This is a genomic window from Vicinamibacterales bacterium, assembly GCA_035699745.1.
In the GTDB taxonomy this organism is placed as follows: Bacteria; Acidobacteriota; Vicinamibacteria; order Vicinamibacterales; family 2-12-FULL-66-21; genus JAICSD01.
The window spans coordinates 1-56,498 of record DASSPH010000005.1 but is presented as its reverse complement, the minus strand read 5'-3'; the positions used below and the strand labels follow the sequence as shown (position 1 = coordinate 56,498).

Sequence of the window (56,498 nt, the reverse complement as noted above, 5' to 3'; positions counted from 1 at the left end):
TGACCCTCAGGTCGGCGGGCGACTTCACCGTCGAGGGGCGCCGGACGCGCGCCGCCACCTTCGCGTCGGCGCTGGCGCTCGATCCCGCCGCGTCGGGCGCGATCAGGAAGGGGGACCTGCAGTACCGGATGACCGTCGAGACGGACGGCGGCGAGGTCCTCGTCCTGGCGCCGGGCGCGCGGGTCCGCGTCGAGCCGCCCGCCGCGCCGCTCGAGATCGACGCGCGCGCCTACCGCGGCGCGATGGAAGTGTTCGCCAATGCGCGACGGACGCTGACGGTGGTCAACGAACTGCCGCTGGAGGAGTACCTGCGCGGCGTGGTGCCGAACGAGCTGAACCCGACGACGTTCGGCCAGCCCGAAGCGCTCAAGGCGCAGGCGGTCGCGGCGCGGACCTACATCCAGCGGAACCTCGGCCAGTACAGCAAGGAGGGCTACGACATCTGCGCGACCGACGCGTGCCAGGTGTACTTCGGCGTCAAGACCGAGGACGCGCTGGCGACGCAGGCGGTGAACGACACCCGCGGCGTGGTCGCGACCTTCGACGGCAAGCCGATCAACGCGCTCTACAGCTCGACCTGCGGCGGCCGCACCGAGGACGCCGAGCACATCTTCAACGAGCGCGTGCCGTATCTCGTGTCGACTCCGTGCGAGTACAAGCATCCGAAGCCGCAGCTCTTCACGACGTCGCGATCGATTGCGAACTGGAAGGACGGCGTGCTCGCGGTGGCGAGGGTGAACAACTTCACCGACGCGGCGCGCTTCGTCGGCCTGCCCGAACGCGGCGAGCCGGCGGCGACGGAGCCCGCCGCGCTGGCCGCGTTCGTCCGCCAGACGTTCTATCCCACCGTGATCACGGCCTCCGACCTCGCGTTCGTCAACGAACAGGGGCTGCTGCCGGCCGGCACCTCGATCACCGCCCAGGAGCTGCTCTTCCGCATCGTCGATCGGAAGAACGCGTTCGAGTGGCAGCAGGGGGTGCTCGTCTCGTTCGACGGCAGGACGATGACGCTGATGGTGGCCGGGCAGCCGAAGGAGTTCACGCTGAATCCGGATGCGCTGATCTACCAGCGGATCGGAGACGAGCGGATCGGCCTGCGCGAGGGATCGTGGATCGGGGGGGAGCTGATCGACTTCCGCGCCGAAGGGAGCGCGATCCCGATGCTGGTCTACCGCATCAACTTCGCCAACCCGGCGGCGGACCGCTTCTCCCGGCTGGCGATCTGGCAGGTGAGAAAGACCAAGGCGGAACTCGACGCGGCGTTCCGGCCGCTCAACATCGGGGAGTTCACGGACATGCGGGTCGTGCAGCGCGGCGCGTCCGAGCGTCCGATCAGTACCGACGTCATCGGCACGAGCGGCCGGGCCGCCGTGCCCGCGCTCCGCCTGCGCACGCTGCTCGCGCTGCGCGACAGCCTGATGTCATACGACATCGAACGCAACGCCGCCGGCGCCGTCGTCGGGGCGACGTTCTTCGGACGCGGCTGGGGGCACGGCGTCGGGATGTGCCAGGTGGGCGCGTACGGGATGGCGCTCGAGGGCGCCACGTTCGACGAGATCCTGAAGAAGTATTACCGCGGAATCGAACTGAAGAAGCTCTATTGATCCCGCGGCGCGGCGGACGCCGCTAGATCTGCTGCATCAGCCCGATGACGACCGCGTCCTCGAGCGCGCCGCCGACGACGTTCGAGACGGGCAGGCGCCGGCGAACGTAGTACGCGAGATGCGCGGCGGCCACCGCCGCCGATGCGCCCAGCAGCGCGCCGATGGCGATGTTCTCGCGGTATTCGTGCGCGACGAAGCCGCCGACCACCGCGCCGATGACGGCCCGGCCGGCCAGCGGCGCCGCATCGATCCGGTTGCCGACGAAGCGGGTCTTGTCGGCGATCATCTCCGCGCCGCCGAACACCGCGATCGCCCGCGCGGCATTGCCGCCGCGCGACCGCGCCAGCGCCATTGGTCCGGCCATGCTGCGCATGCCGGTGAGCGCCCCGGCCGCCAACGTTCTCACGAGCGCCGTCCTGTTCATTGCATCCATTTCCGTTTCGTGTGATAGGTGAACGTCACGTCCACGCCCTGATGCGTGAGGCCCGCCGCGTCACGCGGCGGCCGCCTGGTCGATCCGTACTGCGCGAGCAGCGACAGCAGATTGTGCGCCCGCCGATGCCACGTGCGCTGGTAGTAGCCGGAGAGCGCCGCGAACCCGACGCGGCTCCACCAGTTCGGCATCTCGCCGCGCTGCCAGCGCGCCTCGATGCGGAAGCGGATCGCCCCCTCCGCGTCCTTCTCGAGCAGGAACCATTCCATGCCCCGCTCGATGTGGCCGTGCAGCGTGTCGTAGCGGAACCCGTACACGCCCGGCTCGTTGCGCACGTGCGTCACCAGCGCGGGACACAGATAGCGCAGCCCCCACACCTTGATCTCCAGCAGGATCCGCCGGCCGAGCAGCGGCCCCTTGGGGTCGAAGTGCGCGACGACGATCCGCGGATCGGAGAACTGGTAGTTGGCCAGCGCGACCCGGGCGCGTTCGAAGCAGGCGTCCTCGTCCGGCTTCTCGCGCGCGATCACCGCGTCGGAATGATAGTGATGCCATCCCAGCTCCCCGGTCAGCTCATCTTCGGTGCCGACGAAATTCAGCTCCGCCGCCGACAGGCGCTCGACGCGCTCGCGCAACTCGTCACTGGTCCAGCCGGAGAACAGCCGCCACTCGGCCATCAGCCGCCGACGGCGCGGAACGTCGGCGCGTGAAGCGGCTCGTCGTCTTCCGGCCCCTCCTCGACCGTTTCGGTGTCGGCGTGAATCGCGCCGGCAATCGAGGCGCCGGCGAGCGCCGCGACGTTGCGAATGAAATCGGTCCACGTATTCGTCTGCATCGCGTCGCCGATGGCGAGGAACCCGATCCGCTTCAGCGTCGTCGTCGATCGCGCGCGGCTGCGGATGTGGAAGATGACGTCCGCGGCGGGGTTCCGGTAGGCGCCGAACGTGATCCGGCCGGCCTCGGGATGCCCTGCCAGCGTGCCCAGTGTAAGGCTCTGCTCATCCTCGTGGATGACGGTGACGGCGCAGCGCTGGCCGGGCGTGATGACGATGTCGAGCCGCGCGCCACGGGCGATGCCCTGTTCGGCGGTGAACCCGACGAGCGACGCTGGCGGCAGCACGCAGAAGCGCTCTTTGACCTTCGCGATCAGCTCGACCGGCGACAGCGGAGACCCGGCGAGCACCGCCCAGTAGTCGCGCTGCAGCAGAGGTCCGGCGCCGCGGGTCGCGGGCAGCAGGTCATCTGACACGCGGTCCGAAGTGGCAACCTTGGTGCCGGATTTGCCTGCAGCTCCGGCATGAGTATCGACGTGAATCCCGCCGCCACCGAATCGCTGTCCAGCGCCGCCGCCCCGGTGGTCCGGCCGGAGCATGCCGAGGGGGACCTGGCGCGGCTGATCGAACAGCAGACGGCAAAGATTCCCTCGCACTGGTTTCTGTTCGGCGCGCTGGCCGCCATGGCGGCGTCGCTGGGCCTCGAACTCGCCGGCCGCCGCCGCGCCAGTCATTTCGTCGGCATGTGGCCCGGACCGCTGCTGATGACGGGGATGTACAACAAGCTCGTGAAGACGCTGGGGACGCGCTGACCAGGGCGGCGCGTGCCGGTTATCTGGCGGGACCGAGCAGCGCATCGACGTCGAGCAGGCCGCCGTGCCTCGCCTGCGCACGCTGCGCCTCGAGATCGCGGCGCATCCTCTCCAGCACGTCCCGGAACGTCGCCTGCGGTTCGATGGTCAGCAGGATCGGATCGCGGTCGATGACCGCGTAATCGCGGTAGCCCGCGTCGTAGGCGCGGTCGAGCCAGGTGATCGCGCCGCTGAAGTCTTTCTTCAGCGCGGCGATCGCGGCGAGCTCGATGCGCAGCGAGGGTGTATTGTCGCCGTCGGCCATCCGTTTCACGGCGCTGCGTTCGGCTTCGGCGAACACGGCGCGCGCCTGCGCCTCCCGCCCGCGCCGCGCCAGCAGGTAGCCCCGCCGCAGCCCGATGGTGAGCGGCACCATGTTCGTGCTGGCATCGCCGCCACTCGGGATCGCGGCGAGCGCCGCGTCCAGATCGGCGGAGCCGAGCAGATAGGCGAAGTCGGCGCGCAGGAACTTCAGTTCCTCGTCCTCGGGCCAGCGCTCCAGCGCCCTGGCAATCCGGTTGCGGGCGCTGTCACCGCGGCCGAGGAACCACTCGAGGTACGAGCGCAGGACGTGCGTGCGCGTGAACCGATCGTGCCGGCGCTCCGCTTCGGTCAGCACCCGATCCGCCACGTCGTCGGCGCGCAGCGTCACCAGCGGCACGCCGAGATGGTAGAAGTCGTTGCCGTCCTTGCCCGAGAGCGCGAACATGCGGCGCGCCCAGATCAATCCTTCGCTCGGCCGGCCGAAGTTCGAATACAGCACCGAGAGGTTGGACATCGCCAGCGTGTGGTTCGGATCGAGCTCCAGCGTGCGCAGCAGCGCCAGCCGCGCCTTGGCGTCCTGACCCTTCATGACGTAGCCGGACCCGATGACGAAGTAGGCGCCGGGCAGCGACGGGTTGTATTGCAGCGCCGTTTCTGCGGATCGGATGCCCTCGTCGATGTATGACGGAGCGTCGTAGTAGCCCATCAGCGTCTGCCGGAATCCCATCGACGCATACGCGGGCGCGAACGAAGGATCGAGCGCGATGGCCTTGCGCAGAAGCTCGATGGCCGCCAGGTTCCTGGCGCGATCGAACGCGGACGCCGGACGCGCCTGCAGGTACATCCGGTACGCTTCCGGACTGCTGGTGGGTCGCTGACCGAGGCGATGCTCCTCGTCGGGCGAGAGATTGGCGCGCAGCGCGCGCGATATCTGCAGCGCCACGTCCGTCTGGACCGCGAGCACGTCCGCGACGTCGCGGTCGTATTGATCCGACCACAGCGTCTGCTGCGTCGACGCATCGACCAGCTCGGCGGTAACGCGAACGCGCGGGCCTTCGAGCCGCACGCTGCCGTCCACGAGCTGCGTGACGCCGAGATCGCGGACCAGCCTCGGCGAATCGGACCCCGTCGCCGCCTCCAGCGCGTTTCGGCTCAGCAGCCGCAGCGAGGAGATCTGCGACAGCTGGCCGCGGATCTCTTCGGTCACGCCGGCCGCGAAATACCCCTGTCCCGGATCCGCCGAGAGGCTGCGGAACGGACGGACGGCGATGAGCGGACGGGGCTTCTCCGCCGGGGCCGGCGACGGCCGCCACCACCACCACGCCGCCGTGCCGGCAATCGCGAGCAGTACGATGGCCGCCGCGGCGTACACGCGCGAATGGGACGTGAGCGTGCCGCGTGCGCGGACAGCGCCTGACGCGCTGGTGACCGTAATCGTCGTGAGATCGCGCGCGAGATCGCGCGTCGACTCGTAGCGTTCGAAGGGATCCTTCGCCAGGCACCGCGCCACCACGGCGGCGAGGTGCGCGGGAATGTCGGGGTTCAGGACGTCGATCGGCGTCGGGTCCACGTCGATCGTCGCCGCCAGCGACTGCGCCGTCGTCTCCCGCTTGAACGGCCGCGTGGCGGTCGCCATCTCGTAGATCAGCAGGCCGAGCGCGAACTGATCGGAGCGATAGTCCACCGGCTTGCCGCTCGCCTGCTCGGGCGACATGTAACCGAGCGTGCCGAGCACCATGCCAGGCGAGGTGCCGACCGTTTGCGTCGCGGCGTCCGCGGGACCGCCGGCAGCGGGATCCTCGAGCTTGGCGATGCCGAAATCGACGATCTTCACCAAGCCGTCCGGCGTCAGCATCACGTTCTCGGGCTTGAGATCGCGATGGACGATGCCGGCGGCGTGTGCCTTGGCGAGCCCGTCAGCGATCTGCTGCGCGATCCGGACGAGGCGGCGGACGGGCAGCGGCCGGCCGGACATCACGTCGCGGAGCGTCTGCCCTTCGACCCACTCCATCGCCAGGTAGGCGACGTCCGCGTCCCGGCCGACGTCGTGAATCGTGAGGATGTTCGGATGGTTCAGCGCCGATGCGGCGCGGGCTTCCTGCTCGAAGCGCTGCAGACGGTCGGGACTGGCGAGTTCGCGCGGCAGGACCTTCAGCGCGACGACTCGGTCGAGCCGGGAATCGTGGGCCTTGTAGACGACCCCCATTCCCCCGCCCCCGAGCTGCTCCTTGACCTGATACGGGCCGAGCGTCCGGCCGGTCAGCATGTGCGCCGGATTGTATGCGAGGACGAGCCTGAGGTCAGGCCTCGAACTGCTCCCACCGGCGCCGCACCTGCTCCAGGATCTCGGCGAACCGCGGGTGGCCGCGAAGCGGCGCGAGCAGCGGATCGTGGTGCGCCAGGAACGGATGATTGATGAAGCCGCGGTCCACGGCTCGCTGCAGCCACGTCACCGCCTCGTCGAGCATGCCGGCGACCGCGCACCCTTCGGCGAGGAAACGAGGAAAGACATCGCTGACCGCGGTTGCGGCAGCGACCTGCGGAGAGATCAGCGCCGCCGCCGCCGCGCCCTCGCCCGCCGCACAACGGTGGAGAAACGCCGCGAGGCGCGCCGGAACCGAGTCTGCTGCCTGGGACGGGAATTCGCGGATCACGGCGCCGGCTTCGTCCGCTCTCGCGTTGAGCACGAGCACCCACACGTAGAACAGGCGCGCCATCGGATTGGCCGGATCCATCGCCAGCATCTGGCGGTACGGTGCGAGCGCCGCGGATGCACGCCCCTCCAGGAGATCGGCGAACGCCGGCATGCACCGGTTCAGCGGCGTGAGCGGATCGATCGTCAGCAGACGATCCAGCAGCGGCCGCGCCTCATGGACGCGGCCGGAGATCAAGTAACAGTTGCTGAGGAGCAGCAGCGTGTCGGCGTTGTTCGGGTCCGCGTCGAGCGCCGCTTTCAGCTGCCGCACGGCGTCCTGGATCCGTCCGCGCGCGTAATCGATCCAGCCCCGCAGCTGCCGGCTCGCGGCCGACGACGGTTCCAGCGCCGAGACGCGGTCCGCGCACCGTTCGGCCGCGTGCAGCGGACCATCCGTCGTATCGATCCCCGCCTCGCGGTACTGCAGCTCGGCGAATCCGAGAGCTGCATAGAGGGTGGCATTGTCACCGATCATGTCCAGCGCCGCACGCAGCAGGCGCACGGCGTGATCGAGCGAGTCCTTGCGCCAGCGCCACACGTCCTGCCGCGCCTGCAGGTAGCACTCGTACGCGCGCAGGTGATCGATCGGCCGCGTGGCCAGCCGGCGGTCTTCCTCCGGCGTCAGCTGTAAGGCGAGGGCGCGAACGATCGTGCGGGCCAGCCGCTCCTGCATCTCGAACACGTCGTCTACCGGTCCGCTGTACTTGCCGGCCCACACCGTCTCGTCCGCCGGCGCGTCGACCAGCCGTGCGGTGATGCGCAGCTGATCGCCGGCGCGGCGCACGCTGCCTTCGACCAGGTACCGCACCCCGAGTTGTGCGGCAACGGCCTGCGCGTCCTTCGCCGTCGAGGAGATTCGCGCCGCCGAGCGCCTGGAGACGACGCGCAGCGCCCGCACCCCGGCCAGGTCGGCGGTGATCTCCTCGCTCAACCCGTCAGCCAGGTAGGCGTTCTCCGGATCCGTGCTCAGGTTGGCAAACGGCAGGACCGCGATCGCCGGATGACCGGCCGGCGCGGCGCCTCGCGGTGCGCTCGATCCGGCGCGCCGCCAGGCGTCCAGCTCGGACTTGAACGCGTAGACGCTGCCGAGCGTGCCGTGTAGGTGACGATGCACGGGCATGCCCTCGTCGTGCTCCCAGCGGCGCACGGTGCGAACGCCGCGGTCCATGTAGCGCGCGATCTCCTTCCACGAGTCGAGCCGATCGCCGGGGTGTTCGGTCACCGCGGCTCATTCTAGTGCCGCGACGTCCGGCGGCGGGCCAAAGCGGGCCATCGGCGCGTGGCCGTCTTTGCGATGTTGGCGCTGCCCCGCCCGGAGCGTAGGGTGGCGCTGGAGGTTCTCATGGGCGCCCATCTCGCATCGTTTGCCGCCGTCGCCTGCCTGCTGCTTGGCTCCGATTCATCGGCCACCATCGACGTGACCGGCACCGGGGTGGACCTGCTGAATGGCGCGATCGTCCACGCCGAGCAGGCCACCGCGAACGGCAAGATCCAGCGGAGCACGGAAACCGTCGAGCTGTCCGGCGACCTGCGCGGACGGGTGCTCTATCACGTCACGTCGGTGTTCGACTTCGTGAACGGCACGCTGGTGAATACCGGCGAGCAGGTCTACTCCGGCACCATCGCCGGATCCGAGCCGGTGCTGATTCACGACGACCAGTTCCGCTTCGAGGTCGATCTGAAGACCGGATCGGAGTTCGGCCGCGTGTTCCTGTTCAATCACCTGGCTGGGCCGAAGGTGCGCTGCGCGCTCGACGTGACCGGCACAGGCGTCAACGCCGACGGCAATCCCACGTTTGTGTACCGAGGCACGTGCACGTTCCGCGGCCGGTGATGCCACCGCCGAGACGGCGCGGCGAGCACGACGGTTGCTACAGGCACTCGCACGAGGTGTGCGATGTCCATGCGCTTGCCGATGTACGGCGGACTGTTGCTGCTTTTTGTCCTCGTCGCCTGCGACCGGACGGACGTGTCGGTCACCAACGCGCCTACCGCGCTCACCGCCAGCGTGACCAGCTCGACCTTCGGCTTCGAACCCGCGACGCTCAGGCCGGAGTTTCTTCCCGGCCGGTGCGGGCCCGGACCGCTGTTCGGCACCCGGATCATCATCGTGATCCGCGGCGGCGACGTGACGCTGCGCGGCCTGCGGTTCAGGTTCACCGACATGCTCGGCGTCACGTCCCTGCCGCGCGTGATGCCGATACCCAGCGCGTCGCCGCTGACCGCTCCAGTCTCGACGCTGCCCACGCTGCCGATTCCGATCCCCGGCATCGCTCCGCTGCCGTCGACGGGACCGATTCCGATTCCCGGGACTCTGCAGTCGCTCCCGTTCTTCCTGGCGTTCGACTGCGGCGTCGCGTCCGAGGGCACGCTCGTGATCTTCATCGACACAGACGACGATCGCGGACGGACGCACACATCGGAGCTGCGCGCCCGGGTCGGTCCCTAGCCGCCGGCAGGGTCTTGCCGCTCACGGCCGGACTGCACTCGTTGTCGTCTAAGCTGTAATCGTGGGTATCTTCCGGCAGGGGTGTATCCGTGTGCTGTGCTGCGCCGCGATTGCGGTGTACGGGCAGACCGGCCTCGGCGCCGCGCCGCAGGACCCCGGAGATCCGCCCGCGCCGTCGTTGTCGCGCATCAAGCAGCGCCTGAACAAGCCTGCCGCCACCCGTCTCGCGCCGAAGGAGCCGGTCCAGCTCCGGCCCACGTTCCGCACCCACGTCACCGGCCGCCCCTGGGTGCCGACGCTGGAGGAGCACCTGCGCGAGACCTTCACGCTCACTGATTTCCAGCGGCAGTATGCGGCGTATGCCGGCAGGTGCTGCGGTCTTGATCTCGGTGCGCTCGTCGGCACCATCGATCGCGCGCTGGCGGAGCGCCGGGAGCGGAAGATCCGGGAAGAGGTCGCCCGCGAGCTGGCCTTCGTCGAGGCGTCACGCCCCCCCGTGAAGGACGACCGGTAAACAGTCGATAATGGCCGCCGCATGAAGCGGCGTGATTTCCTGCACACGATGGCCTCGGCGGCGGTGGCGGCGGCGGCGCCGTTGCGCGCCCAATCCACCGCGCCCCGAATCGATGCCGCCAGGCTCCGCCAGGAGATCGAGGCGCTCAGCGCGTTCGGGCGGCCCGCCGGCGGCAGCTTCGCCGACGGCGTCAGCCGGACGGCGTACTCGGACGCGGATATCCAGGGACGCGCGTATGCGATCGGCCTGATGCGCGGCGCCGGACTGAATCCGCGCATCGATCCGGCCGGGAACATCTTTGCCGTGCGCGCCGGGCAGGACGCGACACTGCGCCCGATTCTCTTCGGTTCCCACATCGATTCGGTCCCGCAGGGCGGCAACTTCGACGGCGACCTCGGGTCGCTCGCGGCGATTGAGACCATCCGCGCCCTCGACGCCGCACGCATCGTCACGCGGCATCCGCTCGAAGTCGTCATCTGGGCGCACGAAGAAGGCGGGACGTTCCCCAACGGCCTGAATGGCAGCCGCGCCGCCGCCGGGCAGCTCGTCGCCGGAGAGATGGATCAGATCCATCAGGGCCTGCGCAAGGCAGACGGCATTCGCCGCATCGGCGGGGATCCCGATCGGATCGCCGGCGCGCGCCGGCAGCCGGGCACGATTCACTGCTATCTCGAGCTGCACATCGAACAGGGCGGCACGCTCGATCGGCGGCGCGTCCAGATCGGCGTCGTCGAAGGAATTGTCTCGATCTCGCGGTACCGGGCGACGGTGAGCGGTTTCGCCAATCACGCGGGCACGACGATGATGGCGGATCGGCAGGATGCGCTGATCGCGGCGTCGCAGGTCGTGCTTGCGGTCCGCGAAGAGGTGACGCGCGTGCAGGGACCGCAGGTCGGCACCGTCGGGCGCCTCGACGTCACGCCGAATGCCGCGAATGTCATCCCCGGCAGGGCGGAGCTGACGATCGAGCTGCGCGACCTGTCGGAAGCGAAGCTGGCGTCGATCGCGGACGCGATCGCGTCCCGCGCGCGTGCGATTGCGTCAGCGACGAAGACGACGATCGAGATCGCGCCGACCGGCCATTACGGACCGGCGCTGGCGACGCCGTCGGTGCAGTCCGCGATCGAGCGCGCCGCGGCGGGCCTCGGCTTCACCCACACGCGGCTGCCCAGCGGCGCCGGCCACGACGCCCAGATGGCGGCCACGCTCGGGCCCATGGGCATGATCTTCGTGCCGAGCATCGGCGGCATCAGCCATTCGCCGAAGGAACGGACCGAGTGGGACGACTGCGCCCGCGGCGCCGACGTGCTGCTCCGGACCGTGCTGGAGGTCGATCGCCTGACCCTGTGACAGAAGCCGGCAGCCGGAAGCTGGAAGCCGAAAGCTGGAAGCCGGCAGCCGGAAGCTGGAAGCCGACAGCTGGAAGCCGGAAGCGGCCAGCTCTATTCAGGGCCGCTTTCCCGGCGCAGGCGCTCGAGTCCGGCGGCGCGGGACGGCTCCAGCGGGACGTCGGCCAGCAGCCCGCCGAACTCCAGCACCAGCCGCACCGCGTCGCAGGCGGCGCAGAGCACCAGTGCGCCCCCCTGGCTCCGCGCGCGCCCTGCCGACGCGTCGACAGCCATCAGCCCGGCGCTGCTCATGTAGTCGATCTCCTGCAGATCGAGCATGACGGCGCGATAACCCTCGGCGAGTCCTTGAATTACCGCGTCTATCAGCGCGCCGGACGAGGCCGTGCCGAGCCTGCCGCCCAGCCGCAGGACCAGGACGCCGTCCTGAATCTCCCGGTCGATTTCGAGCCGCCATACCGATTTCATCGAGTTTGACCGTTGGTCCCGCTATAGACTCAGCCCGCCCCACGGCGCCAACTTTTCGTAACGGCGAGTGTATTTCAATGCAGAACCCTGACGACGACGGAGCGCTGGCGCAGCGGGCGGTGGCGGGCGACGTCGAGGCGTTCGAGGTGCTGGTGACCCGCCATCAGCGGGTGCTGTTCAAGGTGGCGCTGCGGATGCTGGGCGACCCCGCGGACGCGAGCGACGCCACCCAGGCGGCCTTCGTGAAGGCGTTCCAGAACCTCCGGAGTTTCGACCCGCGGTTCCGGTTCTTCAGCTGGATGTATCGGATTCTGCTGAACGAATGCCTGAACGCGCGGCGCGGGCGGCGGCGGCACGAGCAGGAGGAAGCGGCGTTCGAGCTGGCGGGAAACGGGACGCCGCTCGACGCGCTGGAGCGGAGCGAGCGGAGGCAGCGCGTGCAGAAAGCGTTACTGGCACTCACCGACGAATACCGGCAGGTGATCGTGCTGCGGCATTTCGCCGACCTTTCGTACGACGACATCGCGGCGACGCTCGAGATTCCCGCCAAGGTCGTGAAGTCGCGGCTCTATTCGGCGCGTCAGCGGCTCGCGGAAATGCTGCTGGGAGAGATGAGCTGATGGATCGAACTGAACGCGACGAGCCGTTCCGCAGTCCGGCGATGGATCGCGTGAACGCGCTGCTGGACGAACTCGACGACGGCGACCCGCCGCCTCCGAACCTGGTGCGGGACGTGATGGCTTCCGTGCGGGCAGGCCGCACACGTGCATCTTACGGAGGAAAGGACACGTTCATGGCGAAAAAGGTGTTAATCGGGCTATCCGCGGCCGCCGCGGTGTTCATCGCTGTTTTCACCACCACCGGCTGGCCGCTGGTCGACAGGGGCACCGAAGGGGCGATCGGCGCCGCCAAGCGCCAGCAGGCGCAGCAGTTGACCGCGTCGGACGTGAAGCTCGGCGACGCGTCCATTCAGGAGGTCCTTCAGAGCGACGTCGTGGCGCGCCTGATGAAGGACCCCGAAGCGCGGTCGCTGATGGCCGACGCCGCGGTGCGCGATGCGCTGGCGAACGCGCAGGTTCGTGACGCCCTCCGCAACGCGCAGGTCCGCGAAGCGCTCATGAACGCGCAGATGCGCGAAGCGCTCCGCAACGCGCGGATGCGTGAAGTGCTGGCCAATGCCCAGACGCGCGAGGCCCTGGCGAACGCGCACGTTCGCGAGGCGCTGATGAACGCCCAGGTGCGGGAAGCGCTCGCCAGCGCGCAGGTGCTCGAGGCGCTGAGGAACGCGCGGGTCGTCGAGCTGGTCGCGAAGAACTACGCCGCCGGCAGCCGCGAAGCCGTCCGCCTGGCGCGCGAGAACGAGGCGCTCGTGCGGGCGCTCAAGGTGGAGGCGTTCGCCGAGGCGCTGAAGACCGGCGCCATGGCCGAAGCGCTCCGCTACGACGCAGTGCTGCGCGCGCTCGAGAGCGGCGCGCTCGGACGCGCCGCCGAGAGCGGTCTGCTGGCGCGGGCCCTCGATCAGGCCGCGCTGGCGCGGGCCATCGAATCCGGCGCCATCGCCCAGGCGCTCGAGAGCAGCGCCATCGCCGACGCCATCGGCCGCGGCGCGCTGGGCCGGGCCATGGAGAACGCCGCCATCGCCGAAGCGATGCGGACCCAGGCGTTCGCCGACGCGCTCTCCAGCCGCGCCTTCGTCGACGCCCTCGGCGCCAGAGCCCTGGCCGTCGCGCGGTAACGCCCGGAGGACGACAGCATGCAGCCGGCCGCCCCGTGCGGCCGGCTCGTGCTGTACGCTGCCCCTCGCATGGTCCGCCGGGCCCTCGTTCGGATCGTCCTGACCGTCACGGTCCTGCTCGCCTGCAGCCGGTCCGTCCGCGCGCAGCTCACCACCGTCGAAATCCCCGAAGTCCGCATCGTCTATTTCGATGGCACCGAGTCGTACCTGGTGCCCCACGCGGCGCGCGTGTTCCTGAACGCGCTGGCGTTCGAACGGCGGCTGTTCGGCTTCGACTCGCGCGAGCGGATGACGATGCTGCTCGTCGATCTCGCGGACGCCGGCAACGCCGCCGCCGGCGTGGTGCCGCGGAACGTGATCTCGGTCCAGATTGCGCCGCTCAACTTCGCCTTCGAGACGATGGCGGCCAACGAGCGGATGTCGACGCTGACCAACCACGAACTGGTCCACATCCTGACGATGGATCAGGCGGCCGGGGCCGATCGGACGTTCCGGCGGCTGTTCGGCGGCAAGGTGCTGCCGCTCGCCGAGCACCCGGAGTCGCTGCTCTACTGGTATCTGACCACGCCGCGCGTCGCCGCGCCGCGCTGGTACCACGAGGGAATTGCCGTCTTCGTCGACACCTGGATGGCCGGCGGCCTCGGCCGCGCGCAGGGCGGCTACGACGAGATGGTGTTCCGCGCGATGGTGCGCGACAACGTCCAGTTCTACGACCCGCTCGGGCTGCTGTCGGAAGGGACCAAGATCGACTTCCAGACGCAGGTGAATTCGTATCTCTACGGCACGCGGTTCATGACCTGGCTGGCGCGCCGCCATACGCCGGAGAAGCTGATCGAGTGGGTGTCGCGCGGGCCCGGCAGCCGCGGCTACTACGCCTCGCAGTTCCGGAAGGTGTTCGGCGTCTCGCTCGAGTCCGCGTGGCAGGCGTGGGTGGCGGACGAGCATGCGTTCCAGCAGCAGAACCTGGCGCAGGTGCGGCAGTATCCGCTGACGCCGTTTCGCGACATCACGTCGCGCCCGCTCGGCTCGGTGTCGCGCGCCTACTTCGATGCGGCCACCGCGTCCCTCTATGCGGGGCTCAACTATCCCGGCGCCGTCGCGCACGTCTCGCGCATCGCCACGGCGGCCGGCACGCTCGAGCGCCTGGTCGACATCAAGGGGCCGTTGATCTACACGGTGACGTCGCTGGTGTGGAATCCGTCGGATCGCCGGATCTACTACACGACCGACAACGGATCGCACCGCGATCTCGTGCAGCTCGATCCGGCGACGCGGCGCACCCGCGTCCTCCAGAAGGATGCCCGTATCGGCGACCTCGCCTACAACGCCGCGGATCGATCGATCTGGGGCATCCGGCACCTCAACGGCCTGTCGACGCTGGTGCGCATGAAGCCGCCGTACGCCGACTGGGAGCGCATCATCACCTGGCCGTACGGGACGTCGATGTACGACATCGACATCTCGCCCGATGGCTCGCGGATCTCCGGATCGTTCGGGGAAATCTCGGGGAAGCAGGACGTCCGGGTGCTGGACATCGCGGCGCTGCTCGGCGGCGAGACCGCGCCGGTGGCGCGCTTCGACTTCGGCACCGCGACGCCGAACGGCTTCGTGTTCTCGCCGGACGCCCGCTACCTGTTCGGCAGCTCGTACTACACCGGCGTCTCCAACATCTTCCGGTTCGATCTGGCGACGAAGAAGCTGGATGCCGTCAGCAACACCGACTCGGGGTTCTTCCGTCCGGTGCCGCTGCCTGACGGCGGGCTGATCGTGTTCCGCTATACCGGACAGGGATTCGTGCCGGCGCGGATCGATCCGAAGCCGCTCGAGGACGTCAGCCCGATCACGTTCCTCGGCGAGCGTCTCATCGAGGAGCGGCCGGTGCTGAAGACGTGGATGCTCGGGTCCCCCGCCGCCGTGCCGTATGACACGATCGAGAAGCGCACCGGCACCTACCGGCTGGGCGGCGGTCTCCAGCGCGAGTCGTTCTATCCGATCGTGCAGGGTTACAAGGACACCGCCGCCGGCGGCGTGGCGCTCAACCTGTCGGACCCGCTGATGTTCAACCGCCTGCGCCTGACCGCGTCCGTCTCGCCGGCCGCGAACGTCTCCGCCGGCGAGCGCGTCCACCTCTCCGCGGACTACGAGCGCTACGACTGGCGCGCGAGCGCGTCGTGGAATCGCGCCGACTTCTACGATCTCTTCGGACCGACGAAGGTCGGACGCAAGGGATACCGGTTCCTCGCCGGCCGCCGCAGCGCGCTCGTCTTCGACGAGCCGCGCCGGCTCGACCTCGATGTCAGCGCCGCGGTGTCCGGCAACCTCGATCGGCTGCCCGAGTTCCAGAACGTGGCCGTCGACGTCGACCGGCTGGTGACGCTGCGATCGGCGCTCACCTTCACCGACGTCCGCAACTCGCTCGGCTACGTCGACGAAGAGACCGGGCGCAAGTGGTCGCTCGAGCTGCGCGGCGACGTCGTCAATGGGACGCTCTTTCCGCGGCTGCACGGCACGTTCGACCGCGGCCGCGGCCTGCCGCTCGGCCACTCGTCGATCTGGCTGCGCACGGCCGGCGGATTCTCGCCGCGCGATCGCGACGACCCGTTCGCCAACTTCTACTTCGGCGGCTTCGGCAACAACTACGTCGACCGCGGCGACGAGAAGCGCTACCGCCACGTCGAGAGCCTGCCGGGCGTCGAGCTGAACGAGATCCCGGCGCGCAACTTCGCCAAGGCGAGCGTCGAATGGAACCTGCCGCCATGGCGGTTCCGCCGTCTGGGCACGCCCGGCCTGCACGCGACGTGGCTCCGCCCGGCGGTGTTCGCCACCGGCCTGGCGACCAACCTCGACGAGCGCGCCGCGGGACGGCGCGTGGCCAGCATCGGCGGCCAGGTCGATCTGCGGCTGACGGTGCTCTCCAACCAGGACATGACGCTGTCGTTCGGCGGCGCCGTCGCGATCGCGGACGGCCGGCGTCCCGCCGGCGAGCTGATGCTCTCCTTCAAGATCCTGCGATGAACGTCGCGCTCGCCATCGTCCCGGTGCTGATCCTGCTCGCGCTGCTGCAGCTCATGGACACGTTCAAGCTGGTGCGGCTGACCGCGGTGCTCGCGACGATCGCCGCCGGGGCGCTCGTCGCCCTGTTCTGCCTGCCGCTGCACGACTGGCTGCTCGACGCCACCGGCATGCGTCTGACGACGCTGACCCGCTACGTCGCGCCGCTGACCGAGGAGACGTTGAAGGGGCTCGTCGTCATCATGCTGTTGTGGCGCCGGCGGATCGGCTTCCTCGTCGACGGGGCCGTCCATGGTTTCGCCGTCGGCACCGGCTTCGCCATCGTCGAGAACATCGACTACCTGTCGCATCTCGCGAACGCGCCGCTGCTGCTGTGGTTCGCGCGGGGCCTGGGCACGGCGACCCTGCACGGCACGCTGACGGCGCTGTTCGCCATCGGCGTGAAGACGATGATGGACCGCGGCGAACGGCGGCTGTGGATCGCCGCGGCGCCGGGTCTCGCCCTGGTGATCGGCATCCATGCCGCGTTCAATCACCTGCCGCTGCCGCCGCTGGCGCTGACGCTGCTGGTGCTGATGGTGATGCCGTGGCTGATGATTGCCGCGTTTCAGCGCAGCGAGCGCGCCACGCGCGAGTGGGTGGGTGCGGGCCTCGATCTCGACATCGAGCTGCTCGATCTGATCAAGTCCGAGCTGTTCGCGGCCACGCGCTTCGGCGCGTATCTCCAGGAGCTGCGGGCGCGGTTCGGCGGGATCGTGGTCGCGGACATGTTCTGCCTGCTGCGGCTCGAGCTGGAGCTGGCGGTGCAGGCCAAGGCGATGCTGCTGGCGCGCGACGCGGGACTGGCGATCCCGGTCACGCCCGATCTGCACGCCAGCCTGCAGGAGCTGCGCTCGCTGCAGGCGTCGATCGGGCGCACCGGGCTCCTGGCGCTGAACCCGCTCCAGGTCTCGTCCGATCGCGATCGCTGGCACCGCTACCTGCTGGCGGCGGAGGCCTCGTCGCGAACCGGCGGCTAGCTCATTTCTTCTTCGCGGCGTAATCGATCGCGAACTGTTTGAGCTGCGCGTTGGTCAACCCGAGCGCCGCCGCTTCGGTGCCGGCCTTCTCGGCGTCCCACTTGTCCACGACCATGCGCTTGATCATCCACATCGCCGCGGCGCGATTGCCGCTGCCGCAGTGGACGAACACGGGCTGCGCCTGCGGATCGACGATCGCCTCGAGGAAGCGGTCGGCGACCGCCGGGTCCGGCGTGTTGCGGTTCATCGGGATGTGGACGTACTTGATCCCGGCGCCGCGCGCCGCCGCGGCCGATTCCTGCACCTGGGCGCCGGCTTCCGACGCCTCACGCAGGTTGATGATCGACTTATAGCCGAGCTTGGCGACTTCCTGGATGCCGTCGAGCGTCGTCGCGCCGGCGCACGCGATCGTGGAATCGAGCCTGGCGAAGTTGGTGACGCCGGTCACGGTCGGTCTGGTGACCTGGGGCGGCTGCGCCGCGGCGAGCGTGACGGCCATCAGCGTGGCGGTGATGAGTGTTTTCATGGCCGCATTATGTCGCAACCGTTGTGGATTAGGATCGTCGGACACCCGTCCAGGAGGCATGATGCGCACTGCCGGCCGTTTTCTCACGATGCTCGTTCTCTTTGCCGCGATCGGCGGCACTGCCGCCGCGCAGGCCCCGTCCACGATCACCGGCGTCGTGACCACGAAAGCGGACGGACTGCCCGTGCCGGGCGCGGCGGTGGCCCTGGTCGGCTCCGATGTCACCGTCACCACCGGCAACGACGGCCGCTACACGATCGAGCTGCCGCCCGCGTTCGTCCGCGCCGGCAAGGTGCAGATCAAGATTGACGCGCTCGGCCTGCCGTCGCGGATCATCGACGTCACGCTGAACACGGCGGCGGCGGCGACGACGCAGGACGTGGCGTTGAGTCTCGGGTTCGAGGAATCGATCACCGTCGGCTCGCGCGTGATCGGCGCCGAGGCGCACAAGGCGGTGCCCGTCGACGTGATCACCTCCGAGCAGATCGCGTCCACCGGGTATGCGGAAACCGCGCAGGTGATCCAGGCGATCGCGCCGTCCTTCAACTTCCCGAGGCCGACGATCACCGACGGCACCGATACCGTCCGCCCGGCGACGCTGCGCGGCCTCGGTCCCGATCAGGTGCTGGTGCTGGTGAACGGCAAGCGGCGCCATCAGAGCGCGCTGGTGCACCTGAACGGCAGCATCGGGCGGGGATCGACGGGTGTCGATCTCAACGCCATTCCGGTGTCGGCGATCGAGCGGATCGAAGTGCTGCGCGACGGCGCCGCGGCGCAGTACGGGTCGGACGCGATCGCCGGCGTGATCAACATCGTCCTCAAGGGCGGGGTATCGGCGCCTGAAGTCACGAGCAAGTTCGGGCTGTCGACGGGCAGCTTCGTCGGCAACAGCTGCAACGCGGGCGGGACCAGCTGTCAGGAGGGATCGACCATCGACTTCTCGGACGGCGAGCTGTTCGACGCCGGCGGATCGTGGGGGCTGCGCCTCGGCCAGGGCAGCCTGACGATCGCGGCGGAGTACCGCCGGCACAATCGCACCAACCGCGCGTCGTTCGATCCGCGCGACCAGGTGGTCGCCGGCGACGCCGGCAACAACAGCGTGCCCCAGCCGAACCATCGCTGGGGGGATCCGGACACCCGCGACACGATGACGTTCGTCAACGCCCAGGTGCCGCTCAACGGGCGGCAGACGCGGTTCTTCTACGCGTTCGGCGGGTTCAGCCGCCGCGAGGCCAACAGCGCCGGCTTCTATCGCCGGGCCAACGACGTCCGCAACTGGCCGCAGATCTATCCGCTCGGCTTCCTGCCGGAGATCCGGCCGACGGTGATCGACGCGTCGGTCGCCGGAGGGGTGCGCGGCGCGTGGAACAACTGGGCGTGGGATGCCAGCGGGTCGTTCGGGCGCAACAGCTTCGAGTTCACCATCGGCAACTCGCTGAACGTGTCGCTCGGGCCGGCGATCCCGCCGAACCAGACCGAGTTCGATGCCGGCACGCTGCGGCTCGGACAGGTGGTCGGCAACGTCGACATCAGCCGCGGATTCAAGGTGGGCAGCCTCGCCGGCCCGCTCAACGTCGCGTTCGGCGCCGAAGTGCGCCGCGAGCAGTATGAAATCGAGGCCGGCGAGCCCAATTCCTACAACAACGGCGGCGTGCGCAACCGCGCCGGCGGCATCGCCGCGATCGGCGCGCAGGTGTTCCCGGGCTTCCGTCCGTCGAACGAAGTGAACGAATCACGGCACAGCCAGGCGGCCTACGTCGACGTCGAAGGGGAGGTCGTCAACCGGCTGCGGCTGGGATTCGCCGGACGCACCGAGCATTACAGCGACTTCGGCGGCACCGTCGACGGCAAGGTCAGCGCGCGCCTCGAGATCGATCGCCGCTTCGTCGTCCGCGGCAGCGTGAGCAGCGGCTTCCGCGCGCCGTCGCTCGGCCAGTCGTTCTTCTCGTCCACCGCGACCAACTTCGTCAATCTCGGACAGGGGCTGGTGCCGGTCGAATCGCTGACCCTGCCGGTGACCTCCGCACCGGCGCGTGCGCTCGGCGCGGCGGACCTCAAGCCGGAGCAGTCCACGCACGTCAGCGGCGGCGCCGTGGTCTCGCCGATCCCCGGACTCGACATCACGCTCGACTTCTATCGCGTCGCGATCGACGACCGCATCGTCCTTTCCGGCAATTTCACCAACGACCCGCGGATCGACGCGCTGCTGGCGCCGTTCGGCGCCAACAGCGGGCGCTTCTTCACCAATGCGATCGACACCCGCACCAACGGCGTCGACCTCACGGCGGCGTATCGCGTGGCGCTGGGGACCGCGGGGGCGCTGCGGCTGCAGGGGGGCTTCAATCACACCAGGACGGAGATCGTCGGCAGCGTCGCCACGCCGCCGCAGCTCGCCGGCTTCGATCAGGTGCTGTTCGATCGCATCGAGCGGCGGCGGATCGAGTGCGGCCAGCCGCGCGACAGCGTCCGCGCCAACGCCGACTGGCGCCTCGATCGGTGGGGGGTGAACGCCATGTTCTCGCGGTTCGGCGAGTTCTGCAGCTTCACCGCCCGTCCGGCCGACGATCAGACCTACAGCCCGAAGTGGCTCACCGATCTGGAAGCGTCGTATCGCATCGGCCGCGAGCTGACGCTCGCCGTGGGGGCGCAGAACCTGTTCAACATCTTCCCGGATCGCAACATCACCGTGAATTCGTTCAACGGCATTCAGACGTTTCCCAGCCACTCACCGTTCGGCATGAACGGGCGCACGATTTACGGCCGGGTTGCGTGGAAGCTGTAGAGGCGCGCAAAAAGTCCGCTTGATCTCCGCGCGCGAGAGGCGCATAGTGGCATCGAACTCCAACAAGGAGGGACATATCGAGCTGCCGCCGGACCACTTACGGGGCCGGTCGCGTCTCGCCGCACGCATCGCCGCGGCTCAGGATTTTCCGAACACGCGGTCTCACCATTGCGCGGCGCGACGCGGCCGGCCCTGATTGTTTCGGGACCCGGCCGCGCGCAGCAGATCAAGGCAGCTCGTCGTAGTTCGGGCAATACTCCGAATCCGGCGGCACGCGGATCCGCACCTTCCGGTCGCACGGATTGTCCATCGGCTCACCCAGCTCGCCGTCGATCTCCCTCTCGGTCGTCGGCATGATGTGCTCGTCGGGCGTGTCCTTCACGTCGTAGATGGTCTTCAGCAGCAGGGCGTGCGTGATCGTCTTGTACTTGTGCCCCTGCGGATGCATCTCGAGCGGTCCCGAGAAGACGAATAGCGACAGCTTCCTGCCCTGGCCGACGACGATGGGGCTGGCGGTCGCGCCGGCGATGGTGATCGTCGGCGCTTTCACGTCGAGCACCGCGACGTCCGACAGATCCTTCTTGTTCCGCGAATCGCCGCCGACCCACCACTGAACCTTTTCGGCCGTCTGATTCACGGCTTTCCCGTCGGTGAGATCGCCGTCCTTCAGTTTGAAGATCGAGTTGATGGCCGGGTTCTTCGATGGATCCCAGTCTCCTTTCCGCGTCCACTTGCCGGCGGCGACCCTGCCGTAGTTGGCCAGCCGCTGGCACTTGTTGGTCGCCTTGTCGTTCTTGCCGGTGACCGTGACCGTCTTCCCGACGAGGCAGACCGCGTTGAACCCCGTCAGCGGCAGACGTTGCGCTGCCGCGCCGCGCAGCGCGGGCAGCGGCGTGCCGCCGTTGAATTCCGCCGTGTTTCCTGCCAGATAGCTGGCGTGCTCGAGCCGGTGGCCGTTGTGCGACAGCCCCTTGCCGCTCAACTGCAGCCCGATGAGGCCGCTGCCGTCCTGGACGAAGACCGTGCCGCCGACGAAGAACAGCCGGAGCTCGGCGTCGCCGGCCTGTCCCGCCGCAGGCGGCGGCGGATCCTCGAAGCAGCCGGCAAGCGCCGCGGCTGATGCGGCGACCGACGTTTGCACGAACTTTCGACGCGTGATCATGCTCAACTCCTGCTCATAGAGACCCGAGAACCGCAACGTTCGCCCACATCCCCGGCGGCTGTCCGCCCTGCGCCCATTCGCGCTGCACCGCGTGCAGCGCCTCCGCCGGCGAGCGCCCCGCCGCGATACGCCGATGGACCTCCGGAAAGAACCGCCGCGCCGCATCGTCGTCGACGTCCTGCAGCGTCGCGATCACGGATCCGGCGCCGGCGGTCAGGAATGCCCACGCCACGCCGACGCTGCCTTCGCCGCGGACCGCGCTGCGGCCGGCGGTGGCGCACGCGGCGAGGACGACCAGCCGCACGGACGAGAGGTCCACGGCGGTGATGTCGCCGACGAACAGGCGGTCGGCGCCCGACGGCCCGGCCAGCAGCAGGTGCGCGAGCTGCGGATACGGCGCGACGCTGTTGGCGTGGCTCGACACGTGCAGCACGTCGGCCCGCGGCGCCAGCTCGAGGACGCGCGCCGGCGTTGCGGCCGCCGAATCGAGCAGCACCGAACGCGCGTAGACGGCGGCGATCTCCCGGGCTTCCGCGCGCGCGCCGGGCAGCGGAAGGCTGCCGTCCGCTACGGCGGCGGAGACGATCAGCGCCGTCCCGCGTTCGAGCTGCTTTCCCGATCGGCTCAACGCGACGGTGGCGCTCGGCGCGCTGATCAACGAGAGGACGGAGACGATCTCGGTTCCGCTCGCGGCGTCCCACAGCGCCGGCCAGGCGACGTGATTCCAGGCCCCGTCTCCTATGACGGCCGCCACCCGCTTTTTCCGCATGGCCGGCCAGTGCGGATGGATGGCGAGCTCGAACAGCCTGGCCGAGGACGGCGCGCGGCGCTGGTTCTGCTCGACGCTGCGCCGGTGTGCGGTGACGAGCTGGTCGAGTTCAGCCTGACTGATCCGGGCGCGGCCGATCGTCACGGCGCCGCGCTCGATCCACCACGTGACGAGATCGTCGGCGGACTGATCCAGCAGCAGGATGCCTTCGTCGTCTTTCAGCCGCTGCCGCGCCTCGAGCAGGCCGAGCGGCTGCATCTTCCGGAGATCGAGATGCGTGCGAGCGCGGCCGCGCTCGAACATCTCGAAGGCCGCGGGCAGATCCTCGCGGCCCGGCGCCAGCGACAGGCGCGTCGCCTCCGCATAGAGGCCCCACACCGGCTCGAGCGCGGCGAGCCGCGATGGGTCGCGCGGATCCACCGACCCGAGCGCCGCCTCGAACTCCGTGAGGCCGCGCTCGACCGCGGCGCGCGCGGCGTCGCGCCGTCCGAGCCGGGAGAGCGCGCGGCTTTGCAGGAGCGACGCCTCGGCGAGGCGAACCGGTTCGCTGGTCGCGGTGATCAGACCAACGGCGCGCTCGGCGTCGGCCGCGGCGGTGGCCGGATCCGTGGCGCCGCGCACTTCGGCGGATCCGAGAAGCCAGGCGCGCTCGAACCGGCGCCGCATCGCTTCCGACGCGATCCCGTTCAGCAGCCGCGAGGCCTCGTTCAAGTCGCGCTCCGCGGCGTCGTGGCGTCCGACCCGCGCGAGCATCCGCGCGCGCGCGATGAAGGCTTCGGTCTGCGGACCGGGCGGCAGCCGGGTGCGCGCGTTGCCGACCACTTCGTTCTGAAACAGGAGCGCGGTGAGCGGCAGCGCTTCCACCGCGGCGGTGGCGGCGCCGCTCGTGAGATAGAGGTGCACCTGCAGCGCGCGGTGCAACGGCAGCGTCCGCCCCGCCTGCTCACGATGCCGCCACGTCGCCAGGCGATTGCCCAGGAAGCGCGCGAGCACGGCGGCGTTGGTATGGACGTTCGACGCCAGCGCGTCCTCCCCCGTCTGCTCGCACAGGCGGATCGCCTCGTCGTAGTGTTCGGCGGCGTCGGACCACCGGGAGAGCGTGAACGCCGTCATGCCGAGCTGCAGCCGGGCGCGCGCTTCGAGCGCGGCGAAGCCGCGCCGCCGCGCTTCCGCGACCACGCCGGTCGCCCGGCGCATCAGCGACGCGTGCTGCTGCGTCACCGCATCCAGCCGCGCCACCGTGAACTCGGCCCAGAGCGCCAGCGTCGACCCGAGCCGACGGAGCGTGGCCGCGGCTCTCTCCAGGCGCGATCGGACTTCGGCGTTCGGACGTTCGGCGGCCTGTGCCGCGAGCCCTTCACCCAGCTCGAGGACCGCCGATCGAAACGTGCCGATCGTCGCAGCCGGCATGCGGGCCATTTCCTCGAGCACCGTGCGGAAGAAACGATCCTGCCGCTGCCCTTCGAGCTTGTCGGCGAGGCGCTGGAGCCGCTGGCGGTGATGGCGCTCGACATCGGGATCCAGCGCCGCCGCCCACGCCGGAAGATAGCTGCGGACGATCGCGTCGCGCACGTCCGCCGGATACCGAAGGGCGGCCTCTTCGAGCCCGTCATCCTCGCCGGACGGTGAGAGGAGCGCCTTCTCGATGTCCTCCCATCGCGTTGTCTGCTGCGCCGCCAGCGCCGCGAGGCGTGCGCGCGCTTCTTCGCTCCAGCGCGATCGCGGATCCAGCTTCAGGTAGGTCTGCCACGCCTCCCGCGCCTGCGAGGGCATCCGCAGCTTCTCGAGGACGATCGCCTTGGTGAACCACGCTTCGGCAAGATTCGCGTTGGCCGCCAGCGCCTGTTCGAGCGCCTCGGCGGCGCGAGGCAGTTCGTCGGCCCTGTCGGTCGACGCCAGCGCGAGCCGGGCGACGCCGAGATCCGCGTGAATGGCCGCGGCGTCGCTCTCGAGCGCGGCGTTCTGCAGCGTGGCGACCGCGGCCTCATGGCGGCCAAGGAGCAGCTGCGCGGCGCCGTAGGCCTGGAGGTTCGCCGGCGTCGGATCGGCGTCCGCCGCGCGCTGAAGCTCGCCCGCGACGGCCAGCAGCGCCGCATCGGCTCCGCCGGCGGGCGTGCGAGACAACGGGGCGTAGGAAAAACCGCCGGTGAGCCGTCCATCTACACGGCGGCCGCCGCTCGCCGCGGTGGACAGGCGATGCGGCGGAGAGGCGGGCATGCTGGCGGCCAGCCAGATGCCGGTGCCGGCGGCGATGCCGAGAACGGCTGACGCCGCGCCGGCGATTGCCGCCGTTCGCCGCGGATTGGGGCTACTGCCGCTGGAGGGCATCGCGCCGCCGGATCGCCTCGTCCCGCCACCCCTGGCCGTCGGACAGCTCGAGATATCTGCCCCAGGCGGACAGCGCCTGGTCGCGCCGCTGCAGGTGCTCCAGCAGGACCGCCTTGTTGAACCGGGCTTCGGCGAGCGAGGCGTTCCGCGCGAGCGCCGCGTCGAGCGCCGCGAGGGCTCGCGTCGCATCGTCCGGATCGCCGCGCTCGATGAACCGCGTCATCAGCGCCGCCCCGAGATCCGCCCAGACCTGCGGCGTCGCGCCACTGCCGCGGGACGCCGCTTCGAGCGACTGCACGGCGCCCGCGGTGTCGCGCGCCACGAGCTGCGCAACGCCTGCGGCCCGGAGATCCTCCGCCGAGTTCGTCAGGCGCGCGCGCTCGAGCCGGCGAGCCACTTCGGCCTCGATCTGCAGATTCGTCGAACGCCCTTCCGCGCGCCGCGGCGACGACACCGGTCCGGGCCGGAACCCGCCGGTCGGCCGCGCCAGCGTCGGCCGCTCGCTGCCGATCATCGCGACCAGTGGATCGACGGTCGCGCGGTTCAGCAGCAGGAACGCGATCGACGCGGCCACGGCAAGCACCCCGCCCATCGCGGCGAGGCCGCGCCGGCGCATCCACAGCACCTTCGCGGGCGCTGCGGCGTCGCGGCGCGGACCGGCATCGCTTCGGGGCGCGGATGACAGCTCGCCGTCCGTGCGGACCACTTCCGCCACCAGCTCCGAGCAGTCGGCACACGTCGCGAGATGGGCGACCACCCGGCTGCGGGACGGGGCGTCCAACGTTCCGTCCACGAACGCGGCGATCGTGGCGACGTCCATGCAGGCGGGCATCTTCATGGTACGGACGGACGCTCCACCGTTTTTTCCGTCCCGGCGGCGCCGAGCATATCTTCAATCCCGACCGTGGGATTGTCGACCAGCGAGGCGATGTCCCGTTCGCTTACGCCCTGCGCCTGCAGCGCTTTACGCAGCATCCGCATCAGGTCGTCGACCCGTCTGTAGAAGGGCTTCGGCGCCAGCGCCAGCAGCTCCGCGATCCGCGCCAGCTTCATGTTCTGGCAGAAGCGGAGTCTCAGGATCACCTTGTCTTCGTCCCCGAGCGGCGCGATCACGGCCGACAACGCGCGCTCGATGCGATCGCCCGACCGCTCGCGATCGATTCCGTCGAGGACGGCGTCCGGGCCCGCGGCAGGCGCCGCCATGTCTTCCAGCGCGGCGTCGCCGACGAACCGCCGACCGCAGCGCGCCGGAAGCTGCGCCAGCATCCCCTCGAGCTGCGCGCGCGAGACGGCGTCGCCGTAGCGCGCCGCGATCGATTCCACCGCCTCGTCGAACGTCAGGTTGTCGCGCGTGGTCAGCTGGTCGAGCAGCATCGCGATCGGGCCGAGGCGGCTCGCCTGGGCGGACGGCCGCCATTTGCCCCACCGCGCGTTGCGCTCGTCCAGGAACATGCGCTGCACCACGGTAATCAGGTAGGTGCGCAGCTGGCTGCGCCCTTCGAACCTGCGCAGCACCTCGTAGTCGTTCTCGAGCAGCTTCAGCCGCACGGAGGACGACAGGTCGTCTGCCTCGTCGGCCGAGAGCCGGTAGCGCCGGGCAATCGTGTGAACGACGCCGTCCACGAGCGGCAGGTTGTCGACCAGGAGCCGTTCGTAATCCACGGATATGGCAGGAGATTATCTGGTTGGCGCAACCCGGACGCAAGCGCGCCGGTCGGCGCCCGATGCCGCGCGACGGAACGGGCGTTCCGCGGCTTCAGTGCGTGGCAGGCATGTGAATGCCGCGAATGGCGCTTTCCTCGTCTTCGAACACGTCCAGCGCGGATGCCAGGTGCGTGATCTGCAGCACGCGCCGCGCGCACGGGCCGGGCCGCATCAGCGCAAGCCGGCCGCCGACGCGCTGTAAATGCAGATACATCTCCACCACGGCACCGATGCCGCCGCTGTCGACGTAGGTGACGTCGTGCAGATCGAGAAGAATACGCCGCGAGCCTTCGTCGACCAGCGCGTGAACCCGATCGCGCAGGATCTGATCCCCTTCATCGAACACCAGATGTCCGGAGAGTTCGAGAAGCCGCGTGTCGCCGACGGGCCGTTCGTTGATGCGCAGGGGCGCCAGCATGCAGCACCTTCTTTCGCACCTCGCAGGCGGGGTGTTCGCGCAGTATACGCCCGCAGGGGACGCTGCAGACCGCCGCGGCCCCGCGCGTCACGGAGTGGAACACTGCGGGGCGACGCGGCGAGGTCACCGAAACAGTTGAGCTAACAGTTGCCCGGCGGCGAGCGAAGCGTCCCTAGTGCACGGGATCGTTTCGCAGGAGCTGCACGACCGCGTCGACCAGCAGTCCGGCGTCGATGGGTTTCGGCAGGTGGATCTGGAAGCCGGCGGCGCGCGCTTCGTCCGCGTCCTCGCGCCGGGCGAACGCCGTCAGCGCGATCGCCGGCGTGTCGCACCCGGCGCTGCGCAGCGATCGGATCAACGAGTAACCGTCTTCGCCGGGCATGCGGATGTCGGAGATCAGCACGTCGGGGGGATCGCTCTGCATCTCGCGGCGCGCGTCGACGGCCGACGACACCGTTTCGACCCACGCCCCGGCGCGTTCGAGTGTCAGCCGCAGCAGCTCCCGGGCCTCGTCGTCATCCTCGACGACGAGGATGCGGGCCGATTCGAGCCGCTGCGCGATCGGCGCGGGCTGCGCGTCCTGCGGCTGCGGCGCGTGCGCCGCCCCGGCCGCCGGCTCGAACACCGGGAGCGTCACCGTGAACGTCGAGCCTTCCCCCTCGCCGGCGCTCTCGGCGCGCACCGTGCCCCCGTGCAGCTGGACGATGTGGCGGACGATGCCGAGGCCGAGGCCGAGGCCGGCCTGGCTGCGCGCGCGCGGATCGGCCTGCCGGAACCACTCGAAGACGTACGGCAGGAACGCCTCCGAGATGCCGACGCCGGTGTCGCGGACCGTGAGCACCAGGCTGCGATCCTCCCGGCGCAGGCGCACGTCCACGCTGCCGCCGCTCTCGGTGAACTTGATCGCGTTCCACACCAGGTTCGAGACCACCTGCTCGAGGCGCCGCGGATCGGCGTAGACCAGCGAGGCGTCCGCCACATCGACGGACAGGCGGACCTGTTTGAGGTCGGCCTGCGGCCGCACTTGGTCGATCGCGGATTCGACGACGCGCGCCAGGGTGACCGCTTCGCGCGTCATGCGCAGCTTGTTCGAGGCGATGCGCGAGACGTCGAGCAGATCGTCGATCAGCCGGTTCTGCGCGCGGGCGCTGCGTTCGATCACCGCGAGTCCGTGGCGCACTTCGTCGGGCTTGGCCTCGTGGGTGCGGAGCAGGCGCGCCCAGCCGAGCACGGCGCTGAGCGGCGTGCGCAGTTCGTGCGAGACGGTGGCGAGGAAGTCGTCCTTGGCGCGGTTGGCCTTCTCCGCTTCCCTGCGCGCCGCCTGCTCCTTGCCGACCAGATCCTCGAGGTCGTGGGACATCGCGTGGAAGGCGCGGCCGAGCGCGCGGACTTCGGACGGACCGCCCGACACGCGCCGCGCGTCGAAGCGTCCGCTCTGCAGGCGCCGTGCAGCCTGCGCCAGCCGCCGGATCGGCGCCGCGATCCAGTGCGCGGCGATCAGCGACAGCGCGATCCCGCCGCCGACGAACCAGGCGACGCGGCGGAAGAGATCCTCGCGGAGCTTTTCCGCCGGCGCGAGCGTCTCGTCGTAGCCGAGCCTGGCGGCGATGCAGGCGCCGCCGAGTTCGGCGAGCGGCTGCAGGCTGACGAAGCTCCTGGCCTGCGCAGCGTCGACGTCGAGGAACTGCGTCGCGCCGCTGCGGCATCGCGCCACCAGTTCGGCGTTGCGCGCCGGCCGATCGGATGCCGTGCGGCTCGGCGTGAGCAGTTGTCCGGCGGAGTCGATCAGGAACACGTCCGCGCCGCCCCCGTCCGGCGAGCGTCCGGTGAACAGGCGTTCGACCTCGTAGTGGGTGAATCGCAGCGTCAGCGCGAGATCGCGGCGTCGTGCCTTCATCAGGTATTCGACCGCGCCGTCCGGCTGGCGGACGATGGCGGCCATCGCGCCGGGCGGCGGCGCGGCGTCGGCGGTGCGCTCGCCGCTGCGCCGCACCGCGCGGTTCTTGTAGGTGAGCAGCACGCCGAGCGCGCGCTCGGCGCGGCGGAAGTCGTCCAGCATCGGGCGCACGCAGTCGGGCGCCCACGACAGCCGTCCGGGCCGCGGCGATTCGGCGCAGAACGATTCGAGCGTGGCGAGGAACGCCTCGGCGTGCTGCTGCCGCTGCTGGAACAGCCGCGACAGCACCTGCGCGCGCGTATCGGTCTCGAGGATGACGCGCCGCACCGCCTCGCCGCGCAGGTTCGCGGCGAGCGACGTGTAGGCCGACGTCGTCAACACGGCGGCCATGCCGATCAGCAACCCCACGAACGTCAGGAGCAGCTGAATCGACAGGGGCACTGCTCTGAGCATGCGGACGAACCTCCGCGCTGGGGCTGAAGGCCCGGCAGTGCCAGTGCCATGCCAGTCGAGCCGGCGATTTTTCGAGGAAATCAGCGGGTGTGCACCGGGGACACGATCGAACGCCCGACGATCCGGGAAGATTTACACGTCACCCGCCCTGTAGTATCGAAGCGTCATGTCGAAGCTCCGGGTACACAGTTTTGCAATCTCGCTGGACGGCTACGGCGCCGGGCCGGATCAGACCCGCGAGGAGCCGCTCGGGAAGAACGGCGAGTCGCTTCACGACTGGCTCGTGGCGACGCGGACGTTTCAGCGGATCGTCGGCAAGAGCGGCGGGACCACGGGACCAGACGATGACTTCGCCGCGCGAGGCTTCGAGAACGTGGGCGCGTGGATCATGGGACGCAACATGTTCGGTCCGGTGCGCGGCCCGTGGCCCGACGAATCGTGGCGCGGCTGGTGGGGCGAGACGCCGCCGTACCACGTGCCGGTGTTCGTGCTCACGCACCACGCGCGTCCGCCGATCGAGATGAAGGGCGGAACGGTGTTTCATTTCATCACCGCCGGGATCGAAGCCGCGCTCGCGCGCGCCCGCGAGGCGGCGGGCGGCCGCGACATCCGTATTGGCGGCGGCGCCGGCACGATCCGGCAGTACCTCGCCGCGCGGTTGATCGACGAGATGCATTTCGCCGTGTCGCCGGTGCTGCTCGGCGGCGGCGAGCCGCTGCTGGCCGGCGTCAACCTGCCGGCGCTCGGGTACGAGGTGACGGAGCACGTGCCGACGCCGCACGCGACGCACGTCGTGGTCTCGAGACGCTCAGGGGAGTGAGCGCACCTTCAGCGCCATCAAGGCGAGCCAGGCGAGCGCGTAGAACACTGACACGACGATCCCCAGCTCGGTGACGCTGATCCGGAACGAGTGGCGCTGCCAGAAGTTCCTGGGAATCGGCTTGACGGTGGCATCCGCCGGATCGAAGTAGTGGTCCACGACGACGCCGGTGTGCGTCCAGCTCGAGAGAACGGGCGGGAGCGGCGCCGCTCTGAGCGCGGAGTACGCCGGGGCCTCGGTCAACAGGTAGTGGGCATGCGCGATCTGCGATCGGTACACCGCGACCAGGTAGTTGTCGGTCGCGGCAAAGTGATTCCACCACAGACACATGATCAGGCCGAACGCGCCCGCCAGCAGCAGCGGCCCTGGCGCCGTGAGGTTGAAGGCGACCGCCAGCAATCCGGTGTTGATCGTCAGGAAGAAGTTGAAGCGCGTCCACATTCGAGTGAGGTGGTCTTTCAGGTAGGTGACGCGCTGCTGATACTCGTTCCTGACGTAGTCCTCGGGCAGTAGCGTCGCGACGGTTGTCATTGGTCCTCCCCCCGCCATGGGCGCATCAAGGGACAACGTTCGACGTGGTTCAGTCCGCCGCCGCACGGCTGGCGCGGCTGCGCATCGTACTGCACCGCGGTGGGGGGTGCCAAACAATGGCAGGGCAATTGTGTCCTTGCTATCCCGGCGCTGCGGGCGTATCGTCGGCGTTCGCGCTGCGAACGGTGTTGACCATTGAAGGGAGAGCGTATGCGCTGCAAGGGACTTGGCGTCGCGGCGATCCTCGCCGCAGGCATGGTGCTGCTGGTGAATCTCGCCGCCCCGGCGAAGGCGGAGGCGAGCATTCACGAGATCATCGCCGCGTTGTGCCGGGCGGTCGACGAGGAGGTCGCGCCGCGCGGCCAGAACAAGATGGACGGCAGCGCGTCGTTTCTGCGCGCGCTGCAGGCGAGCGGATTCCTGACCTCGATCGACACCTCGGATCCGACGAAGGTCGTGCTCAACTTCGATCCGACGGTGCCGAATTCGAAGTTCATGTCCGCGGGACAGGACCTCACGATTCCGGACGGCGCCGGGCCGGGTGTCGACCTCGTGCTCAGTCCGCTGGTGATTCCGGATCCGAACTTCCCGGCGCACTCGCACTGCGCCAACCTGCAGTAGCACCGATCGCCTCCGGGCGCGTTGCTGCCGGTGCAACGCGTCATCGGAATGCCCTAACGCAGAACGTCGCGGATCAGGTACGCGATGCGGTTCGTGCGGCTGTCGACAATCACGAGGTCGTCCCCCGCGAAGTAACGGCGATAGTACGGCGGCACCGGCGGCAGCCGGCGTTCCCACGCGTCCGGGACGCGAACGAGGCGCTTCTGGAGGCCGGGCGGCAGCTCGCCGCGTTCGCGGAGCTGCTTCGCCAGCCCCGGCGGGAGTGATTCCCGCTTGGCGAGTCCCGGCGGCAGCGATCCTTCGCGAACGTAGTCGTGAATGATCCGCGCGTGGCCGTCGCGATCGACGGCGACGTCGCGGCCCCTCGCGTTGTTCTTCTGCTTCGCTTCGACCCTGGCGGGCTTCTTCGCCTGTCCGCGGCCGCGCCCCTGGGCCGCGGCGGTCACCGGGGCCGCCAGCAGCGCCGCGAGCATCAGGGCGGTCAGCGACGAGATGGTTTTCGTCATGTGCAGTCCTCGGGGTCGTCCGCTGCAAAGGCCGCACCTGCACCGAGCTCATCCGGCACGCGACGCGCGGTCGCCGTCCGCGTGCACACGACGGCACAGCTTGCGACGCCCGCCACCGTATAATCCGGCCACCCCATGGACCGCCGGATCGCACATTACCGACTGGAGCAGGAGATCGGGCGCGGCGGGATGGGCGTCGTCTACCGCGCGACCGACATGACGCTCCAGCGGCCGGTCGCGATCAAAGTGCTGCCGGGCGAGCTGACCGCGGACGCGGACGAGCGCCGCCGCCTGCTGCGCGAGGCGCGCGCCGCATCCTCCCTCAACCATCCCCACATCGTCACCATCCATGAAGTCGGCGAAGCCGACGGGACGGCGTTCATCGCCATGGAGCTGGTGGATGGCGAGCCGCTCGACCGCGTGCTTGCGCGCGGGCCGCTGCCGCTGCCGGCCGCGCTCGAATACGCGGCGCAGGTCGCGGCCGCGCTCGCGGCGGCGCACGAGCGCGGCATCGTGCATCGCGACATCAAGCCCGGGAACGTCGCGATCACGCGCGACAGCCGCGCCAAGGTGCTCGACTTCGGCCTCGCCAAGCTGACCGCGCGGGCGGCATCCGAGGCGACCGCCAGTTTCGCCACGCTGCCCGGCACCGTCGTCGGCACGCTGGCCTACATGTCGCCGGAGCAGGCGGAAGGACGCCCCGTCGATGCGCGTTCGGACGTGTTCTCGCTCGGCGCCGTGCTCTACGAGATGCTCACCGGCCGGCGGCCGTTCGCGCATACGTCGGATCTCGCGCTGGTCGCGGCGATCCTGCGCGACGATCCGCCGCCGATCCGGACGGTGAATCCGGCCGTGCCGGCGGACGTCGCGCGCATCGTCGATCGCGCGCTCGCCAAAGATCCGGCGTCGCGCTACCGCGACGCCGGCGAGCTGCGCGCGGCGCTTGCCGCCGCGCTCGCGCGCACGGCGCAGGCGCACGTGCCGTGGTGGCGGCGCGCCGGCGTGCTGGCGCCGGCGGCGCTGCTGCTCGTCGCGGCGGTCGGCGTCGGCGCCTGGCAGACGATCAGGATCCAGCGCGGGCGCTGGGCGCGCGAAGTCGCGGTGCCCGAGATCGAGCGGCTGGAGAAGACGACGCGCTCGCTCGATGCGGTGCGTCTGGCACGCAGCGCCGAGCGCTACGCGCCGGCGGAGATCGCGCGCACCCGCGACGCGTGGCTGCGCCTCGACATCACGACCGATCCGGACACGGCGCAGGTGCAGATCCGCAACTATCTCGACGCCGGCGGCCCGTGGGAGCCGCTCGGCGCCACGCCGCTGCGCAGCTATCCGCTGCCGCAGGGGCTGTATCGGCTGCGCATCTCGAAGAGCGGCTACGATCCGCGCGACATCGCTTATCTTCCCGGCCGCCCGCCGGTGCAGCTCGCCGCGACCGGCAGCGCGCCGCCCGGCATGGTGCACGTTCCCGGCGGACGCGTCGGGCTCGGCGTCATGCCGGCCGTGGCGCTGCAGCCGTTCTGGCTCGACACGTTCGAGGCGACCAACAAGGCGTTCAAGCGATTCGTCGACGCCGGCGGCTACCGCGATCCGAAGTACTGGACGCAGCCGTTCCGCGACGGGGCGCGCGCGCTGACGTTCGACGAAGCGATGGCGCGCTTCCGCGATCAGACGGGACGCCCTGGTCCCTCGACGTGGGAGCTGGGGAGCTACGTCGACGGGCAGGACGATCTGCCGGTCGGCGGGATCAGCTGGTTCGAGGCCAACGCGTTCGCGCAGTTCGAGCGCAAGCGGCTGATGACGCTCTACCACTGGTACTACGCGTCCGGCGTCGACGAGATCTATTCCGACATGCTCCGCCTGAGCAACTTCGACGCGAAGGGCCCGGTCAGGGTCGGCTCGCGCGAGGCGGTCGGCCCGTGGGGCGCGCACGACATGGCGGGCAACGTCAAGGAGTGGTGTCTCAGCGCGGCCGGCGACAACAGCCTGCGCTACCTCGTCGGCGGCGGCTGGAACGAATCCGCCTACCGGTTCCTCGAGCCGGAAGGGCGGAATCCCTGGGAGCGCGACGCGACGTTCGGCGTGCGTCTGATGAGCGCCGCAGAGGATGCGCCGGATGTTTCGGCGCCGATCGCGCGTCTTTCCGGCGACCCCGCCACGCTGGTGCCGGTGTCGGACGAGCAGTTCGCGGTGATCCGCGGCTTCTACCGCTACGATCGGGCGCCGCTCGAGGCGCGGACCGACGCCGTGGACGACGGGTCGCCGCACTGGCGGAAGGAGACGGTCAGCTTCACCGGACCCACGGCGGCGTACCGGATCCCGGCGTTCGTGTTCACGCCGAAGAACGTCAAGCCGCCGTTCCAGGCGGTGGTGTTCTTCCCCAGCTCCTACGCGCGCGAGATCCCGTCGAGCGCGTCGCTCGATCTCGTCACGTTCGAGTTCATCGTCCGCAGCGGACGCGCGGTGATCTATCCGGTGTACGAGGGCACCTACGAACGCATCCGGCCGCTCCCGCCCGGCAGCAGTGCCGTCCGCGATCGCAACATCACGTGGGCGAAGGAAGTGTTCCGCGCGGTCGACTATCTGGAGTCGCGCCCCGACATCGATCGGAGCCGCATCGGCTACTACAGCCTGAGCCTCGGCGCGTTCTTCGGGCCCATCCCGGTGGCGCTGGAGCCGCGGATCAAGGCGTCGGTGTTCGCGGCCGGCGGCCTGCGCTTCAACGCCGCGCCGGAGATCCAGACGGCCAACTTCATGCCGCGCGTGACGTCGCCGGTGCTGCTGATCAACGGCAGGGACGACTTCGCGGTGCCGGCGGATCACCGCCGGCGGTTCCTCGAGCTGCTCGGCACTCCCCCGCCGCACAAGCAGCTGATCGAGCTGGAAGGGGGCCACGTGCCGATCGACTCGCGGCGCTGGTACGGGGAGGCGCTGGCGTGGTTCGACCGGTATCTGGGGGCGGTGAGATGATAGACAGCTGACAGCTGACAGCTATCAGCTTTCAGCTTTCAGCTCGCACTTCGCCCTTCGCCCCTCGCCGGCCACTCATATGCCTTGACACGCATATACTGTCAGGCGTATATCAATAGCCATGGAATCGGTGTTCGAGGTCATCGCCGAACCGAATCGCCGCGCGATCCTCGGCATGCTGGTGGCCTCGGAGCAGTCGGTGGGGGATCTCGAGCGTCAGCTCGGGATGCCGCAGCCGACGGTCTCGAAACACCTCCGCGTGCTGCGTGAGGCCGGGTTCGTCGACTGCACCGTCGATGCGCAGCGGCGGGTCTACCGGCTCAGGCCCGAACCGCTGCAGGAGGTGGACGCCTGGCTGGCGCCCTTCCGGCAGTTCTGGTCCTCACACATGGATGCGCTCGAGCGCCACCTCGATCGCATGAAGGCGACACGGCGTTCGAGGCGGAAGACGAGGAGGCGGCGATGAAGGCGCGCGAGCAGTACGTGCCGGGTCCGGCGGACGGCGCGGAGGTGCGCAAGGACGGCGATCGGCAGTGGACGTTGATTCTCGTCCGGCAGCTGCGCCATCCGCCCAGGAAGGTCTGGCAGGCGCTCACCGAACCCGGGCAGCTGCGCGAGTGGGCGCCGTTCGACGCCGACCGCCGTCTCGAGGCGGGCGCGACCGTGAAGCTGACGACGGTGGGAGCGCCCGCGCCGCATGTCTCTGACACCACGGTGACTCGCGCCGATGCGCCGACGCTGCTCGAATACACGTGGGGCGGCTACCAGATGCGGTGGGAGCTCGAAGCCAGCGGCGGCGGCACGCGTCTCACGCTGTGGACCAGCATCGATCGGCGCTACATCTCGATGGGCGCGGCCGGCTGGCACATCTGCCTCGACGTGCTGGATCACCTCCTCGCCGGCGCGCCGCTCGGCCGCATCGTCGGTCCCGACGCGATGGCGTTCGGCGGCTGGCAGCGGCTGAACGCCGAGTACGCGCGGCAGTTCGGCGTCGACGCGCCGTCGTGGCCGGCGAAGGGGCCGCAGGCGGAAAGGAAGCCGCAGTGAACTGGAGCGTCTGGATTCGGCAGATTCACCGCTGGGTGTCGATCGTGTTCACGCTCACGGTGATCGCCAACTTCGTCGCGCTCGCGCAAGGCAGCGGAATGCCGCCGCCGTGGATCACCTATTCGCCGCTGCTGCCGCTGGCGCTGCTGCTGTTCAGCGGGCTGTATCTGTTCGTGCTGCCGTATGCCGCGAAGCGGCGACGGAGAGTCTGAGGCGCGCCTGCATCTCCATCGGACGGATCCGATCTACCGGCGCGTCGCCTTCCGCTCGATGCCGCCCTGCCACACGCGCGCTTCGGTGACCTTGCCGTTCGGGTCGCGGATGAACTCGACGCGCATGTCGCTGTCCATCGCGAAAAAGGTCGCCGACGACTCGGGGAGCAGCTCGACGCGTGACGGTCCGCTGCCGCGATAGAGCTTGCCGCCGTCGGTTTCGATCACCATCACCACCGGCGGCGATCGGATCGGAATCTCGTACCTGCCGGCGAAGTCCTTGTACGCGGCGGGGTCGGCCGAGCCGAGCGTGCGCTCGAGCGGCGCCAGCCCCGGCCATCCGTACTCGCGCGCCACGGCGCGGACGATGTCCTGCAGGATCTCGGCGCCGCGATCGCCGTTGGTCATGACGGCGACCCCCGAGGCGGAGTCTTTGAAGGCCATGAACGTGCAGCGGAAGCCGACGTTCGATCCGCCGTGGCCGAAGCGCGTCTCGCGTCCGGTTCCGCTGATGCCGAGGCCCAGACCGTAGTCGTCGATCACCGGCTGCATCATGGCCGCCGCCAGCTCGCGCGACATGATCCCCGTCTTCGCCGTTCCCGCCGCCATCTGCTGGATCGCGATCGCGAACCGCGCCAGATCTTCCGGCGTCGTCCACAGGCCGGCGGCAGCCTGTTCCGGATGGATGTGCCAGCGTCCGGCGACTGGCTCGCCGGAAGCCCGGTGCCCGGTCGCGGCGCTGCGGTGCAGCTCCGCCGGCAGCGGCTGCGCGTAGGTGCTGTGCCGCATCCCGAGCGGTTCGAGCACCAGCTCGCGCGCGGCATCGGCGAAGGACTTCTTCGTGACCTCTTCAATCGCCAGCTGGACGATCGAGTAGCCGCCGCCGGCGTAGCGATAGCGGGTGCCGACCGGGATGTCGACGCGCACCGCCGCGGAGTTCGCCGGCTTCGTGCCGTCCAGCAACTGCAGCGGCGTCGGGATGGCTTCGTTGGCCGCGTAGCCGCGGAACCCGGACACCGTCACGCCGCCGGTATGCGAGAGCAGATGCCGCAGCGTGACTTTCTGCTTCGCGGTGAACTCGTTGTCCGGCAGCTTCCACGTCGTGAGATACGTGTTGATGTCGGCGTCGAGCGACATCCGGCCTTTCGCAACCAGGGCCAGCGCGGCGGCGGCCGCGACCGGCTTGCTCAGCGAGGCGGCCTGGAAGAGCGTGTCCGGATCGACCTTCTGCCCGCTCGTCGCGTCGGCGACTCCCCACGCGCGGGTCCACTCAATCGTGCCTTTGTCGAACACCGCCACGCTGACCCCTGGGATCTTCAGCTGCCGCATCCGGTCTTCCAGTCTGGAAGTGCGGAGCGGCTGCCCTTTGAGGATGACCGGCGGCAGCAGGCCCGCTTCGATGCGGCGGATCCGCTCCTCGCTGGCGCTCTGTGCGGCGAGGGTGGCCGCGGCCAGGATCGTCAGGAGTGTGACCGTGCGGAAGTTCGTCATGGTGCGCGTATGGTAGCGCGATCGCCAACGCCCTCGATTCCGGCCCCGCGCACCCGCGCACCCCACCGCGCCTATATAATCGAGATCTCCAATGCCAGTCCGCCGGGGATGATCGCCACGACCATCGGTCCCTATCGCATCGTCGGCAAGCTCGGCGAAGGGGGCATGGGCGAGGTCTATCGCGCGCGCGACAGCCTGCTCAATCGCGACGTCGCGATCAAGGTCCTGCCGCCGCTGTTTGCGGTGGACGCCGAACGCCTGGCCCGGTTCACTCGCGAGGCGCAGACGCTGGCGGCCCTCAACCATCCCAACATCGCGCAGATCTACGGGCTCGAGGGTGCGGCCGGGCCCGGCACCACGCGCGCGCTCGTCATGGAACTGGTCGAGGGAGACGACCTGTCCACGCTGATCGCGCGCGGACCGATGCCGCTCGCCGACGTCCTGCCGATCGCGCGGCAGATCGCCGACGCCCTCGAAGCGGCGCACGAGCAGGGCATCGTCCATCGGGATTTGAAACCCGCGAATGTGAAGGTGCGGCGCGATGGCACGGTGAAAGTGCTCGACTTCGGACTCGCGAAAGCGTTCGACGCCAAGGCGGAATCGGGTGCGGACGCCATGCAGTCTCCGACGTTCACCGCCCGCAATACGCAGTTGGGCATGATCATCGGGACCGCCGCTTACATGGCGCCCGAGCAGGCGCGAGGCAAGGCCGTCGACAGGCGCGCCGACATCTGGGCCTTCGGCGTGGTCGTCTTCGAGATGCTGACGGGGCGCCGCGCGTTCGACGGCGACGACATCTCCGACGTGCTCGCGTCGGTGTTGAAGTCGGATCCGGACTGGAGCCGGATTCCCGCGGAGACGCCGGCCTCGATACGCCGTCTGCTGCGGCGTTGTCTCGAAAAGGAGCCTCGGAAGCGTCTCAGCGCGATCGGCGACGCGCGGCTGGAGCTGGACGACATCGACGCGGGGCCGCCCGCGGCGTCCTCGCCTGCCGCACCGGGGCGACCCTCGATCGTGTCACGCGCCTGGCCGATCGTCGCCGCCGTTGTTCTGACCGCCGCTGTCGGGGCGATCGCGTGGGTCTCGACGCGATCGACACCGGATCTCCCGCTGGCGCGCCTGTCGGTTGTCGCGCCGCCCGGCGCGAGCCTGTATCCCGATTCCACGGGCGTTGCCATCTCGCCTGACGGCAAGCTGCTGGCGTTCATCGTGGGCAACGTGAGCCGATCGGAAAGTCAGCTGTGGGTCCGATCGCTCGACTCGCTGTCGTCGCGCCGGCTCGAAGGGGGCGATGGCGCGACGCTGCCGTTCTGGTCGCCGGACAGCACGCGGATCGGTTTCTTTACGAACGCGAAGCTCAAGACGATTGCCGCGAGCGGCGGACGCGCGGAGGTCCTGGCCGACACGCCCGGGCCGCGCGGCGGCACCTGGAACGCCTCCGGCATCATCGTCTTTGCCCCCGACGCCGTCGGGCCGCTCATGAAGATCTCCGCGAGCGGCGGCACGCCGGCGCCGGCGACGTCGCTGGACACGGCGCGCAAGGAAATCGGCCATCGGTTTCCTACGTTCCTGCCCGATGGGCGGCATTTCATCTATGCCGCGCTGCCCGGGAAGGAGGGGCGATTCGACATCCTCGCCGGCTCGCTCGACGATGACTCGCACACGCTGGTGGGATCGATGGACAGCGCGCCGGTCTACGCCGAGCCCGGCTGGCTGCTCTACGCGCGGCAAGGGGTGCTCGCGGCCCAGCGCTTCGATGCGCGGACGCTGAAGATCAGCGGGGAGGCGCAGCTGCTGCCGGACGAACCGATCAGCATCCTCGATCCCGCCACCTCGTTCACCGCCGGCAAGTCGACGACGGTATCGAACACGGGAACGCTCGCGTACTTCTCCGTGCCGTCCACCAACACCGTCGCCTCGTGGTACGACGCGCTCGGCCGTTATGCCGGCGACGTGACGCTGCCGCCGGGACACTACGAGACCGCGACCATCTCCCCTGACGGTAAGTACGCGATCGCCGTCCGATCGACGTCGCCCGCTGAATCCGCGTTGTGGCTGGTGGACCTGGAGCGCAACAGCGCCTCGCCGCTCACCTCGGGACGCGGCCGCAACGACCAGCCTCTCTGGTCGCCGGACGGCAAGCGGATCGTGTTCGCGACCGATCGTGACGGCCCGCAGGATCTCTTCATCAAGACGATCGCCGATGCGTCGCCCGAACAGCCGCTCTATCGATCGGAGCTTCCGTTCAAAGGGCCTCTGAGCTGGACGCCTGACGGGTCGTCGATCGTCATGACGCAGCTCGAACCGATCACGTCGCAGAATATTTTCCTGATGCCGGCCACGGGCAAGGGAGAGTTGAAGCTGCTCGTGCGCGGTCCCACGCGCGATAGCGGCGCCGCGGTGTCGCCCGACGGCCATTGGCTGGCCTTCATTTCGGACGAGTCGGGGCGGTTCGAGCTGTACCTGCAGGCCTTTCCCGACCCGGCGGGTCGTCTGAAGGTCTCGAAGCAGGGGGCGCTGCTGGCGTGGTGGACGCGGGACGGGCGGCAGCTGCTCTATGTCGCGGACGACCTCCACAGCCTCTGGCGTGTGGACGTGGACACGAGCCGCGGCCTGAAGATCGGCACGCCGATCCGGATCGCCACGTTTCCCCCGAACATCGTCTCGGTCGATGCCACGCCGGACCGGCAGCGGTTCCTGGCGATCGCGCCGGAGCGGAGCGGTCCGGGATCGTGGACGGTCGTGCAGAACTGGCTGGCGGCGCTGGGGGCGAAGCGGTAGCGCTCAGCGACTCATCGAGGGATGTCCTCTAGGATGAGCGAGAATCCCGTGCTGAGACATTGGAAAACGATCGCGGCGAAGATCGATGCGCTGAGCAAGTCGCACGATGAGCGGTTTGCCAGCATCGATCGGCCGTTCGAGAGCATCGATCAGCGTTTCGCCGAGACGCGGGCGCAGCTCGGCGTCAAGATCGAGGCAGTCGACACGAAGTCGACACGAACGTCGGGCAGGTCTTCGGCGCGGTGATTGCGATGCGGGAAGACGCAAGCGCAACGCCGCGGACCACCAGACGCTCACGAAGCGGCTGAACGACCGCGACCTCCGGATTCTCGCGCTCGAAAGCCCGGGAAGCCCAGGCCCTGACATTTGTTGGCGTGCGGCCCTGGCGCCCTGCGTCTCGGCGACGATGCTAGAATCGCGGATGGAGGCCCGCCGCGAACACCGACCCGCGTAATCAGCCCGCCTATGCGCTCGCGGAAGCTGCACGCTACCTCAAGTTGCCGGCCGCGACGCTGCGCACCTGGACGTTGGGACGTGCGTATCCCACGACCCGAGGTCCTGGACGCTTCCCCGTGCTGATTCACCCCGCCGGCAAGAATCCGACCTCGCTCTCCTTCTGGAATTTGATCGAGGCGCATGTGCTGCGCGCCTTTCGCACCGAGCACGGTGTATCGATCAAAGAACTGAGGCGAGCCGTCGAGTTCGCGGAAAAGCGGCTGCAGATCGATCGATTGCTGCTGCGTCCCGAACTTCGGTCCGAGGCGGGACAATTGTTTTTGGAGCGGTACGGTCAGCTGATCAACCTTTCCGCCTCCGGTCAGCTCGCGATGCGGCACGTGCTCGAGAACCACCTCGCGCGCGTTACCTGGGACGAGGCGCGATTTCCTGTTCGCCTTCACCCGTTTCTGGCCGCCGATACTCATGCGGGCGCGATGCCGATCGTCATCGATCCACGGCTCGCGTTCGGCCGACCGGTGCTGCTCTCGCAGCGCATTTCGACAGCGGCCATCGTCGACCGGATTGATGCTGGCGAGCGGCCTGCGGATGTCGCGCTCGACTACGGGCTGACGGAGGCCGACATCGATCAGGCGGTGCTGTACGAGCGCGCCGCCTGACATCACCTTCTTTACCGACCGCGATCTCGGCCTGCAGTTCCCCGCCATTCTTCGCGCCGCTGGACTTCGCGTCGAGCGCCACGCCGACCACTTCGATCCTGACTGTACCGACGAGCACTGGCTCCGCGAAGTCGCCGCACAAGGATGGGTCGCGATCACGCACGACCGCAGAATCCGCTATAAGCCGAACGAGCTCGCCGCAATCCAGATGTATGGTGTCTCGCTGCTGGTGGTGGTAGGGCATGCTCCTTATGCGGATTTGGCGCGATCATTTGCCTCGACGGTGCCGCGCGTGATTGCCTTTCTGGGAAACCACAAGCCACCGTTCATCGCATAAGTGTACAGACCGTCGCCCGCCGAACTCTCGCGAAGAAGCGATGCGCGCGGACGCATAGAGCTTTGGTACCCAGCGGAGTGATGAGCCGCACCAGGCCCCTGGCCAGCCACGCAGCCGTTCACGACGGCGTCGGCGTCAGCATCGACATGAGCGGGCGAATCTGCGCGCGCCACTCCAGCCGTTGCGCGATGTCGCCCCCGGCCCGCGGCGATCCACGCGAGGACCTGCGCCAGCTCGTAGCCATCGGTGCAGGGAGCCTGTGTGCCCGGGACGCGCTCGCCACCCGCATGCAGCCATGCGTGCGGCGGCGTGAGGTGAGGAAGAGCTGGCCCGACCCGCGCACAACGCGAACGCGCTATTGCCTGGCCAGCTCCGCGACCAGCATCACGTGATCTGACGGCGCATCCGCGCCCGGCGCCGCCCGTGCGAGGCGCGTCGTCGCGACGGCGCGCAGATTCTTCGTGTACACGTAGTCGATGCGCTTGTACAGGTTGCCGTTCGGCACGCCGCAGCCGTTGCGCGTCGCCATCCCGGTCCACCCTTCGCCGCTCTGCGTCGACTTCCAGGCGTCCGCGTAGCCTGCCGCTTCCATGCGGGCAATCGCGTCGATGCGCGCCGGGGAATTCGACCCCGTGCACGGCACTTCCGGATTCCAGGCGTCGACGCGATAGACGTTCAGGTCGCCGAGCAGCACGTGCGACGTGCCCTGGTGGCTGAGGGTTTCGATCGTGCGCTGCGCGACGGGAGCGAACGCGTCGCCCGGAGGCGTCCAGTGCGTTGAGAAGACCGGCACGCTGGCCGAGCACGCCGCGTCGAGGCAGACGGCCCCGCCGACGACCCAGTCCTGGCCGCCGAGGTTCACGTAGATCGGCGCCCCCGCGAATCCGTAGCGCGCCGCGAGCGCGGTACCGTTCCGCTCGCCGGTGATGTCCTTGAACCCGAGGACGTTGTTGACGTTCGACGGATTCCCGCAGTTCCACGCTTCCTGCACGGCGAACGCGACGATCGACCGGTCGTCGCGGACCTTGCCAAGCTCCGCCTGCGGCAGCGCCATGCCCCACGCGTTGAGCGGCTGCGCGCGGTCGTTGCAGTTCGGCGTGTTGCTCGTCCAGTTGGTGGTGCTGAAGCCGGCGATGCCCATTCCCGACCGGATGTTCCAGGTCGCGACCTTGAACGTGCCCGCTTGCGCCACCGCTTCGACGCTGGCGGCGGTCACCCGCGCGGGCTCGGTTGGTGAACCACCGCAGGCAAAGATCGACGCGGCCGCGGCGGCGGCGGCGATACTGCTGAGTCGAGTGCACCAACGGGTCATACACGGAAGTGTACGTGCTGCATGGTCTCGTGAGTGCAGCGATGTCTCGATGCGTGGCCTACGGCTGAGTCGCAGGGTGATTACAGCAACACGATCGTCACGCCGGCATTGCGGGGATCGATGCGGAATGACTTCACCGGCGCCAGGGCACGCAGCCGGTGATGGACGGCGTGTCTGATCCGTCCCCCGCTGCGGCCGTGGATGATGCGCACCTCCGCGTGGGACGCGAGCAGCGCGTCGTTGATGCAGGCGTCGAGCGCTTCGATCGCCTGCTCGACCGTCATGCCGTGCAGGTCGATCGACGCGGCCGACCGCGGGACGCTCTCGCGCACGCCGGATGCTCCGGATGGCGTCTCTTTCCGCCGCGGCGCGCCCGCATCGGCGCGCTCCATCCGCGCATCATCGACCACCATCGTCCGTCCTTTGATCTCGACGGCGTAGCGACCGTCATTGCGCACCGCCTGGACGATGCCGGTGCCGAGGCGGGGGATGTGGACGCGATCGCCGGGCGCGAAGGGCACGCCGCATGTTACGCCCGGCGCGGCAGTTGCAGGGTGGGTGGCTCCAACGGCACGCCGCCGATTGGGCGTCCGTTTTCTCGACGAGGTGAGCGATGGCTGTCCGGATTCAACGCAACCTGGGGCAACTGCTGCTGGCGATCTGGCTGATTCTGTACGGGCTGTCGGCGCTGGTGGCGCTCGGCTTGCCGGGGCCGCTGATGGCGATCCTGGCGTTGCTTGCGGGGGTGTTGATTCTGGCCGGGCGCTAGGCGTAGTCCGACCCGAGGACGGCGCCTGCATTCACCGACCGTGGGGCCGCGAAAAAAGGGGCGCGTCCGGTTCGCGCGAGCACCCACGGATCGGCTTGCGGCGCGCCGTCTATTCCTTCGCTTTGAGTCGCGGCTCGTTCTCTTTGATGAAGGCTTTGATCTCGTCGGCCATGCCGAGCAGCTTCAGCCACTGTTCCTTGTAGAGCGTGACCGGAAAGCGCCCCAGTCCGTAGACCGACACGCCCCCCTTCTCGCTGACTTTGATGCCGCCGCCGCGCGCCGCGCGCGTTTTCAGCTGCTCGTTCTCCGCCTTGAGGCGCTCGAGCTCGGCTTTCAGATCTTCGTCTGACATGAGGTTGATTGTACCTGTCGCTGCTGCGGCTGATGTAATGTCCCTGGTGCGGTGGTCGGCACACAACCATACGCATGCCCGCCGGCGGGGATTCTCTCCGACGAGGGCAGGCATCTCACACAGGAAACGACGCCGGTGCGCGCCAACGGAGAAAACGACGTCAGCATCATCGAGTACATCCGGACGTCCGGCGACGGCGGCACGCTTCCTGACATGGCCACTGCCGCCCAGGCACTGGCCGCGCGAAGTCTGCGCCGGACGACGTTCCAGGCGGAGAAACCCACGCTGGAGATCGTCATGACCGTGTCGGCTGACGGCAACGCCATGACCGTCACGACGCGCGCGCCCGGCAGCGCTGACGAGCCGTCGGTGTTCGTCTACGAGAAGCAGGGCTGACGATCGGCCGGCTGGTGACTCGCGCCACGGCGCGCCCGCGATCCGGGCGAGGATCTGCGTCAGTCGCCCGGCGATCACCGCATCAGCTGCTCCCGCAGTCCCGGCTTGCCGTCGATCCCCGCCGCCGGCCGCAGCCCGAGCAGCGCCGTCATCAACGGATACACGTCGACGTTGTTCACGGCGGGAATCGTCGCGCCAGGGCGAATGCCAGGACCGGACGCGATGAAGATCGCGTGCATCGACGGAAACGCGGGATCCCATCCGTGCGCGCCCCAGCGGTCCGGCCGGACGATCCTGCTCGCCGCGTCGGCGAGGCGCGGCATCACGACCATCGTCCAGGCCTCGTCCATGATGATGACGACGTCGCCGATGCGCGGATCGTCCCGGAAGTGATGGCGCTCCGGCACCTCGTGGCGCAGGTAGGCGCGTCCGTGCTGCAGCTTTGCGTTGATCGCGTCGCGCACCCGCGCCGCGCGCGCCGGCTCGCCGCCGCGCACGTGCAGCATCGCGACCGGCCCGCCGAACGACTGTTCGATGTCGTCCATGTCGACGAGCGAGTCGAGCCTGATTCCCTGCTTCGCGGTGGTTTCGACCATGCCGTGGTCGGACGTGACCAGCACGTACACCTGGCTGCGAATCGGCAGCGCGTCGATCCCATCGGCGAGCATGCCGATGGACGCGTCGACGGCTCGGAGCGCAGCGTCGACGCGCGGCGAAGCGAGCGTGCGGTCGTGCGACGCGGAGTCGACGTCGCTGAAGTACAGCGTGATGAGGTGCGGCCGCTTCTCCGGCGGCAGGCGCAGCCAGTCGAGGACCGTCTTGACGCGATCGGCATTGGGAATGGTCGCATCGTAGGCGTTCCAGATCGTCGGGCGGATACCGTTGATCGGCGCTTCCGATCCGGGCCAGAAGAAGCACGCCGCGACCATGCCCTGGGTCTCCGCCGTCACCCAGATCGGTTCGCCCCGGTACCAGCTGGCGTCCGACACCGCGTCGCGATTCCCGAGCGCGTAGGTCTGGCGGCGCGCCGGATCGTAGAAGCTGTTGGCGACGATGCCGTGGTGTTCGGGATAGAGGCCGGTCACCAGCGAGTAGTGGTTCGGGAACGTCAGCGACGGGAACACCGGGATCATCGCCTTGGCGCGTGCGCCGCGCTGCATCAGGCGCCGCAGGTTGGGCAGCTCGCGCGTGTCCAGGTAGTCGTGGCGCAGGCCGTCGACCGAGATCAGCACGACGTACGGTTTGTCGACGTGTTCCGGCCGGTTGACGCCGCCGCTGCCCTGCGCGGCGGCCGGCGAAGTCTGCACGGCGGTGCGGCCGCCGGAACACGCCCAAAGGGCGGCAAGGACGAGAAGAAGGAGAGCGGCTCGCCGCGGGCAGCGGCCTCGGGCGGTCTTCGGTAGCGTCGGCGGCGTCATCGCCCGATCATTATTCGCTTTGCCGCGTCTCTTGTCGCGCACGCCGGAAGACGTGCCGGCGGAGGCACATTCTGGTGAGCGTCGCGCCCGCTAACCCGCCGTGGCCGCCGTCCTCCTTTCTTCTTGCGGGCAGCTGCTGCTCGTATTCGCCCAGGGGCTCGGGCTGCCGCGCAATTACTTGTCCTTCGTGATCAGCTTGAAGAACTCGGGCGGCAGCGTGTAGCTCACGCTGCGAGCGTCGACCCACGCCGCACCCATGCCAATGCTGTTCGAGTCGTAGGCAATCCACATGTAGCCCGCCATACCCCATGTCACGTCCCACGAGTTCTTGATCAGCCATGCGCGCCGGGCGTCGTCCCAGCCAATCAGCGTGACGCCGTGGTTGATCTGCTGCGTCGTCTCGCGCTCGTTGAATACGCCGTTCACGTATGCCTGGAACGCGGGAGTCGCATACACGCCGACGGCCAGAGGACCGTGCTGACACAATGCCTTCTTCATATCGGCAGCTGAAGGGATGCCGCCGTTGGTGCTGACGTAACCCCAGGCGGAGGCGCGGTGCGGTGTCTGAACGTTGGTGCGGCACGCCGTGTCGGTCGCGGAGTAGGGATAGGACGCCTCCGTCGCCGCGCCGCTGGCCATCATCCAGTCGAACACCGGACCCCACCATCCACCGCCGCACGATCCGCCGCCGCTGCAGCTGAGCGCGCTCTGCTCGGAGCCGTCGATCAAGACCCCGTTGCGGATCGCGTGGCTGCCCTCGTACGCGCCGAGCGCGGTGAACGCCCAGCAGCTGCCGCAGCTCCTCTGGTTGCGCACCGGCGTGACCTTGTTCGAACTGCGCCAGTCGAACGCGGGAAGCGTCGCGACGCAGGCCTGCTGCACTTCGGGAAGCTTGTTGCCCTTCTTCAGGTAGGCGTCTTTCGCAGCCGCGTCGAGCGACACCAGCCGTTCCGCGAGGTCGTTCTGGCGGCGCGCACGGTCGGCGAGATCGGGTGGCAGACGCGCGCCGGTCAACCTTTCGAGGCTTTGATCGAGGGCGGTGGTGTAGCCGACCTCGAACGTCAGGCGGTCGGCGCTGATCCGGTTGCGGATCTCGGCGAGGCGGTCGCGGATCGCGGCAGGCGCCTGGGCCTCCCGCTGGGCGTAGACGGCGGCTTGGGCGGCTGGCGCGGCCGCCTGCTGCCGGGCGACGACGACGCCGGAGAGAATTCCGGCTGCGGCGATTGGGACGAGCGCCAGGGCTCGCCATTGACGGACATCCATTCGTGCCTCCAGAGTGCGGTTCGCTCTCTGAGACGGACGTCCCGCGGAGATTCGCCGGGACCTCTATTCCACCGTGACCCTTACCGAGTACGTCTTCTGGGGCTTCGCCTCCTTCTCCCACGGGCGAACGTAATGAAGCCTGAGCACCGCGCTGCCGCTCTTCACGGGCGTGAACGTGAACACCTGGCGCTCCTGGCGGCCGGCTCCTTTGGTGTCGGTCGTTTCGACTCGCGGCTTGTCGCCGGGCGAGAGCACCGCTGGGGGGGGATCCACGACCTGCCACGAATAGCCCGTGCCGAGCTGGGCCGGGAGCTTGAGGATCAGCGTTGATGTGACACTGATCGAGATCTCCTTCCCGTTGTGTTCTTCGGTCAGGACCATCTCTCTCCCGGTGTCCTGGCGCAGCGGCTGTGCGCACACGCTCACCGGCAACGTCGCCACCGCTGCCGCGGCCAACAGAACGAGGCGCATGCGACCATTCTGCGCCCGGGCCGCGCGCCACGCAAGCGTGCGAAAAAGTCGGCCGCGTCCGTCGATGGACTCAAAGGAGTTGTGCCATGCCCCATCGAGTTCTGACGTTCGCTGCCGCCCTTCTGTGCTGTGTCACCACGGCGTCGGCGCAGAGCGCGCCGCACTTTTATCGCGCCACGTCCGTCCGCGGCGCGATCGCCTATCAGTCGGCAGGCGACCCGTCGCAGTTCTTCTATATTCCCACCGAGACCGAGGCGATCCTCGGCGAGCGGCTGAAGGAGTTCCGCGTGTCGTATTACGGCGTCGGCGAGCCGTTCTACGTCCAGAATTCCCTCACCGGAAAAATCGAAAGCTCGGTCGGCGCCGTGATGTCGGCGACCGCGGTCATCGACTTGAGCGATGCTACGCGCAAGCGTCTGATCGCGCAGATCACGCAGGATTTCAAGGTCCAGAACCCCAGGCTCGTGCCGCTGCCGATTTCGGAAGCGAAGGTCCGCTCCCTCCTGCTCGACGGCGCCTTGTCCGTGGCGCAGATGGGACAGATCGTCTCCTCCAACCCGCAGTTCGCGCGCGAGATCCGCCTCAGCGCCGGAGCCAAGGACAACCTTTTCGCGCAGTTGCTGGCGACGTCGGACAACGCTGACTTCGCGAGTGTGAGGTCGAACCCGCATTTCGCCGTCGAACTGAACGGCGTCGCCGAGTTCGTCGGCGACCCGTGGAAGGTCGAAGTGAGCTGCAACCTCAAGCAGGTGTGGAACCAGGTCCGTTCTTCGGTCGGGGTATCGGCGTCGCTCGGCTGGTTCCGCCTCGGGGGCGCCGAGTACAAGCGGATCAACCAGGACCTCGAGAAGTCCGGCGCCTGCAGCTACAAGGAAACGCCGGGGAGCCTGATCGATCGCGACAAGAACGTGCTTCCGTTGCTGGAAATGACGCGGCGGATCTTCGAGCGCCTGAACGGCGAGGCGCAGGGCGGCACCGGGTTCTTCAAGTTCGAGCCCAACCCCGAAGCCCCGCCCGTATCCGCGGGATCCTCGGGTTCGATCTGGCCGTGGAGCGTCAGCGTCAATCTCGGGTACAGCTCCGCCCACTTCACTCAGAACCTCACCTGGAACACGACCGTCGAGATCGCGACCCGGTTCAACTATCCAATCTCAGCCTCCACGTCGATGGCCGTCGTGTGCACGCAGGCGACCAGGAGCATGTTCCAGGACCTCCGCGACACGTCAGAGAACTGCATCGTCCAACGCAAGATCGATCGCCTGATGCAGCGGCTGGCGAACGAGAAAGCGATCGTCAACCGCAAGCTGCAGGATCTCGAGACACGGTTGATGAACGGGACCGTGACGCCCCAGGTATACGAGCTGCTCTACCGCCGCTGGACGACGGAATCGCAGACGGAAGGGGCGATGTTGATGACCAGTACGACCGTCAAGGCGCTGGAGACGCCTGGCCAGCCGTCAGTCAGCGCCGCGGTCCAGGGCGTCTCGGTGAGCGCTCTCACCACGCTTGACGAGGACGTCGCCTGGGCGCAAGCCGAGGCGAAGAAGGTCAAGTCCGGCAAGACCAGGTAACGCCGATGGCGCGGGGGCTCATCGTCGCGTTGTGTGCCGTGCTGTCGTCGGGCTGCTGCGGCTATCGCGCACGGCATCGGATTCCAGCGCTGGACTACTTCGAGCGGTACGTCATCGTCGACGTGGGGACGCCGCCCAGGTGCGCCTTGCCGAAGCGCCGCAACACGTCGGGCCGGATTGTGCCGGTCGGCGTTGCCGTTCCCGTCTGGATCCGATCGGTGGCCGCCACGGACGTGCGCAAGCCGGTGGCCACCGGCCGCGTCACGCTTTCGGTCGTGACGTCGTTCGGCGACGCCACGCCGAGCGCGACCATCACGCCGTCGGTCGTGACGTTGAAGGCGGACGGCTTCGCGGCACAGAAGATCCTGTTGACGCTGAAGTCTTCGACCGAGCATTTCAGAATCCTCGCGGAATTCGCCGACAAAGCCGCGCCCGGGCGCAGCTACAGCCCGTTCATCGTCGCCGGCACCGGAGTGCAGGGCATCGTGAACGTCACGGGACCCGGCGAATCAACCTGCGAGGGTGCGCAGGACCATCAGAAACAGTGATTCATTCACCCGGCGCGGCGTCCTCGGGGTCGATCCCGGCCCTCCGGACCTGCGCATCGCCGCGCGGATCGGTCCGCGTGCTGCAGCAGCACGTGGTGCCTGGACACGGTCCCGACGGGCATCGGTTCGGCGCCGACGATGGATGGGCGCAGGATGACGTCACGCCGCTGGTTTCGCCCGAAGGGTTGTCGGACGAAGACCGGCAGCGTGTCGGGCAGCAGCGCGAGGGTGGGGTCGATCGTGGTGACGTCTTCGCCGCACCAGTGCGTTCGGGTCATCACCTCAGGCTAACCGGGACGCGTGACAGGAGTGGTCACGAGCGGCGGAACAGATGCCCTGCCCTTCGCACGAGTCGGCCGTCGATCAGGCCGCATAGGACAGCCAGCGGCGTGAAAGCCGCCGCGATGGCCAGCGCGATGGCTGCATTGTCGTTCCCGCCAGTGGCTTCCTCCGAAGCGTAGATGCCCAGCATCACGCTCACACCGACTCCAAACCAGAAGAGGATCGGGACTGCCGCACGATCCTCGTCCTGCGAGTCACGGCGGGTCGATCCCGTTTCGGACCCTACTTCTCGTGGCGTCAGTAATGCGGGCGCTGACGAAACCGAGGTAGCTTTCGGGATCGTCGTAGGTTCGTACGTCTTGTTCGACTGTTGTCCTGGGCCGACCGGATTCGCAGGCTGGGGCTGTGGGACTTCGAGCTGCAGCAATGGATGTCCTGCCATCGCTTCCGCGATACTCAGGTTCCTGACCAGCGTGGTGGCGATTTCGCCACATCGATCGCATCGCGCCGCAGCCGACCAGTACATGTCACCGCAGCAGTCATGTTCCCAGATCCGTATTGTCATGCGGGTTCGGCGGCGGTGCGCCTCGGCGATGAAGGCGGAGGTCACTGGTCCTCTCCATTCGAGGGCCATACCGCATCGGCGAGGGCGTTCGCGGCTCGTTCATCGAGCGCGCCCGCGTCGAGCAGGTACGCCCAACGTTCTTGGCAGTAGCCCTTCTGCACGATCCAGTGGTCGGCGACGCACTCCGCCGCACGACCATGGGCATCTGCCGGACCGCGAAACCACCCGATCGCAAAGTCGGAGTAGCCATGCGTGTCCGGCGAGTCCGCGGATGCGGTCACGACGGAGACGTCGTATCCCGGCAGCCACGTCGCGTAATACGCCTCCGGCCAGCTGAAGCCTGGGCCGGAATCGCCCCAGTTGATCGTGAACAGATGGATCGGTCGCAGCTTGCGCTCACGCCGAGCCGTGCGCTGTCGGCGCCGCCCCAGTGTGACGGTGCCGTCGCGGACCACCGCCCATTGCGGCAGGCTGCGTTGCGCGGACTCGAGGCAGATACGCGCGACCGCGTTCTCGAGCATCAGGGCATTGCTGCCACGTTCACTCGCGCGTGGACCGGTGCCGTTCCGGGTCTCGTTCCAGTCGTCTGGCACCGGCTTCGTGACGTCGACCCCGGCAATGTCCGCGGGTTTCGGGTCGGGAACGCCGAGGTACGCGGACAGCAGCGCACGCTCGATGGGCGCGTACAGATTGACGATGTCCATCTTCAGCATCCTTTCGACGATGCTCCGCGAGGAGCTGCGTTCGAATCGCGCATGGTTCCGGACATCCGGGGATGCCGGCCGGCTGGGCCACCGTGTGCGCGGGGAGTTCCGCGCCGGATTACGGTGTGGCGACGGGTCGTCGAGCCGGGGCTCTCGCCGTCTTCTTCATGCCGGCAGCCTGAACGCGGGCTGCCTGGGTTGCTGCGAGCGTAGCAGAGATTGTGCCAGCTGAGTGCACGGGCACGCGCCGGTGCAGAGCGCCTTGCTGTCGTCTGCGGTGGACGGCGGATGTCCAAGCGCAGGGACAATGTCGAGACTCACCGCTCACAAGCAAGCAACGAGTTTCGACGAAGCGCCGCGGCGACCGGTGACGATGGCGAGCTGACCGAAGCGCCGGCCAATCGTACGGGCCATCGCAGGTGGTATGTCGAGGACCAGAACGCTTTCCTCGGCGGGCCACGACGGATCTGCCCCACGGCCTTCGCCGCGGAGACAACGGTAGCCTCTGGCGGTCAGCTCGGTGAGCATCTCGTCCTGCCGAGAGTCATTTGTCGCCGCAGCCAGCTCCCGGGACGCTGGGTTCCAGGCGGTCATGAAGGCCCATCGCGTCGCTCCGTAACGCGCGAGCAAGGCATCGAGTCTCGGCTTGCGACCTCCGACCCGGAAGCGAATGGGTTGCCCTTCCGGCTCGAAGACGAAGTAGTCGGTGTTCTCGTATTCCCGCCACTTCTGCAGCTCGAACGTGGCGCGCTCGTAGACGTGCCTGAGCGCGGACAGGTCGTGACGGTTGTAGTCGAGCAGCGCATGCCAATGGCGCTTCGTCAGCTTCGTCACGCGGCGATAGTGCGTGCGTGATGCCAGCTGCTCCCGCAGATGCTTGATCCACCGCGCCGGCTCACCGCCACGCAACTTCGCGACCTGCCGGTATCCGGCCAGCTCCGCGTACTGATCCAGCGTGTGTTTGGCGGCGCGCCTGTCGGCCTTCGTGATCTTGAAGCCGGGATGCACTTTGGTGCGCCATCTCCGCGCGGTGGTCAACGCGTTCACGTGCCGAGCACGCCATTCGGCTTTCAACGAGGCGTCGAGATCCGACTGCTCCACCACGTCGCGGTCGAAGATGCTCCAACTCACCAGCGGTCGGCCACCCGCGAGCAGGTGCCTCACCGTGTCCGCCAGTGTCGCCGCGCGTACGTGGCTGGATGCCACGCGTCCGGGCGCCAGGCGAGAGTCGACAATGACCTGTTCGAAGTGGTCCTTGCCGCCTTCGACAGCGAGGATTCCCAGGAGCGCCGGGCTGCCGGGTTCAGTCTGCAGTGCTTCGAAGTCGATGTAGGTGGCGTCCATCTCGTGAGGGGTCAAGGTTCGGCCGCCGACTACGTGCGCTGATCAGTCGAAGAGAGTCGGCTCCTGATCCTGCCGCGATGCCGCGGGGATGCTGTACTTCACCGGGTCCGTCGTCCGCTCGGCCAGGCCTTCGCGCACCGCCCGCGTCAGCCAGGCGTTGACCTGCGACGGCTCCAGTGAGAACGCGGTCGCGACTTCAGTCTCGCTTCTGGGAGTGGACAGATACGCAGCGATGCTCGGCCAGACCATCGGGAACACGTCAGCGGCTTCCGTGGATTCCGCGCGGCGCGATGGCGCCCGGTAGGTCGGCGAATCCTCCCGGATCAGTGCCAGGTCACTGCGGCGTGATCGAGCGATGTCGTGTTGCTCGATCCAGGTGCGCAAGCCTTCAGTGACGTCCGCGGTTCCGAGCGGAATGCCGCCTCGGTTTATCAGTTCGCGGTTGCCTGGCGGAACGCTCTCGCCCGCGCGCACGAACAGCGGTACCCACCCGGCGCGGAGATTCTCGATGGCGCCTGCCCATGTGCCGCCGCTGTCGAGGCCGGCGGATACGACGGCGGCCCACGACGCCAGCGCATAAATGAGCTTGTTCCGGCCCATTGCGCCCGCCACGGTGAATCGCGTCGAGGGATGCAGCGGCGTGATCAGCGTCAGACGAGACTCGAGAACACTTCGGCCGACCTCCCGTCGCTTCAGAGTCTGCTCGAGGCTGTCGGCCAGCACTGCGACACCTGCTCCCCCGTGATCGAGGCATCCCTTGACCGCGAGTTGATCGACGCCGCGCGCGCCGCCGGAAAAGACCACCAGCCCCTCGGCGGCGCATCGTTCGCCGAGGAGTGCCGCGAACGCCGCTCCAGCGTCGTCCACGTCGCGCGAGCCGACGACGGCCAACCCCGTGTCATTCATTGCTGGCTGAGGGCCCGCTCCAAACAGCACTGGAGGGGCCTGTCCCCTCAGCCGTTCCTTGAGCCGGGGCGGGTAGTTCGCATCGACCCTGGTCAGCACCCAGATGCCGAGGTCCTCGAGGCGGGAGCGTTCGATGGCAACCTGGCCGCCGCGCTCGAGGAGCTTCCCGATACGCTCGGCGAGGCTGGCGTCGAGCCGCAATTCTCGACGAATATCGTCGGCCGCCGCGCCCAGCAAGGCGCCGGGCCGCCTGAAATGCGAGGTGCTGATCCCGCGGGCCAGCTCGTTCCATTCTCGCCCTGACAGCGGCTTCACTCCGCCAGACGATCGCGGCAGCGCCAGCGTCGAACACAGCAACAAGATCACCTGCCCGTCGTTGTTCAACGGAGTCAGCGGGGTCAGGGTCTCGTTCTTCACGCGGAGTCTCCCGTCCCTGATGTCGTTGCCAGCGCCAGCGGATACACGAGTCCGCTGCCGGCTCGGCGCAGGATCATCGCGCACTCCGTGAACGTCCACCGTGAGTCCACCATGTCGTCGACCAGCAGCACCGGCCCGGCCCGCACCACCTCGGTCACGGCTTCAAACGCGCCCGCGACGTTCGCCATCTGCCGCGCACTATTCTCCATCGTCCGCTGCTCTTCCGAGTCGCGAACTCGACGAAGCGCGTCGACGAATGGCAGCCCCAGCGCATCGGCGAGCCGCGCGGCGACCTCGGGCACCAGGGAGGGACGCCGCCGGGATGGAACGGCAGCCACCCACTCGGGCGCCGGTTGGGGCCGCCAGTGTTCGCGCACCATCTCCGCCGCAGCCCGCACCAGCCCGTCGTCGAAGCGTCCCGTCCCATATTTGCCGCGGCGGACCAGAGCCGCCCACCCCGCATCGCCCCAGACGCTCAGGGCACGTCCCTCCGACGCGCGGTCTTCTTCGGGCACCGCGCCGGTGCGTTGCAGCTCGCGGTCGGCTGGCCATCGCTTTCTCGGCTCGATCGGGCGATGCGAACGTTGCAGGAAGGCAATCGCCTCCTGCACGAGACCCGGCGCCACGTCGACGCGCAGCAGCGGGCCGCGGCATACCGAACACCGACCGCACGGAGCGGCCAGGTGATCGTCCAGCGACCGCGCCACTGATTGCATCAGGCATTCGCGCGAAGTCACGAATGCCTGGATCGCTTTCAGCTCCTCTCGCCTGGCGGCGGTCACGCGCGCCGTACGCTCTTCATCCGGCTGCCACGGGTTCACCGTTCGGAAGTAGCGGGACCCTTCCCTTCCGATGGCGCCGTCCACCTCGAGCAGCTTGAGCGACTGATCGAGGCGCCGGCGTCGCATGTTGACCAGGCGTTCCAGATCTCCGACGCCCACCGCGTCGGCGGTTTCGACAGCCTCCAGCACTGCCTTCAGTTCCCCCGCGTGCGGGAACGCGGATCGGATGAAGTAGTCCTGGATGTCATCGTCTTCCCGGCCGCTCAACAGGATGGCATACGCCTCGGGCACTGCCCGTCCGGCGCGACCGATCTGCTGGTAGTAGGCGATCAACGAGCCTGGCCGCTGGAAATGGATCACGAACCCGAGATCCGGTTTGTCGAACCCCATCCCCAGCGCGACACTGGCGACCAGGGCTTTGACGTCGTTGTGGAGCAGTCGCTGCTCGAGGATCCCGCGGTCGACGCCAGCACCCAGCTGCGCATGGTACGCGACGGCGTTCACGCCCTTTGACTGGAGCCACTCCGCGACGCGCTCGCAGTCGGTGGTCGTAAGGCAGTAGACGATGCCTGAGCCAGGAAGGTCGGGCAGGTGCTCGGCCAGCCACGCCATGCGTTCGGCCTGACCCGCGAGTTCGATTGTCTGCAGGTGAAGCGTCTCGCGCGTGAGGGAGCCGCGCAGCACGCGCAGCTCCGGCCCAAGCTGTGCGCGAATGTCGTTGACGACGCGGTCATTCGCGGTGGCGGTGGTCGCCAGCACCGGCACCGTCGCCGGCAGCCCCTGGATGATCCGGACGATGCGGCGGTAGTCAGGACGGAAGTCGTGTCCCCAGTCTGAAATGCAATGCGCTTCGTCCACCACCAGCATCCCGATGCCGCGGGCGATCGCCGGCATGGTGCGGGTTTGAAATCGCTGGTTGGCCAGGCGCTCGGGTGAGACGAGCAGCACGTCGATCGCATCGGCCTCGAGTTGCTGGTCGATCTCGTTCCATGCGGTTGCGTTCTCGCTGTCGAGGCGAACCGCCCGGATTCCGATACACTCTGCCGCTTCAACCTGGTTGCGCATCAGCGACAGGAGAGGACTGATCAGGAAGGTCGGCCCGAGCCCGCGCTCCCGCAGGATCTTCGCGGCGATGAAGTAGACGAGGCTCTTGCCCCATCCCGTGCGCTGCACGACGAGTGTGCGGGCGCGCATGTCTACCGTAGTTACGATGCCCTCGAGCTGGCCCTCGCGGAACGCGGCACCTGGGCCCAGCATCGCGTGGAGCAGTTGTTCGGCGCGGCTCGCTGTGGATTCGGCGATGTTCATCGAACGCTATTCGTCATCTGAAGTGCAGTCGGCGTTGAAGTCGTTCTCTCCGGCGCCGTATGGGACGCGCGGGTGGAGGGCGCCTCAGTCGAATACTCGAGGACCTCGAAGACGACGATGCCATCGTCTGAGGGGCTTTGGAAGATGGAAAGATCAGCGTACCTGGCGACCACGCGGGTGCGCGATGAACGAACTCACACCCGCAGGCGCGCGAGCTTGCGGTTCACGATATCCAGGTCGAACGCCTCGGGGTCGAACTGACCAATCCAGTCGGTCAGATCTGCGTGCCGCTCGTCGGACGGGTCTCCCAGCGCGGCGAGGGGGTCCGCGTATGCGTGCGGTCCGCCGCAGTCCTCGGGCGGGCAGGCGCGCGCGCCGTCGAGGCACAACGCGCGGTGCGCGGCGGCGCCGGCGGTGGCGATCGATTCGACCAGAACGCGGTGGTCCCAGTCATCGCCGAAAT

53 protein-coding genes and 1 pseudogene (1 of these 54 running past the window's edge) are annotated in these 56,498 nt (G+C 68.8%); 25 read left to right on the top strand and 29 right to left on the bottom strand.

Annotated elements, in window-relative coordinates; all coding sequences use genetic code 11:
- Positions 1 to 1,604, top strand: the 3' portion of a protein-coding gene (locus VFK57_00460; protein HET7694156.1) for a SpoIID/LytB domain-containing protein. The gene continues 103 nt to the left of window position 1, outside the view; 1,604 of the gene's 1,707 nt are visible here — the last part of the coding sequence; the start codon falls outside the window, past its left edge; it ends in the stop codon at positions 1,602 to 1,604.
- A 22-nt stretch (positions 1,605 to 1,626) separates the two neighbouring features.
- Here VFK57_00460 and VFK57_00455 read toward each other — a convergent pair whose 3' ends face one another.
- Genes VFK57_00455 through VFK57_00445 form a run of 3 tightly spaced genes read right to left on the bottom strand, consistent with a single transcriptional unit; the run spans position 1,627 to position 3,286 of the window.
- Entirely contained in the window at positions 1,627 to 2,010 is a 384-nt protein-coding gene (locus tag VFK57_00455) for a hypothetical protein (GenBank protein ID HET7694155.1), read from the bottom strand.
- Between the two features lie 14 nt (positions 2,011 to 2,024).
- Positions 2,025 to 2,714, bottom strand: coding sequence for a DUF1990 family protein (locus VFK57_00450; GenBank protein HET7694154.1), 690 nt, complete (start codon positions 2,712 to 2,714; stop codon positions 2,025 to 2,027).
- Positions 2,714 to 3,286, bottom strand: a complete 573-nt coding sequence (locus VFK57_00445; protein HET7694153.1) for a DUF1990 family protein — start codon at positions 3,284 to 3,286, stop codon at positions 2,714 to 2,716. The genes VFK57_00450 and VFK57_00445 overlap by 1 nt, the downstream gene beginning before the upstream one ends.
- A 48-nt stretch (positions 3,287 to 3,334) precedes the next feature.
- Here VFK57_00445 and VFK57_00440 point away from each other — a divergent pair, with 48 nt between their 5' ends.
- Positions 3,335 to 3,622, top strand: coding sequence for a hypothetical protein (locus tag VFK57_00440; protein ID HET7694152.1), 288 nt, complete (start codon positions 3,335 to 3,337; stop codon positions 3,620 to 3,622).
- A 19-nt stretch (positions 3,623 to 3,641) separates the two neighbouring features.
- Here VFK57_00440 and VFK57_00435 read toward each other — a convergent pair whose 3' ends face one another.
- Entirely contained in the window at positions 3,642 to 6,191 is a 2,550-nt protein-coding gene (locus VFK57_00435; protein ID HET7694151.1) for a protein kinase, read from the bottom strand.
- Between the two features lie 34 nt (positions 6,192 to 6,225).
- Positions 6,226 to 7,842, bottom strand: coding sequence for a tetratricopeptide repeat protein (locus tag VFK57_00430; protein ID HET7694150.1), 1,617 nt, complete (start codon positions 7,840 to 7,842; stop codon positions 6,226 to 6,228).
- A gap of 120 nt (positions 7,843 to 7,962) precedes the next feature.
- Here VFK57_00430 and VFK57_00425 point away from each other — a divergent pair, with 120 nt between their 5' ends.
- The 4 genes from VFK57_00425 (at position 7,963) to VFK57_00410 (ending at position 10,933) form a co-directional block, all read left to right on the top strand.
- A complete protein-coding gene (locus tag VFK57_00425) occupies positions 7,963 to 8,454 on the top strand; it encodes a hypothetical protein (GenBank protein ID HET7694149.1) in 492 nt (163 codons plus the stop codon).
- A gap of 63 nt (positions 8,455 to 8,517) precedes the next feature.
- On the top strand, positions 8,518 to 9,069 hold the full coding sequence (locus VFK57_00420) for a hypothetical protein (GenBank protein HET7694148.1): 552 nt from the start codon (positions 8,518 to 8,520) through the stop codon (positions 9,067 to 9,069).
- 61 nt (positions 9,070 to 9,130) lie between these two features.
- Complete coding sequence (locus tag VFK57_00415; protein ID HET7694147.1) at positions 9,131 to 9,583, top strand: hypothetical protein; 453 nt, start codon at positions 9,131 to 9,133, stop codon at positions 9,581 to 9,583.
- 21 nt (positions 9,584 to 9,604) lie between these two features.
- Positions 9,605 to 10,933, top strand: a complete 1,329-nt coding sequence (locus tag VFK57_00410) for a Zn-dependent hydrolase (GenBank protein HET7694146.1) — start codon at positions 9,605 to 9,607, stop codon at positions 10,931 to 10,933.
- 92 nt (positions 10,934 to 11,025) lie between these two features.
- Here the strand turns inward: VFK57_00410 and VFK57_00405 are convergent, their stop codons facing one another.
- Entirely contained in the window at positions 11,026 to 11,397 is a 372-nt protein-coding gene (locus tag VFK57_00405) for an STAS domain-containing protein (GenBank protein ID HET7694145.1), read from the bottom strand.
- A gap of 77 nt (positions 11,398 to 11,474) precedes the next feature.
- On the opposite strand from VFK57_00405, the gene VFK57_00400 reads away from it, so the two are divergent.
- From VFK57_00400 to VFK57_00385, 4 genes are read left to right on the top strand one after another with little or no spacing between them, the layout of a single operon-like run.
- On the top strand, positions 11,475 to 12,017 hold the full coding sequence (locus VFK57_00400; protein ID HET7694144.1) for a sigma-70 family RNA polymerase sigma factor: 543 nt from the start codon (positions 11,475 to 11,477) through the stop codon (positions 12,015 to 12,017).
- Positions 12,017 to 13,132 carry a hypothetical protein gene (locus VFK57_00395; GenBank protein HET7694143.1) on the top strand — a complete coding sequence of 372 codons (1,116 nt, stop codon included), beginning with the start codon at positions 12,017 to 12,019 and terminating at the stop codon, positions 13,130 to 13,132. The genes VFK57_00400 and VFK57_00395 overlap by 1 nt, the downstream gene beginning before the upstream one ends.
- A gap of 18 nt (positions 13,133 to 13,150) precedes the next feature.
- On the top strand, positions 13,151 to 16,147 hold the full coding sequence (locus VFK57_00390; protein HET7694142.1) for a hypothetical protein: 2,997 nt from the start codon (positions 13,151 to 13,153) through the stop codon (positions 16,145 to 16,147).
- Positions 16,144 to 17,163, top strand: coding sequence for a PrsW family glutamic-type intramembrane protease (locus VFK57_00385; protein HET7694141.1), 1,020 nt, complete (start codon positions 16,144 to 16,146; stop codon positions 17,161 to 17,163). The genes VFK57_00390 and VFK57_00385 overlap by 4 nt, the downstream gene beginning before the upstream one ends.
- A gap of 1 nt (position 17,164) precedes the next feature.
- Here the strand turns inward: VFK57_00385 and VFK57_00380 are convergent, their stop codons facing one another.
- A complete protein-coding gene (locus VFK57_00380) occupies positions 17,165 to 17,689 on the bottom strand; it encodes a sulfur transferase domain-containing protein (GenBank protein HET7694140.1) in 525 nt (174 codons plus the stop codon).
- Between the two features lie 61 nt (positions 17,690 to 17,750).
- Between VFK57_00380 and VFK57_00375 the strand changes: the two genes are divergently transcribed.
- Positions 17,751 to 20,471: a TonB-dependent receptor gene (locus tag VFK57_00375; GenBank protein HET7694139.1), complete on the top strand. Its 2,721-nt coding sequence runs from the start codon at positions 17,751 to 17,753 to the stop codon at positions 20,469 to 20,471.
- Between the two features lie 226 nt (positions 20,472 to 20,697).
- Here VFK57_00375 and VFK57_00370 read toward each other — a convergent pair whose 3' ends face one another.
- The 6 genes from VFK57_00370 to VFK57_00345 form a co-directional block, all read right to left on the bottom strand.
- Positions 20,698 to 21,633, bottom strand: a complete 936-nt coding sequence (locus VFK57_00370; protein ID HET7694138.1) for a hypothetical protein — start codon at positions 21,631 to 21,633, stop codon at positions 20,698 to 20,700.
- Between the two features lie 13 nt (positions 21,634 to 21,646).
- Complete coding sequence (locus VFK57_00365) at positions 21,647 to 24,730, bottom strand: CHAT domain-containing protein (protein HET7694137.1); 3,084 nt, start codon at positions 24,728 to 24,730, stop codon at positions 21,647 to 21,649.
- Positions 24,711 to 25,568: a zf-HC2 domain-containing protein gene (locus VFK57_00360; GenBank protein HET7694136.1), complete on the bottom strand. Its 858-nt coding sequence runs from the start codon at positions 25,566 to 25,568 to the stop codon at positions 24,711 to 24,713. Before VFK57_00360 ends, VFK57_00365 begins: the two co-directional genes overlap by 20 nt.
- Positions 25,565 to 26,392, bottom strand: a complete 828-nt coding sequence (locus tag VFK57_00355; GenBank protein ID HET7694135.1) for a sigma-70 family RNA polymerase sigma factor — start codon at positions 26,390 to 26,392, stop codon at positions 25,565 to 25,567. The genes VFK57_00360 and VFK57_00355 overlap by 4 nt, the downstream gene beginning before the upstream one ends.
- A gap of 94 nt (positions 26,393 to 26,486) precedes the next feature.
- A complete protein-coding gene (locus VFK57_00350; protein ID HET7694134.1) occupies positions 26,487 to 26,852 on the bottom strand; it encodes an STAS domain-containing protein in 366 nt (121 codons plus the stop codon).
- Positions 26,853 to 27,024: 172 nt separating this feature from the next.
- The gene (locus tag VFK57_00345) at positions 27,025 to 29,202 is read right to left on the bottom strand and encodes an ATP-binding protein (protein ID HET7694133.1); all 2,178 of its coding nucleotides are present in this window, start codon (positions 29,200 to 29,202) and stop codon (positions 27,025 to 27,027) included.
- 166 nt (positions 29,203 to 29,368) lie between these two features.
- Here VFK57_00345 and VFK57_00340 point away from each other — a divergent pair, with 166 nt between their 5' ends.
- Positions 29,369 to 30,022 (top strand): dihydrofolate reductase family protein, encoded by a 654-nt coding sequence (locus VFK57_00340; protein HET7694132.1) that lies wholly within the window; start codon positions 29,369 to 29,371, stop codon positions 30,020 to 30,022.
- Here the strand turns inward: VFK57_00340 and VFK57_00335 are convergent.
- Positions 30,011 to 30,553 carry a hypothetical protein gene (locus tag VFK57_00335; protein ID HET7694131.1) on the bottom strand — a complete coding sequence of 181 codons (543 nt, stop codon included), beginning with the start codon at positions 30,551 to 30,553 and terminating at the stop codon, positions 30,011 to 30,013. The genes VFK57_00340 and VFK57_00335 overlap by 12 nt on opposite strands.
- A 210-nt stretch (positions 30,554 to 30,763) precedes the next feature.
- Here VFK57_00335 and VFK57_00330 point away from each other — a divergent pair, with 210 nt between their 5' ends.
- Positions 30,764 to 31,174, top strand: a complete 411-nt coding sequence (locus VFK57_00330; GenBank protein ID HET7694130.1) for a hypothetical protein — start codon at positions 30,764 to 30,766, stop codon at positions 31,172 to 31,174.
- 53 nt (positions 31,175 to 31,227) lie between these two features.
- On the opposite strand, the gene VFK57_00325 is transcribed toward VFK57_00330, so the two are convergent.
- Entirely contained in the window at positions 31,228 to 31,680 is a 453-nt protein-coding gene (locus VFK57_00325) for a hypothetical protein (protein ID HET7694129.1), read from the bottom strand.
- Between the two features lie 135 nt (positions 31,681 to 31,815).
- Here VFK57_00325 and VFK57_00320 point away from each other — a divergent pair, with 135 nt between their 5' ends.
- The 4 genes from VFK57_00320 (at position 31,816) to VFK57_00305 (ending at position 35,903) form a co-directional block, all read left to right on the top strand.
- A complete protein-coding gene (locus VFK57_00320) occupies positions 31,816 to 34,644 on the top strand; it encodes a protein kinase (protein HET7694128.1) in 2,829 nt (942 codons plus the stop codon).
- Positions 34,645 to 34,765: 121 nt separating this feature from the next.
- Positions 34,766 to 35,110, top strand: a complete 345-nt coding sequence (locus VFK57_00315) for a metalloregulator ArsR/SmtB family transcription factor (GenBank protein ID HET7694127.1) — start codon at positions 34,766 to 34,768, stop codon at positions 35,108 to 35,110.
- Entirely contained in the window at positions 35,107 to 35,691 is a 585-nt protein-coding gene (locus VFK57_00310; protein ID HET7694126.1) for an SRPBCC family protein, read from the top strand. Before VFK57_00315 ends, VFK57_00310 begins: the two co-directional genes overlap by 4 nt.
- Positions 35,688 to 35,903 (top strand): hypothetical protein, encoded by a 216-nt coding sequence (locus VFK57_00305; GenBank protein ID HET7694125.1) that lies wholly within the window; start codon positions 35,688 to 35,690, stop codon positions 35,901 to 35,903. Before VFK57_00310 ends, VFK57_00305 begins: the two co-directional genes overlap by 4 nt.
- Before the next feature lie 33 nt (positions 35,904 to 35,936).
- Here VFK57_00305 and VFK57_00300 read toward each other — a convergent pair whose 3' ends face one another.
- Positions 35,937 to 37,394: a serine hydrolase gene (locus VFK57_00300; protein HET7694124.1), complete on the bottom strand. Its 1,458-nt coding sequence runs from the start codon at positions 37,392 to 37,394 to the stop codon at positions 35,937 to 35,939.
- Between the two features lie 108 nt (positions 37,395 to 37,502).
- Between VFK57_00300 and VFK57_00295 the strand changes: the two genes are divergently transcribed.
- The 4 genes and pseudogenes from VFK57_00295 (at position 37,503) to VFK57_00280 (ending at position 41,290) form a co-directional block, all read left to right on the top strand.
- Positions 37,503 to 40,175, top strand: a complete 2,673-nt coding sequence (locus tag VFK57_00295) for a protein kinase (GenBank protein HET7694123.1) — start codon at positions 37,503 to 37,505, stop codon at positions 40,173 to 40,175.
- A gap of 48 nt (positions 40,176 to 40,223) precedes the next feature.
- Positions 40,224 to 40,421 (top strand): hypothetical protein, encoded by a 198-nt coding sequence (locus VFK57_00290; GenBank protein HET7694122.1) that lies wholly within the window; start codon positions 40,224 to 40,226, stop codon positions 40,419 to 40,421.
- 224 nt (positions 40,422 to 40,645) lie between these two features.
- A pseudogene (locus tag VFK57_00285) lies at positions 40,646 to 40,858 on the top strand (hypothetical protein).
- Between the two features lie 144 nt (positions 40,859 to 41,002).
- Positions 41,003 to 41,290, top strand: a complete 288-nt coding sequence (locus VFK57_00280) for a DUF433 domain-containing protein (protein HET7694121.1) — start codon at positions 41,003 to 41,005, stop codon at positions 41,288 to 41,290.
- A gap of 692 nt (positions 41,291 to 41,982) precedes the next feature.
- On the opposite strand, the gene VFK57_00275 is transcribed toward VFK57_00280, so the two are convergent.
- On the bottom strand, positions 41,983 to 42,939 hold the full coding sequence (locus VFK57_00275; protein ID HET7694120.1) for an endonuclease/exonuclease/phosphatase family protein: 957 nt from the start codon (positions 42,937 to 42,939) through the stop codon (positions 41,983 to 41,985).
- Positions 42,940 to 43,019: 80 nt separating this feature from the next.
- Positions 43,020 to 43,460, bottom strand: a complete 441-nt coding sequence (locus tag VFK57_00270) for a Smr/MutS family protein (GenBank protein ID HET7694119.1) — start codon at positions 43,458 to 43,460, stop codon at positions 43,020 to 43,022.
- 92 nt (positions 43,461 to 43,552) lie between these two features.
- Here VFK57_00270 and VFK57_00265 point away from each other — a divergent pair, with 92 nt between their 5' ends.
- Positions 43,553 to 43,708, top strand: coding sequence for a hypothetical protein (locus VFK57_00265; GenBank protein HET7694118.1), 156 nt, complete (start codon positions 43,553 to 43,555; stop codon positions 43,706 to 43,708).
- A 109-nt stretch (positions 43,709 to 43,817) separates the two neighbouring features.
- Here the strand turns inward: VFK57_00265 and VFK57_00260 are convergent, their stop codons facing one another.
- Positions 43,818 to 44,060, bottom strand: coding sequence for a hypothetical protein (locus VFK57_00260; GenBank protein ID HET7694117.1), 243 nt, complete (start codon positions 44,058 to 44,060; stop codon positions 43,818 to 43,820).
- A gap of 51 nt (positions 44,061 to 44,111) precedes the next feature.
- On the opposite strand from VFK57_00260, the gene VFK57_00255 reads away from it, so the two are divergent.
- Positions 44,112 to 44,456, top strand: a complete 345-nt coding sequence (locus tag VFK57_00255) for a hypothetical protein (GenBank protein ID HET7694116.1) — start codon at positions 44,112 to 44,114, stop codon at positions 44,454 to 44,456.
- Between the two features lie 74 nt (positions 44,457 to 44,530).
- On the opposite strand, the gene VFK57_00250 is transcribed toward VFK57_00255, so the two are convergent.
- From VFK57_00250 to VFK57_00240, 3 genes are all read right to left on the bottom strand, one after another.
- Positions 44,531 to 45,763, bottom strand: coding sequence for an ectonucleotide pyrophosphatase/phosphodiesterase (locus VFK57_00250; GenBank protein HET7694115.1), 1,233 nt, complete (start codon positions 45,761 to 45,763; stop codon positions 44,531 to 44,533).
- A gap of 285 nt (positions 45,764 to 46,048) precedes the next feature.
- Positions 46,049 to 47,137: a C1 family peptidase gene (locus tag VFK57_00245; protein ID HET7694114.1), complete on the bottom strand. Its 1,089-nt coding sequence runs from the start codon at positions 47,135 to 47,137 to the stop codon at positions 46,049 to 46,051.
- A 63-nt stretch (positions 47,138 to 47,200) separates the two neighbouring features.
- The gene (locus tag VFK57_00240; GenBank protein HET7694113.1) at positions 47,201 to 47,608 is read right to left on the bottom strand and encodes a protease inhibitor I42 family protein; all 408 of its coding nucleotides are present in this window, start codon (positions 47,606 to 47,608) and stop codon (positions 47,201 to 47,203) included.
- Between the two features lie 86 nt (positions 47,609 to 47,694).
- On the opposite strand from VFK57_00240, the gene VFK57_00235 reads away from it, so the two are divergent.
- Positions 47,695 to 49,179: a hypothetical protein gene (locus VFK57_00235; GenBank protein HET7694112.1), complete on the top strand. Its 1,485-nt coding sequence runs from the start codon at positions 47,695 to 47,697 to the stop codon at positions 49,177 to 49,179.
- Between the two features lie 5 nt (positions 49,180 to 49,184).
- Positions 49,185 to 49,727, top strand: a complete 543-nt coding sequence (locus VFK57_00230; GenBank protein HET7694111.1) for a hypothetical protein — start codon at positions 49,185 to 49,187, stop codon at positions 49,725 to 49,727.
- Between the two features lie 5 nt (positions 49,728 to 49,732).
- Here VFK57_00230 and VFK57_00225 read toward each other — a convergent pair whose 3' ends face one another.
- The 7 genes from VFK57_00225 to VFK57_00195 form a co-directional block, all read right to left on the bottom strand.
- Positions 49,733 to 50,005 (bottom strand): hypothetical protein, encoded by a 273-nt coding sequence (locus VFK57_00225; protein HET7694110.1) that lies wholly within the window; start codon positions 50,003 to 50,005, stop codon positions 49,733 to 49,735.
- A gap of 35 nt (positions 50,006 to 50,040) precedes the next feature.
- Positions 50,041 to 50,619 carry a hypothetical protein gene (locus tag VFK57_00220; GenBank protein HET7694109.1) on the bottom strand — a complete coding sequence of 193 codons (579 nt, stop codon included), beginning with the start codon at positions 50,617 to 50,619 and terminating at the stop codon, positions 50,041 to 50,043.
- A complete protein-coding gene (locus VFK57_00215) occupies positions 50,616 to 51,287 on the bottom strand; it encodes a hypothetical protein (GenBank protein HET7694108.1) in 672 nt (223 codons plus the stop codon). Before VFK57_00215 ends, VFK57_00220 begins: the two co-directional genes overlap by 4 nt.
- 315 nt (positions 51,288 to 51,602) lie before the next feature.
- Positions 51,603 to 52,622 carry a DUF3293 domain-containing protein gene (locus VFK57_00210; protein ID HET7694107.1) on the bottom strand — a complete coding sequence of 340 codons (1,020 nt, stop codon included), beginning with the start codon at positions 52,620 to 52,622 and terminating at the stop codon, positions 51,603 to 51,605.
- A gap of 42 nt (positions 52,623 to 52,664) precedes the next feature.
- Entirely contained in the window at positions 52,665 to 53,945 is a 1,281-nt protein-coding gene (locus VFK57_00205; protein HET7694106.1) for a DNA-processing protein DprA, read from the bottom strand.
- Complete coding sequence (locus tag VFK57_00200) at positions 53,942 to 56,035, bottom strand: RecQ family ATP-dependent DNA helicase (protein ID HET7694105.1); 2,094 nt, start codon at positions 56,033 to 56,035, stop codon at positions 53,942 to 53,944. The genes VFK57_00205 and VFK57_00200 overlap by 4 nt, the downstream gene beginning before the upstream one ends.
- A gap of 194 nt (positions 56,036 to 56,229) precedes the next feature.
- Positions 56,230 to 56,498: plasmid pRiA4b ORF-3 family protein (locus VFK57_00195; protein HET7694104.1), on the bottom strand; the 269-nt coding region annotated here is incomplete at its 5' end.

Bases quoted from the DNA above. Each gene is read 5' to 3' on its own strand.
- VFK57_00350 (HET7694134.1), bottom strand. From the start codon at position 26,852: ATGCTGGCGCCCCTGCGCATCAACGAACGGCCCGTCGGCGACACGCGG.
- VFK57_00360 (HET7694136.1), bottom strand. From the start codon at position 25,568: ATGAAGATGCCCGCCTGCATGGACGTCGCCACGATCGCCGCGTTCGTG.
- VFK57_00385 (HET7694141.1), top strand. From the start codon at position 16,144: ATGAACGTCGCGCTCGCCATCGTCCCGGTGCTGATCCTGCTCGCGCTG.
- VFK57_00235 (HET7694112.1), top strand. From the start codon at position 47,695: ATGCCCCATCGAGTTCTGACGTTCGCTGCCGCCCTTCTGTGCTGTGTC.
- VFK57_00420 (HET7694148.1), top strand. From the start codon at position 8,518: ATGTCCATGCGCTTGCCGATGTACGGCGGACTGTTGCTGCTTTTTGTC.
- VFK57_00225 (HET7694110.1), bottom strand. From the start codon at position 50,005: ATGACCCGAACGCACTGGTGCGGCGAAGACGTCACCACGATCGACCCC.
- VFK57_00240 (HET7694113.1), bottom strand. From the start codon at position 47,608: ATGCGCCTCGTTCTGTTGGCCGCGGCAGCGGTGGCGACGTTGCCGGTG.
- VFK57_00215 (HET7694108.1), bottom strand. From the start codon at position 51,287: ATGCTGAAGATGGACATCGTCAATCTGTACGCGCCCATCGAGCGTGCG.
- VFK57_00370 (HET7694138.1), bottom strand. From the start codon at position 21,633: ATGATCACGCGTCGAAAGTTCGTGCAAACGTCGGTCGCCGCATCAGCC.
- VFK57_00280 (HET7694121.1), top strand. From the start codon at position 41,003: ATGCGGCACGTGCTCGAGAACCACCTCGCGCGCGTTACCTGGGACGAG.
- VFK57_00435 (HET7694151.1), bottom strand. From the start codon at position 6,191: ATGCTGACCGGCCGGACGCTCGGCCCGTATCAGGTCAAGGAGCAGCTC.
- VFK57_00310 (HET7694126.1), top strand. From the start codon at position 35,107: ATGAAGGCGCGCGAGCAGTACGTGCCGGGTCCGGCGGACGGCGCGGAG.
- VFK57_00245 (HET7694114.1), bottom strand. From the start codon at position 47,137: ATGGATGTCCGTCAATGGCGAGCCCTGGCGCTCGTCCCAATCGCCGCA.
- VFK57_00230 (HET7694111.1), top strand. From the start codon at position 49,185: ATGGCGCGGGGGCTCATCGTCGCGTTGTGTGCCGTGCTGTCGTCGGGC.
- VFK57_00340 (HET7694132.1), top strand. From the start codon at position 29,369: ATGTCGAAGCTCCGGGTACACAGTTTTGCAATCTCGCTGGACGGCTAC.
- VFK57_00390 (HET7694142.1), top strand. From the start codon at position 13,151: ATGCAGCCGGCCGCCCCGTGCGGCCGGCTCGTGCTGTACGCTGCCCCT.
- VFK57_00315 (HET7694127.1), top strand. From the start codon at position 34,766: ATGGAATCGGTGTTCGAGGTCATCGCCGAACCGAATCGCCGCGCGATC.
- VFK57_00210 (HET7694107.1), bottom strand. From the start codon at position 52,622: ATGGACGCCACCTACATCGACTTCGAAGCACTGCAGACTGAACCCGGC.
- VFK57_00260 (HET7694117.1), bottom strand. From the start codon at position 44,060: ATGTCAGACGAAGATCTGAAAGCCGAGCTCGAGCGCCTCAAGGCGGAG.
- VFK57_00300 (HET7694124.1), bottom strand. From the start codon at position 37,394: ATGACGAACTTCCGCACGGTCACACTCCTGACGATCCTGGCCGCGGCC.
- VFK57_00325 (HET7694129.1), bottom strand. From the start codon at position 31,680: ATGACGAAAACCATCTCGTCGCTGACCGCCCTGATGCTCGCGGCGCTG.
- VFK57_00335 (HET7694131.1), bottom strand. From the start codon at position 30,553: ATGACAACCGTCGCGACGCTACTGCCCGAGGACTACGTCAGGAACGAG.
- VFK57_00400 (HET7694144.1), top strand. From the start codon at position 11,475: ATGCAGAACCCTGACGACGACGGAGCGCTGGCGCAGCGGGCGGTGGCG.
- VFK57_00440 (HET7694152.1), top strand. From the start codon at position 3,335: ATGAGTATCGACGTGAATCCCGCCGCCACCGAATCGCTGTCCAGCGCC.
- VFK57_00405 (HET7694145.1), bottom strand. From the start codon at position 11,397: ATGAAATCGGTATGGCGGCTCGAAATCGACCGGGAGATTCAGGACGGC.
- VFK57_00330 (HET7694130.1), top strand. From the start codon at position 30,764: ATGCGCTGCAAGGGACTTGGCGTCGCGGCGATCCTCGCCGCAGGCATG.
- VFK57_00395 (HET7694143.1), top strand. From the start codon at position 12,017: ATGGATCGAACTGAACGCGACGAGCCGTTCCGCAGTCCGGCGATGGAT.
- VFK57_00320 (HET7694128.1), top strand. From the start codon at position 31,816: ATGGACCGCCGGATCGCACATTACCGACTGGAGCAGGAGATCGGGCGC.
- VFK57_00275 (HET7694120.1), bottom strand. From the start codon at position 42,939: ATGACCCGTTGGTGCACTCGACTCAGCAGTATCGCCGCCGCCGCCGCG.
- VFK57_00375 (HET7694139.1), top strand. From the start codon at position 17,751: ATGCGCACTGCCGGCCGTTTTCTCACGATGCTCGTTCTCTTTGCCGCG.
- VFK57_00425 (HET7694149.1), top strand. From the start codon at position 7,963: ATGGGCGCCCATCTCGCATCGTTTGCCGCCGTCGCCTGCCTGCTGCTT.
- VFK57_00200 (HET7694105.1), bottom strand. From the start codon at position 56,035: ATGAACATCGCCGAATCCACAGCGAGCCGCGCCGAACAACTGCTCCAC.
- VFK57_00345 (HET7694133.1), bottom strand. From the start codon at position 29,202: ATGCTCAGAGCAGTGCCCCTGTCGATTCAGCTGCTCCTGACGTTCGTG.
- VFK57_00450 (HET7694154.1), bottom strand. From the start codon at position 2,714: ATGGCCGAGTGGCGGCTGTTCTCCGGCTGGACCAGTGACGAGTTGCGC.
- VFK57_00365 (HET7694137.1), bottom strand. From the start codon at position 24,730: ATGCCCTCCAGCGGCAGTAGCCCCAATCCGCGGCGAACGGCGGCAATC.
- VFK57_00410 (HET7694146.1), top strand. From the start codon at position 9,605: ATGAAGCGGCGTGATTTCCTGCACACGATGGCCTCGGCGGCGGTGGCG.
- VFK57_00380 (HET7694140.1), bottom strand. From the start codon at position 17,689: ATGAAAACACTCATCACCGCCACGCTGATGGCCGTCACGCTCGCCGCG.
- VFK57_00295 (HET7694123.1), top strand. From the start codon at position 37,503: ATGATCGCCACGACCATCGGTCCCTATCGCATCGTCGGCAAGCTCGGC.
- VFK57_00265 (HET7694118.1), top strand. From the start codon at position 43,553: ATGGCTGTCCGGATTCAACGCAACCTGGGGCAACTGCTGCTGGCGATC.